This window comes from Arthrobacter sp. Sr33, assembly GCF_054511195.1.
Genome location: NZ_JBTNDD010000003.1, coordinates 57672 through 112433 on the forward strand (window position 1 = coordinate 57672; position 54762 = coordinate 112433).

The 54762-nt window shown below is 64.7% G+C and carries 60 protein-coding genes (2 of these 60 running past the window's edge); 20 read left to right on the forward strand and 40 right to left on the reverse strand.

Annotation, left to right across the window (positions count from 1 at the left end; genetic code table 11):
* The 3 genes in view from ACX80T_RS05385 to pdhA are tightly spaced (each overlapping or abutting the next) and all read right to left on the reverse strand, a layout consistent with a single transcriptional unit that may run on beyond the window.
* On the reverse strand, positions 1-618 hold the beginning of the coding sequence (locus ACX80T_RS05385) for a dihydrolipoamide acetyltransferase family protein (RefSeq protein ID WP_459303918.1). 843 nt of this gene lie to the left of the window's left edge; the window shows 618 of its 1461 coding nt (coding positions 1-618); it begins with the start codon at positions 616-618; its stop codon lies off the left edge, out of view.
* The gene (locus ACX80T_RS05390) at positions 615-1688 is read right to left on the reverse strand and encodes an alpha-ketoacid dehydrogenase subunit beta (protein ID WP_019481836.1); all 1074 of its coding nucleotides are present in this window, start codon (positions 1686-1688) and stop codon (positions 615-617) included. Before ACX80T_RS05390 ends, ACX80T_RS05385 begins: the two co-directional genes overlap by 4 nt.
* Positions 1685-2770, reverse strand: coding sequence for a pyruvate dehydrogenase (acetyl-transferring) E1 component subunit alpha (pdhA, locus tag ACX80T_RS05395; RefSeq protein ID WP_459304034.1), 1086 nt, complete (start codon positions 2768-2770; stop codon positions 1685-1687). Before pdhA ends, ACX80T_RS05390 begins: the two co-directional genes overlap by 4 nt.
* Before the next feature lie 285 nt (positions 2771-3055).
* Between pdhA and ACX80T_RS05400 the strand changes: the two genes are divergently transcribed.
* The gene (locus ACX80T_RS05400; RefSeq protein WP_019481838.1) at positions 3056-3499 is read left to right on the forward strand and encodes an Lrp/AsnC family transcriptional regulator; all 444 of its coding nucleotides are present in this window, start codon (positions 3056-3058) and stop codon (positions 3497-3499) included.
* Positions 3500-3771: 272 nt separating this feature from the next.
* Here the strand turns inward: ACX80T_RS05400 and ACX80T_RS05405 are convergent, their stop codons facing one another.
* The 10 genes from ACX80T_RS05405 to paaA form a co-directional block, all read right to left on the reverse strand.
* Positions 3772-4551, reverse strand: coding sequence for an enoyl-CoA hydratase/isomerase family protein (locus ACX80T_RS05405; protein WP_459303919.1), 780 nt, complete (start codon positions 4549-4551; stop codon positions 3772-3774).
* Positions 4552-4593: 42 nt separating this feature from the next.
* The gene (locus ACX80T_RS05410) at positions 4594-5346 is read right to left on the reverse strand and encodes an anti-sigma factor domain-containing protein (protein WP_459303920.1); all 753 of its coding nucleotides are present in this window, start codon (positions 5344-5346) and stop codon (positions 4594-4596) included.
* Positions 5333-5902 (reverse strand): RNA polymerase sigma factor, encoded by a 570-nt coding sequence (locus ACX80T_RS05415; protein WP_459303921.1) that lies wholly within the window; start codon positions 5900-5902, stop codon positions 5333-5335. The genes ACX80T_RS05410 and ACX80T_RS05415 overlap by 14 nt, the downstream gene beginning before the upstream one ends.
* Positions 5903-5983: 81 nt before the next feature.
* Positions 5984-6697 carry a class F sortase gene (locus ACX80T_RS05420; protein WP_459303922.1) on the reverse strand — a complete coding sequence of 238 codons (714 nt, stop codon included), beginning with the start codon at positions 6695-6697 and terminating at the stop codon, positions 5984-5986.
* Positions 6698-6800: 103 nt separating this feature from the next.
* Positions 6801-7622, reverse strand: coding sequence for a DUF4397 domain-containing protein (locus tag ACX80T_RS05425; protein WP_116779034.1), 822 nt, complete (start codon positions 7620-7622; stop codon positions 6801-6803).
* A 107-nt stretch (positions 7623-7729) separates the two neighbouring features.
* Complete coding sequence (gene paaE, locus ACX80T_RS05430) at positions 7730-8902, reverse strand: 1,2-phenylacetyl-CoA epoxidase subunit PaaE (RefSeq protein ID WP_019481844.1); 1173 nt, start codon at positions 8900-8902, stop codon at positions 7730-7732.
* Positions 8903-9442: a 1,2-phenylacetyl-CoA epoxidase subunit PaaD gene (gene paaD, locus ACX80T_RS05435; RefSeq protein WP_459303923.1), complete on the reverse strand. Its 540-nt coding sequence runs from the start codon at positions 9440-9442 to the stop codon at positions 8903-8905.
* A gap of 14 nt (positions 9443-9456) precedes the next feature.
* Positions 9457-10281 (reverse strand): 1,2-phenylacetyl-CoA epoxidase subunit PaaC, encoded by an 825-nt coding sequence (paaC, locus tag ACX80T_RS05440; RefSeq protein WP_459303924.1) that lies wholly within the window; start codon positions 10279-10281, stop codon positions 9457-9459.
* The gene (paaB, locus tag ACX80T_RS05445; protein WP_243400636.1) at positions 10278-10625 is read right to left on the reverse strand and encodes a 1,2-phenylacetyl-CoA epoxidase subunit PaaB; all 348 of its coding nucleotides are present in this window, start codon (positions 10623-10625) and stop codon (positions 10278-10280) included. Before paaB ends, paaC begins: the two co-directional genes overlap by 4 nt.
* On the reverse strand, positions 10626-11639 hold the full coding sequence (paaA, locus tag ACX80T_RS05450) for a 1,2-phenylacetyl-CoA epoxidase subunit PaaA (RefSeq protein WP_459303925.1): 1014 nt from the start codon (positions 11637-11639) through the stop codon (positions 10626-10628).
* A 212-nt stretch (positions 11640-11851) separates the two neighbouring features.
* Here paaA and ACX80T_RS05455 point away from each other — a divergent pair, with 212 nt between their 5' ends.
* From ACX80T_RS05455 to ACX80T_RS05465, 3 genes are all read left to right on the forward strand, one after another.
* Positions 11852-12190: a PadR family transcriptional regulator gene (locus ACX80T_RS05455; protein WP_116779037.1), complete on the forward strand. Its 339-nt coding sequence runs from the start codon at positions 11852-11854 to the stop codon at positions 12188-12190.
* Positions 12187-12894 (forward strand): hypothetical protein, encoded by a 708-nt coding sequence (locus ACX80T_RS05460; protein ID WP_459303926.1) that lies wholly within the window; start codon positions 12187-12189, stop codon positions 12892-12894. Before ACX80T_RS05455 ends, ACX80T_RS05460 begins: the two co-directional genes overlap by 4 nt.
* A gap of 66 nt (positions 12895-12960) precedes the next feature.
* The gene (locus ACX80T_RS05465; RefSeq protein WP_459303927.1) at positions 12961-15141 is read left to right on the forward strand and encodes a S9 family peptidase; all 2181 of its coding nucleotides are present in this window, start codon (positions 12961-12963) and stop codon (positions 15139-15141) included.
* Here the strand turns inward: ACX80T_RS05465 and ACX80T_RS05470 are convergent.
* The 5 genes from ACX80T_RS05470 to ACX80T_RS05490 are packed head-to-tail and all read right to left on the reverse strand — an operon-like array spanning position 15078 to position 20928.
* Positions 15078-16163, reverse strand: coding sequence for a LacI family DNA-binding transcriptional regulator (locus tag ACX80T_RS05470; protein WP_459303928.1), 1086 nt, complete (start codon positions 16161-16163; stop codon positions 15078-15080). The genes ACX80T_RS05465 and ACX80T_RS05470 overlap by 64 nt on opposite strands.
* Positions 16164-16201: 38 nt before the next feature.
* The gene (locus ACX80T_RS05475; protein ID WP_459303929.1) at positions 16202-17701 is read right to left on the reverse strand and encodes a GH1 family beta-glucosidase; all 1500 of its coding nucleotides are present in this window, start codon (positions 17699-17701) and stop codon (positions 16202-16204) included.
* Positions 17698-18612, reverse strand: coding sequence for a carbohydrate ABC transporter permease (locus ACX80T_RS05480; protein ID WP_116779040.1), 915 nt, complete (start codon positions 18610-18612; stop codon positions 17698-17700). The genes ACX80T_RS05475 and ACX80T_RS05480 overlap by 4 nt, the downstream gene beginning before the upstream one ends.
* The gene (locus tag ACX80T_RS05485) at positions 18609-19592 is read right to left on the reverse strand and encodes a carbohydrate ABC transporter permease (protein ID WP_019482378.1); all 984 of its coding nucleotides are present in this window, start codon (positions 19590-19592) and stop codon (positions 18609-18611) included. Before ACX80T_RS05485 ends, ACX80T_RS05480 begins: the two co-directional genes overlap by 4 nt.
* 4 nt (positions 19593-19596) lie before the next feature.
* The gene (locus ACX80T_RS05490; RefSeq protein ID WP_443110853.1) at positions 19597-20928 is read right to left on the reverse strand and encodes an ABC transporter substrate-binding protein; all 1332 of its coding nucleotides are present in this window, start codon (positions 20926-20928) and stop codon (positions 19597-19599) included.
* Between the two features lie 311 nt (positions 20929-21239).
* Here ACX80T_RS05490 and paaI point away from each other — a divergent pair, with 311 nt between their 5' ends.
* The 3 genes from paaI to ACX80T_RS05505 are packed head-to-tail and all read left to right on the forward strand — an operon-like array spanning position 21240 to position 23658.
* Positions 21240-21719, forward strand: a complete 480-nt coding sequence (paaI, locus tag ACX80T_RS05495) for a hydroxyphenylacetyl-CoA thioesterase PaaI (protein WP_459303930.1) — start codon at positions 21240-21242, stop codon at positions 21717-21719.
* Positions 21716-23053 carry a phenylacetate--CoA ligase PaaK gene (paaK, locus tag ACX80T_RS05500; RefSeq protein WP_459303931.1) on the forward strand — a complete coding sequence of 446 codons (1338 nt, stop codon included), beginning with the start codon at positions 21716-21718 and terminating at the stop codon, positions 23051-23053. Before paaI ends, paaK begins: the two co-directional genes overlap by 4 nt.
* On the forward strand, positions 23053-23658 hold the full coding sequence (locus ACX80T_RS05505; protein WP_019482382.1) for a TetR/AcrR family transcriptional regulator: 606 nt from the start codon (positions 23053-23055) through the stop codon (positions 23656-23658). Before paaK ends, ACX80T_RS05505 begins: the two co-directional genes overlap by 1 nt.
* A gap of 110 nt (positions 23659-23768) precedes the next feature.
* Here the strand turns inward: ACX80T_RS05505 and paaZ are convergent, their stop codons facing one another.
* Positions 23769-25853 carry a phenylacetic acid degradation bifunctional protein PaaZ gene (gene paaZ / locus ACX80T_RS05510; protein ID WP_459303932.1) on the reverse strand — a complete coding sequence of 695 codons (2085 nt, stop codon included), beginning with the start codon at positions 25851-25853 and terminating at the stop codon, positions 23769-23771.
* 176 nt (positions 25854-26029) lie between these two features.
* Here paaZ and ACX80T_RS05515 point away from each other — a divergent pair, with 176 nt between their 5' ends.
* Entirely contained in the window at positions 26030-26380 is a 351-nt protein-coding gene (locus ACX80T_RS05515) for a PaaI family thioesterase (protein WP_459304035.1), read from the forward strand.
* Here ACX80T_RS05515 and ACX80T_RS05520 read toward each other — a convergent pair.
* Positions 26377-27138, reverse strand: coding sequence for a tyrosine-protein phosphatase (locus ACX80T_RS05520; RefSeq protein WP_459303933.1), 762 nt, complete (start codon positions 27136-27138; stop codon positions 26377-26379). The genes ACX80T_RS05515 and ACX80T_RS05520 overlap by 4 nt on opposite strands.
* Positions 27139-27228: 90 nt before the next feature.
* Between ACX80T_RS05520 and ACX80T_RS05525 the strand changes: the two genes are divergently transcribed.
* Positions 27229-28104: an SGNH/GDSL hydrolase family protein gene (locus ACX80T_RS05525; protein WP_459303934.1), complete on the forward strand. Its 876-nt coding sequence runs from the start codon at positions 27229-27231 to the stop codon at positions 28102-28104.
* 43 nt (positions 28105-28147) lie between these two features.
* Here the strand turns inward: ACX80T_RS05525 and ACX80T_RS05530 are convergent, their stop codons facing one another.
* The 4 genes from ACX80T_RS05530 to ACX80T_RS05545 form a co-directional block, all read right to left on the reverse strand.
* The gene (locus ACX80T_RS05530; RefSeq protein ID WP_459303935.1) at positions 28148-29023 is read right to left on the reverse strand and encodes a 3-hydroxyacyl-CoA dehydrogenase family protein; all 876 of its coding nucleotides are present in this window, start codon (positions 29021-29023) and stop codon (positions 28148-28150) included.
* Complete coding sequence (locus ACX80T_RS05535) at positions 29020-29763, reverse strand: enoyl-CoA hydratase/isomerase family protein (RefSeq protein WP_459303936.1); 744 nt, start codon at positions 29761-29763, stop codon at positions 29020-29022. Before ACX80T_RS05535 ends, ACX80T_RS05530 begins: the two co-directional genes overlap by 4 nt.
* On the reverse strand, positions 29763-30971 hold the full coding sequence (locus tag ACX80T_RS05540; RefSeq protein WP_116778720.1) for a thiolase family protein: 1209 nt from the start codon (positions 30969-30971) through the stop codon (positions 29763-29765). The genes ACX80T_RS05535 and ACX80T_RS05540 overlap by 1 nt, the downstream gene beginning before the upstream one ends.
* 144 nt (positions 30972-31115) lie before the next feature.
* On the reverse strand, positions 31116-32741 hold the full coding sequence (locus tag ACX80T_RS05545) for an ABC-F family ATP-binding cassette domain-containing protein (RefSeq protein WP_019483200.1): 1626 nt from the start codon (positions 32739-32741) through the stop codon (positions 31116-31118).
* A gap of 234 nt (positions 32742-32975) precedes the next feature.
* On the opposite strand from ACX80T_RS05545, the gene ACX80T_RS05550 reads away from it, so the two are divergent.
* Together ACX80T_RS05550 and ACX80T_RS05555 are read left to right on the forward strand one after the other, a co-directional pair.
* Positions 32976-33911: a PhzF family phenazine biosynthesis isomerase gene (locus tag ACX80T_RS05550; RefSeq protein ID WP_192813086.1), complete on the forward strand. Its 936-nt coding sequence runs from the start codon at positions 32976-32978 to the stop codon at positions 33909-33911.
* A 46-nt stretch (positions 33912-33957) separates the two neighbouring features.
* The gene (locus tag ACX80T_RS05555; RefSeq protein WP_019483198.1) at positions 33958-34395 is read left to right on the forward strand and encodes a VOC family protein; all 438 of its coding nucleotides are present in this window, start codon (positions 33958-33960) and stop codon (positions 34393-34395) included.
* A gap of 6 nt (positions 34396-34401) precedes the next feature.
* On the opposite strand, the gene ACX80T_RS05560 is transcribed toward ACX80T_RS05555, so the two are convergent.
* The gene (locus tag ACX80T_RS05560; RefSeq protein ID WP_116778721.1) at positions 34402-34833 is read right to left on the reverse strand and encodes a hypothetical protein; all 432 of its coding nucleotides are present in this window, start codon (positions 34831-34833) and stop codon (positions 34402-34404) included.
* 154 nt (positions 34834-34987) lie between these two features.
* On the opposite strand from ACX80T_RS05560, the gene ACX80T_RS05565 reads away from it, so the two are divergent.
* Genes ACX80T_RS05565 through ACX80T_RS05575 form a run of 3 tightly spaced genes read left to right on the forward strand, consistent with a single transcriptional unit; the run spans position 34988 to position 37996 of the window.
* Positions 34988-35938: a 1,4-dihydroxy-2-naphthoyl-CoA synthase gene (locus ACX80T_RS05565; protein WP_019483196.1), complete on the forward strand. Its 951-nt coding sequence runs from the start codon at positions 34988-34990 to the stop codon at positions 35936-35938.
* A gap of 7 nt (positions 35939-35945) precedes the next feature.
* Entirely contained in the window at positions 35946-37079 is a 1134-nt protein-coding gene (locus ACX80T_RS05570) for an AMP-binding protein (protein WP_019483195.1), read from the forward strand.
* 32 nt (positions 37080-37111) lie between these two features.
* Positions 37112-37996 (forward strand): 1,4-dihydroxy-2-naphthoate polyprenyltransferase, encoded by an 885-nt coding sequence (locus ACX80T_RS05575; protein WP_026041138.1) that lies wholly within the window; start codon positions 37112-37114, stop codon positions 37994-37996.
* A gap of 155 nt (positions 37997-38151) precedes the next feature.
* Here ACX80T_RS05575 and ACX80T_RS05580 read toward each other — a convergent pair whose 3' ends face one another.
* Complete coding sequence (locus tag ACX80T_RS05580; protein WP_019483193.1) at positions 38152-38448, reverse strand: DUF4229 domain-containing protein; 297 nt, start codon at positions 38446-38448, stop codon at positions 38152-38154.
* A gap of 30 nt (positions 38449-38478) precedes the next feature.
* Here ACX80T_RS05580 and ACX80T_RS05585 point away from each other — a divergent pair, with 30 nt between their 5' ends.
* Entirely contained in the window at positions 38479-38892 is a 414-nt protein-coding gene (locus ACX80T_RS05585; protein WP_019483192.1) for a PLD nuclease N-terminal domain-containing protein, read from the forward strand.
* Between the two features lie 351 nt (positions 38893-39243).
* On the opposite strand, the gene ccsB is transcribed toward ACX80T_RS05585, so the two are convergent.
* From ccsB to ACX80T_RS05610, 5 genes are all read right to left on the reverse strand, one after another.
* Positions 39244-40269: a c-type cytochrome biogenesis protein CcsB gene (gene ccsB, locus ACX80T_RS05590; RefSeq protein WP_019483191.1), complete on the reverse strand. Its 1026-nt coding sequence runs from the start codon at positions 40267-40269 to the stop codon at positions 39244-39246.
* Positions 40269-42002: a cytochrome c biogenesis protein ResB gene (gene resB / locus ACX80T_RS05595; RefSeq protein WP_019483190.1), complete on the reverse strand. Its 1734-nt coding sequence runs from the start codon at positions 42000-42002 to the stop codon at positions 40269-40271. The genes ccsB and resB overlap by 1 nt, the downstream gene beginning before the upstream one ends.
* 32 nt (positions 42003-42034) lie before the next feature.
* Positions 42035-42748, reverse strand: a complete 714-nt coding sequence (locus ACX80T_RS05600) for a cytochrome c biogenesis CcdA family protein (RefSeq protein ID WP_050994964.1) — start codon at positions 42746-42748, stop codon at positions 42035-42037.
* A 99-nt stretch (positions 42749-42847) separates the two neighbouring features.
* Positions 42848-43462 (reverse strand): TlpA family protein disulfide reductase, encoded by a 615-nt coding sequence (locus ACX80T_RS05605; protein WP_019483188.1) that lies wholly within the window; start codon positions 43460-43462, stop codon positions 42848-42850.
* Positions 43463-43499: 37 nt separating this feature from the next.
* Positions 43500-44177 (reverse strand): histidine phosphatase family protein, encoded by a 678-nt coding sequence (locus ACX80T_RS05610; RefSeq protein ID WP_024476749.1) that lies wholly within the window; start codon positions 44175-44177, stop codon positions 43500-43502.
* 183 nt (positions 44178-44360) lie between these two features.
* On the opposite strand from ACX80T_RS05610, the gene ACX80T_RS05615 reads away from it, so the two are divergent.
* Complete coding sequence (locus ACX80T_RS05615; RefSeq protein ID WP_019483186.1) at positions 44361-44909, forward strand: YceI family protein; 549 nt, start codon at positions 44361-44363, stop codon at positions 44907-44909.
* A gap of 150 nt (positions 44910-45059) precedes the next feature.
* Entirely contained in the window at positions 45060-45701 is a 642-nt protein-coding gene (locus ACX80T_RS05620) for a hypothetical protein (protein ID WP_019483185.1), read from the forward strand.
* Between the two features lie 35 nt (positions 45702-45736).
* Here the strand turns inward: ACX80T_RS05620 and ACX80T_RS05625 are convergent, their stop codons facing one another.
* On the reverse strand, positions 45737-46453 hold the full coding sequence (locus ACX80T_RS05625) for a redox-sensing transcriptional repressor Rex (RefSeq protein WP_019483184.1): 717 nt from the start codon (positions 46451-46453) through the stop codon (positions 45737-45739).
* 130 nt (positions 46454-46583) lie between these two features.
* On the reverse strand, positions 46584-46865 hold the full coding sequence (locus ACX80T_RS05630) for a glutaredoxin family protein (protein ID WP_237715298.1): 282 nt from the start codon (positions 46863-46865) through the stop codon (positions 46584-46586).
* Positions 46866-46944: 79 nt separating this feature from the next.
* Here ACX80T_RS05630 and ACX80T_RS05635 point away from each other — a divergent pair, with 79 nt between their 5' ends.
* On the forward strand, positions 46945-47769 hold the full coding sequence (locus tag ACX80T_RS05635; protein WP_019483182.1) for an HAD family hydrolase: 825 nt from the start codon (positions 46945-46947) through the stop codon (positions 47767-47769).
* A gap of 63 nt (positions 47770-47832) precedes the next feature.
* Here ACX80T_RS05635 and ACX80T_RS05640 read toward each other — a convergent pair whose 3' ends face one another.
* From ACX80T_RS05640 to ACX80T_RS05655, 4 genes are all read right to left on the reverse strand, one after another.
* Complete coding sequence (locus ACX80T_RS05640; protein WP_003792170.1) at positions 47833-47931, reverse strand: 30S ribosomal protein bS22; 99 nt, start codon at positions 47929-47931, stop codon at positions 47833-47835.
* Positions 47932-48120: 189 nt separating this feature from the next.
* A complete protein-coding gene (locus ACX80T_RS05645; protein WP_019483181.1) occupies positions 48121-48333 on the reverse strand; it encodes a helix-turn-helix domain-containing protein in 213 nt (70 codons plus the stop codon).
* A gap of 183 nt (positions 48334-48516) precedes the next feature.
* Positions 48517-48978, reverse strand: a complete 462-nt coding sequence (locus ACX80T_RS05650; protein ID WP_019483180.1) for an ArsR/SmtB family transcription factor — start codon at positions 48976-48978, stop codon at positions 48517-48519.
* 33 nt (positions 48979-49011) lie between these two features.
* Positions 49012-50211 carry an acetoin utilization protein AcuC gene (locus ACX80T_RS05655; RefSeq protein ID WP_019483179.1) on the reverse strand — a complete coding sequence of 400 codons (1200 nt, stop codon included), beginning with the start codon at positions 50209-50211 and terminating at the stop codon, positions 49012-49014.
* Positions 50212-50340: 129 nt separating this feature from the next.
* Here ACX80T_RS05655 and ACX80T_RS05660 point away from each other — a divergent pair, with 129 nt between their 5' ends.
* A complete protein-coding gene (locus tag ACX80T_RS05660) occupies positions 50341-51753 on the forward strand; it encodes a TrkH family potassium uptake protein (RefSeq protein ID WP_026041135.1) in 1413 nt (470 codons plus the stop codon).
* Entirely contained in the window at positions 51746-52414 is a 669-nt protein-coding gene (locus ACX80T_RS05665; protein WP_019483177.1) for a potassium channel family protein, read from the forward strand. Before ACX80T_RS05660 ends, ACX80T_RS05665 begins: the two co-directional genes overlap by 8 nt.
* An 18-nt stretch (positions 52415-52432) precedes the next feature.
* On the opposite strand, the gene proC is transcribed toward ACX80T_RS05665, so the two are convergent.
* The 3 genes from proC to ACX80T_RS05680 form a co-directional block, all read right to left on the reverse strand.
* Complete coding sequence (proC, locus tag ACX80T_RS05670; protein ID WP_019483176.1) at positions 52433-53278, reverse strand: pyrroline-5-carboxylate reductase; 846 nt, start codon at positions 53276-53278, stop codon at positions 52433-52435.
* Between the two features lie 327 nt (positions 53279-53605).
* A complete protein-coding gene (locus tag ACX80T_RS05675) occupies positions 53606-54445 on the reverse strand; it encodes a sugar phosphate isomerase/epimerase family protein (RefSeq protein WP_459303937.1) in 840 nt (279 codons plus the stop codon).
* A protein-coding gene (locus ACX80T_RS05680) for a Ppx/GppA phosphatase family protein (RefSeq protein WP_116778727.1) crosses the window boundary here: on the reverse strand, positions 54433-54762 show its final stretch. The gene runs 681 nt beyond the window's last position; only the last 330 of its 1011 coding nucleotides appear in the window; the start codon falls outside the window, past its right edge — the gene reads right to left on this strand; the stop codon is at positions 54433-54435. The genes ACX80T_RS05675 and ACX80T_RS05680 overlap by 13 nt, the downstream gene beginning before the upstream one ends.

Below are 54762 nucleotides of genomic sequence, written 5' to 3' on the forward strand. Positions count from 1 at the left end.
CAACCCGCCAGTGCCCGAACCGGTGAGATCGGCAGGGGCCAGGCCCGCATCACGGGCCAGTTTTCGGACCAGCGGTGAGATGAAGAGCGGCGCAGCACCAGTCGGCGCGGTTCCCGAGGGTGCAGCGGTCTGCTGCTTTGGCCGCCGCCGGCGCCCGGAGGTGAGTCCGCCGGGCGTGCCATAGCCGATCAGGACGTTGCCCGATCCTTCATCGGCAGCGGGAGCCTCAACCGGCTCCGAGGGTTCGGGCGGGGTGACTCCGGCTCGTTCTTCTTCGCGGTAGGTTTCCTCGGCGTCCGTCGGTGGCACCTCGCCCGTCGGCTCGGCCCCGCTGGCGGCGCCTGCAGGGCGCACCGAGATGAGTGGCTTGCCGACGTCGATGGTTTCACCGGCACGACCGTGAAGTTTCTCGACCACACCGGCAAAGGGTGACGGCACCTCAACCACGGATTTGGCGGTTTCCACCTCGGCGATGGTCTGATCCACCACCACGACGTCGCCCTCGGCAACCAGCCAGTTCACCAGCTCCGCTTCGGTAAGTCCTTCGCCCAGATCGGGGAGGTTGAAGACCTGAAGGGCAGTGCCCGGCGCGGGTGCGCTGGTGGTCATAGCACTCATGCCTGATCCTCCCACTGCAGTTCGTCAACGGTGTCCAGAATTCGGTCAACACTTGGTAGAAAGAAGTGTTCCAGCTTCGGCGATGGGTACGGGACATCAAACCCCGTGACACGCCGGACCGGGGCCGCCAGCGAGTGGAAACAGCGTTCCTGGATGCGCGCAACAATCTCTGCCGCGACCGAGGCGAACCCGGGCGCCTCAGCAATCACCACGGCCCGGCCGGTCTTGCGGACACTGGCGCACACGGTCTCGTCGTCGAACGGGACGATGGAGCGCACGTCGATAACCTCCAGCGAACGCCCCTCCTCCGCCGCGGCCGCCGCTGCGGCCATCGCCGTGGGTACCGAGGGGCCGTAGGCGACCAGGGTGGCGTCGGTGCCCGCCCGCGCAACGACTGCCCGGCCGATGGACGGTGCGCTGGAGGAGGACTCGAAGTTTTCCCGGAGTTCCTCAAGATCCAGCACTTCCTTGGACCAGTACAGTTTTTTCGGTTCCAGGAAGACGACCGGGTCCGGGTAGCGGATGGCTTCACGCAGCATGGTGTAGGCGTCCCGGACTGTTGCCGGGGCCAGGACCGTCAACCCAGGTGTGTGGGCATAGTAGGACTCCGACGAGTCGCAGTGGTGTTCAACTCCGCCAATGCCGCCTGCGTAGGGGATGCGGATCACGATCGGTAGCTTGACCTTGCCTTTGGTGCGGTTCGGCATTTTTGCGACGTGGCTGACTACCTGTTCAAAGGCAGGGTAGGCGAACGCGTCGAATTGCATTTCGACCACCGGGCGCATCCCGTTCATCGCCATGCCGACGGCCATCCCCATGATTCCGGCCTCGGCCAGGGGGGTGTCAAAGCACCGGTCCGTGCCGAACCGGGCGGTGAGCCCGTCGGTGATCCTGAAGACCCCACCCAGCGCCCCAACGTCCTCACCAAACATCACCACCGATGAGTCGGCAGCCATGGCATCGGCGAGCGCAGCGTTGAGGGCCCTGGCGAAGGTGACCGGCTGGGCGGTGGATCGTTCCGCCTGCACAGTGGTGGCGTCGTCCCGCAGGCGTTCTGTGGTGTCGGTCATGGTGTCACTTCCTCGGCGGAATTTTCCCGGCTAAGTTCCCCGCGCAACAGTTCGGCTTGTTCGCGCAGCTGGCTCGTCTTCTCCGTGAAGACATAGTTGAACAGATCGTCAGGGTCGACCACCGGATCCGTATTGAGTCCGTCCCTGAGGGTGGCCGCCATGGCCTCGGCGTCCGCCGCAATGCGGGTCTCGCCGTCGTCGTCGAGCAGGTTCAACCCGCGCAGGTAGGTGCGCATCCGGCTCAGCGGATCCTTGGGGATCCACTTCTGAACATCGTCCGGGGAACGGTAGCGGGAGGGGTCATCGGCATTGGTGTGGGCCTGCATCCGGTAGGTGTGGGCTTCGACCAGGGAGGGGCCGCCGCCGTCGCGAGCCCGGTCAACCGCCGCGCCGAGGACTGAGAGCAGGGCGGCGAGGTCGTTGCCATCCACTCGCTCGCCCGGCATCCCGTACCCGATCGCCTTATGCGCCAACGACGGCGCGACGGTTTGCGACTTCAGGGGCACCGAAATGGCGTACTCGTTGTTTTGGATGAGGAAGACCACCGGGACGTGGAAGACCGCCGCGAAGTTCAGGGCCTCGTGGAAGTCGCCTTCGCTGGTGGCGCCGTCGCCGCACAGGGCAAGCACCACGGTGTCCTCGCCCTTCAATTTGGCCGCATGAGCGACCCCGACCGCATGGAGTAGCTGGGTCGCGAGGGGCGTGGCCTGCGTGGCGACCTTGTGCTCCAGCGGGTCGTACCCGGAGTGCCAGTCACCGCGCAGCAGCGTGAGAACTTCGAGCGGGTCGACACCACGGGTGATCACCGCGACCGTGTCCCGGTAGGTGGGGAACAGCCAGTCCTGGCGATCGATGACGACGGCGGCCGCAACCTGGCATGCCTCCTGGCCGTGGGATGAAGGGTAGACAGCCATCCGGCCCTGTCGTACCAGGGCATTGGCCTGATCGTTGATGCGACGGCCGATGACCAGTTTCTGGTACGCGCCCAGCAGACGACTGCTGTCCGGAAACGGGTAGGAATCGTTCGGGACCTTGACGCCGTTCGGGTCCACCAATTGGACAGGAACCGCCGAGGGAAGCATTTCGGCGTCCTGTCGGTCCGAGGTGTCTGCTGTGCCGTGTGCGAGTTTATTGCCGCTCGAGATGGTCATCTCCGCCTCCGTCATACCGCCCACTGGGGCGGCGGTTAGCTTGATCCCGCGAACCCGGATGTCGCCGAGCACTGGATGCTGTGTCATCCAATTATGGACTTCGGTTCCTATTCGTATCCACCAAACGGTAAAGTTCCAGACTGATGCTCATTTAGTCCCTAAATTAGTGGACGGATTGTAAATGTGAGCTGCGTTACGTGGAAAGGTGTAGACAAAATGGTGGATCAGCCGTTGGACGAGGTGGACCGGAGAATTCTTGCCGAGCTCACCAGGGATGGCCGCCAGTCGGTCACCGTAGTGGCGGAAAGGGTGCACATCTCCCGCGCACACGCCTACTCCCGTATTGCCCGACTCACGGATTCGGGAGTGCTGACCAAGTTCACTGCGCTGATTGACCCGATCAAGGCAGGACTGCGGTCATCCGCCTACGTGACCCTCAAGGTCCAACAGCATGCCTGGCGTGAATTGCGTGAACAGTTGCGGCTGGTCCCTGAGATTCACCACATCGCTCTGGTAGGCGGGGACTTCGACGTCATTCTGTTGGTGCGGGCTGAAGACAATGTGGGGCTGCGCCGGGTCATTTTCGATCAACTGCAGTCCATGCCAGGCGTGATGGACACCCAGACGTTCCTGGTGTTCGAGGACATTGACACTCGCTGACCCGGGCAGGCGCGCAACCCGGGGTGTCTCGGGGGCGCTGGGTGGTGTGGCCAAGGGGCGGTCTCTGACTGGTGGTGACATCCCGTTCTGAATGTCATCCTCCCCCATGAGACGCTGCGAAACCGCTCCTTGGCCACACCACCAGTAAAAGTCATTGCCTCAGGAAAATACTTTGAATTCGCCATTGTTTCTAAATGTTTCCCGAAAAGTTATAAACTTTTTGCATCCAAACACACTCGACGGGACCGGACCGTTCTCCGTGCGGGCGGCGGTCAGCCTTTGAACACGGGTTTACGCTTCTCCTGAAAGGCAGTGAACCCTTCCGCGTAGTCGTCGCTGCGGCACAACTCGCCCTGTGCAACGTTTTCCGCACTGATTGACTCCCAGAGCCCCAGCCGCCGGTCGCGGATGCCAGCTACCAGTTCCTTCGAGGCGCGGAAAGCCCCCGTTGCACCGGAGGCGACCCGCTGGGCGGTCTCGCGGGTGCGCGGCAGCAGATCTTCGGCGGGCATGACCCGGCTGAACAGGCCGGCGGCGACGGCGTCAGCCCCACTCATGAGCTCGGCCGTATAAATCAGGTCCAGGGTGCGGTGGGCGCCAAGTCGTTCGGTGAACAGCCAATGCCCGCCCGAGTCGAGGGTCGCTCCAAGATTGGCAAACGGTGACCCGAGTTTGGCGTTTTCGGCGACGTAGACCACATCGGTGGCGACCAGCAGCCCGAGCCCGACGCCGAGGCAGGCACCATGGGCGGCCGCAAACGTCGGGGCGGGGAAGCCTGCCATCTTCTGGAGCAGGGGTGTCACCAGCCCCTCCAGGTAAGCGACGGCGTCGTCGGTCTCAGGATGGACATTAGAAATATCGCGTCCAGCGCAAAACGCCCGGCCCTCGCCGCGCAGCAGCAGTGCCCGCACCGTTCCGTCGGCCGCGGCTGCGCTGGCTTCGTCGTAGGCCCTGGACAAGCCACCGAGTGCGTCTTCGTCGAGCGAGTTGAGTTTGGCTGGAGCGTTGAGCACAATTTCCGCGACGTTGTTCTCAATGGTCAGATCAATCATGGGCAATGCCTTCCGGTCTGGTGCCTCCAGCCTAGCGGCGACCTACCCAACTTCGGCTTCCAGCGTGCCACGCAGGACGCTCACTCCTGAGTGCAGCGGGTCACCGTCGAGGGGCTCATCAGACACGTCGACGATCGGGAAGGCCACAAGGTCCACGTTGTCGGGGATCACCAGTGAACTGGTGCCTCCCCCGATCACACCGAGACTATACATTTGCTGCAGGTCTGGTGCGATCAGCCAAACTTCCTGATATCCGTCGGCCTGATCCTCGGTCACGGTGATCTGCAGGGTGCGCACGCCGTCGTCCGACGTAAACACACTGGCGCTGCCCCCGGCGGTGAAGCCAGCCAGCGGGTCCAGCTGGCTTTGCGCAACAATATCCGGCGCGGCTTCCGCTCGTACCTGCTGAACCGCCCACACAGCTCCAGCACCGGTCAAGACTCCGGCGGCGACGGCGGCGATTAGGAATTTCGGGGTGAAGGTCCGCTTTTCCGCCCGTAGCTGTGACAACTCGGAGACCGGAGTGGCGTCCCGCACCGGGGAGGGCGACGTCAGCGGGTCAGTACTGAGTGCAGGCTGCAGGCCCAGTTCCTGATGAATAGCAGCCCACACCTGCGAATCCGGCGACTCCAGCGGCGCCGCGGTGATATCGCCGCGAGCGGCAAGCACCACGCCGTTCAGCTCCCGCACCTCACTGGCACACGCGTCGCACCCATCAAGGTGAACCTGCGAGTCTGTATCCAGTGGTTCGTCCAGGGCAGCCATGCTGAGGGTTCCCGGGTCAAGGTGTTGCATTCCAGGTCTCCAATCGGCTGCGTAGTTGGGTGAGGCTTCGGCGAATATGGCTCTTGACAGTGCCGAGGGGCAAATCGAGCCGGGAAGAAATTTGTTGGTGCGTTAAGTCTTCGTAGAAGGCGAGCCGAAGGATTGATTGCTGCGGTTCGCCTAACAGTTCGAGTTCTGAATTGAGCACCACCCGGTTGGCGACACTCTCTATCTCGTCGGCGCCCCTTTCCTGCTCCCTCGGACCGCCGACGGTGTGGACCCGCTGCACCAGGCTGTCAGTTTTTTGCCGGGCAGCCTGGGCATCGGACACCAGGTTCCGGCTAATACCAAGCAGCCACGCAGGGAGGCTCCCCGCGTCGGGGCTATACCCTGAACGAAAGCGCCAGGCCCTGACAAATACTTCCTGGGTGACATCGGCGGCTACTGACCGGTCTCCCAGTGAACGAAGCGCCACCGTGAAAATCAGTGGCGCAAAACTTCGGTAGGCAAGGGCGAGGGCGTGCTCGTCGCCCGCTGAGAATTCGACGTCGCGCTGTGGTGTCCACTCATGGCCTGGAGGTGTCAACTACTCTCCTTACGCCGCGGCCGCGTCTCTTATGCCCCCCGCTGGGCATCCTCTCCGCTGGATCGCTGCATTCTGACCCGTTCAGAGCGGGGAGGCCGTCAGCACAACATTATCCTCATAATCATCCTTTTCTACTAGCCAGTCTCCTCCGCAGGTAATGATCACCAGCTGATGTTCCCCATCACGCTGGAAAATTTCCGAGGTGTTCAGGGTTGCCTTCGGCTCGTGTTTGACGCCGGTCACTTCATATTGCACCGGCTCCGCGTTCTCGCGACCGACGGTGATCAGGGTGCCTACCGGCACGTTCTTCAGCTGGGTAAAGGGCATCACTTCCGTCCCAATGTCGATGTGGGCCGCGAGAACGGCGTTGCCCGCTGCTGACCCCGGCGCCGGGCCGTAGCGATACCAGCCCGCCTCATAAAAGCTCTCCGGTATTTCCATTTCGTTGTCCTCCTCAATCCCGACGTCGATGACGCCGACCTGGATATCGGTGCCTGCGATATCCAGTGAAACGGGCGACGGCGACGCCTCCGCCAGAGCGCCGGTGGCCGGGCGGATGGCAACCCCCGAGGTGACGACTTCGCTCGCCGGAAGGTCGACGTCGTCGGGCGGTGCCTGCACGGTCGCCGATCCCGAGGTGGTGGCCGGGGTGGTGGCTGGGGTGGTGGCCGGGGTGGTGGCTGACTGCGCGTCAGGAGTAGGTGACTGGGCAGCTGGCGTGGCGCACCCGCCAGCGAACAGCCCAAAAGATGCGGTCAGGAGGACGGCTACGGAACGAAAGGATTTGCGGGGCAACGGCTTGAGCTTTCAACGGGTCCGGTCAGACGGACTGCTTAGAGGGTGACAGACAGGTGGGCAGGGTAAGGAACGAGAGGGGCCCCACCCTGCCCACACTGGCTTATTTGTCGGCGCGGGCGGTCCGGACCCGTGCGGCGACCGCTGCACCCGAGAGGAGCACCAGGCCGAGGGCCCCAGCTCCGATGATGGCTACGGTGTTGTCCTGAGCTGGACCGGCCTGGGCACCGGGTACAGCTGCGGGGTCGGAATGCAAACCCTCGATGACCTGGGTGGCGAGGGCGAGATTGCCGTCCTCAAGGCTTCCCCAGGCATAGACGATCGTCGCGGTGCCTTCGCCGAGGGTCAGGTCTGCTGGACCGATGACCGGATCAGTGGTTCCGGTGGCAGCAACCGAGGCGGAGATGGTTCCTGGATCAGTGGTCAGGGTCGCTTCGTCCGGGTTGCTGAGGTTCTCAACCACCACCGCGTCGCCGGCGAGGACGTCGACAGCTGGGGCGGCAGCGGTATGGCGGACGGTCAGCCGTGATTGTCCGGCCTCGACCGCTGAAACGTCATTCGTGTAGAAGTTGGCGGTCGGGGCGCCCTCGGCATCGAGGTTGGCCGTGGCCGTGTAGTTTCCACCCGCCGCGAGGGTCACCGCCACTGGACCAATGACCGGTGCGCTGGCGTCTGCGGCATCGGCAGCTGTCACGGCCAACTCGTAGTCACCTGCCGGTAGGTTCAGTGGTCCGGCAAGTTCACCGGGGGTAAAGTCGTCGAGGGTCAGGTCACCGTTGACATAGACGTCGACCGTGAGATCGGGGACAGCGTGCAGAACTGACAATGAGGCCGTATCGGCGGTCTCGGTGGCTACCGCCGGGGCGGCAACCGAGGCGGCGCCGAGCACGGCGACAGCACCTACTGCATAAAGACTCTTTCGCATTTTCTTGCTCCTCACTCGGGCCCGGGTGGGCCACCAGATGCTTACACCCGGTACTACCGTCGGCGGGGGCACTTTGGATGCAGCAGGAGCAGATTTTCTGGAAAGACTCAGGCGTCGTAGTCGACCGATACTGCGTCACTGGTCGGCCGGGACTGGCAGGTGAGGACGTAGCCCTTCTCTATTTCGTCCGCCTCCAACGCGTAGTTTTCTTCCATTTCAACCGTGCCGGTGACCAGCTTGGCACGGCAGGTACCGCAGACCCCGCCGGCGCAGGCAAAGGGCACATCCGGCCGGACCCGCAGCGCCGCGTTGAGGATCGATTCCCGCGCGTGGGTGGGGCTGGTGACCTGGCCTTGCAACCCGTCGAGGTTGAACGAGATGGTGAAGTTCTCGCCGCCGTCGTCGGCACGGACGGGGCGGCCAATCTGGCCTTCGGGACGGGTGGGTTCGCCGGTCGAGAAAAGCTCAAACCTGATCTTTTCGGGGGCGACGCCGCGCTCCCCCAGGGTGTCGCGGCACAGCTGGACGAGTTCAAAGGGGCCGCAGAGGAACCATTCGTCGACGTCGTCGGTCCGGATCACGGTGCCCAGCAGTTTTTGCAGCTTGTCCGCATCGATCCGTCCGCTCAGCAGCGGGGAGATACGCTGCTCGCGGGACAGCACATGGTGCAGCGCGAACCTGGCCGGATAGCGGTCCTTCAGGTCGGCGAGCTCCTCCAGGAACATGACGTCCATGGCGGCCTTGTTGGCGTAAATCAAATCGAAACGCACGGAGGCGTTCGCGGCGAGGACTGTTCGGGCGATGGCGATCACCGGGGTAATGCCTGAGCCGGCAGCCACTGCGACGAAAGTTGTTTCCCCGGCGACAGCCAGATTTCCCTGCAGGTCCTCGGGCCGGTTGAGCTCGTTCATCTCGTGCTTCGAGATGAACTGGCCCATGGGGCTCATCACGTCGAGCCGGTCACCGGCCTTCAGCGACTCGTTGGCCCAGCTGGAAAACACGCCACCGAGATCCTTCTTGATGGCCACCCGGATCTCGCCGGGCACCGGTTCGGCGCAGATGGAATAGCTGCGCCGCACCTCCACCGGGGCGCCGTCGACGTCGAGCGTGGTGCGCAGCGCCACGTACTGGCCCGGGAGGTAGTTGTACTTGTCGGCCAGGTGGTCGGGGACGGCGAAGGTCACCTCGATGGCGTCTCCGGTGAGGCGCCGGACCTCGGCGACGGTTAGCTCGTTGAAGGCCGTACGGCGCTGGGTGGATGGGGCTAGCTTGACGGCCATTTAGAGCACCTTGAAGTAGTCGAAGGGTTCCTTGCAGTCCTGGCAGACGTAGAGCGCCTTGCAGGAGGTGGAACCGAAGCGGGTGAGTTCGCGGGTATTCAGGGAGGAGCATTGGGGGCATTTCACGCTGAGACCCACCCTGACCGGGCCTGCCGCGGCCATCCCGGAGGGCGGGGCGATGCCGTACTCGTCGAGTTTCGCTTTGCCGGCGCTGGTCATCCAGTCGGTGGTCCAGGCCGGCGCGAGCGTGAGTTTGACCGATACGTTCTGATACCCGTAGCCGGCGAGCGCGCTGGTGACGTCGTCGCGGATCGCATCCATAGCCGGGCACCCCGAATAGGTGGGAGTAATGGTTACGGTGATGGCGCCGTCGTCGTCAATCTGCGCCTCGCGGAGGATCCCCAGATCCTCGATGGTGAGGACCGGGATCTCAGGGTCCACCACAGTGGCGGCGATATCCCAGACCTTCCCGGCCTCGGCACCGGCGGGCCGGTGGGCGGTGTTGGTACTGGTGTTGACTCCAGATGTATCAATGCTCACGGTTGTCGCCTCCGTTACCAGGTGGCGCCGGGGTGCTCGCGGGCGAGTACCTGCATTTCGGCGAGCAGGTAGCCGAGATGTTCGCTGTGTTTGCCGTGGCGTCCGCCGCCCACCGCGGCAGGCACCGCAGGAATCTCGAGTTCGGCCTCAGCGAACAGAGAGGCGAGAAGGGAATCAACCGGTGCGCGCAGCATGCTCGGGCGAACTGCCGCGTCGCCGAGCGTGTCGATGAGCTGGTCGTCGACGAACAGTTCCTCCACATAGGGCCAGGTCAGTTTGAGACCGGCAATCATGCGGCGGCGCGACTCGTCGGTGCCGAGGGCCAGGCGGAGAACCCACTGGCTGCTGTGGTCGCGGTGGTAATCCACCTCTTTGACGGCCTTCGCCGCGATGGCGGCGAGGGTCGGATCGGTCGAATGCATCAGCCGCGAGTACAGCTCGAACTGGTAGTGCGAGACCACCAGTTGGCGGGCGATGGTGCGGGCGAAGTCGCCGTTCGGCTGCACGAACAGGTGGGCGCAGCGGAACTCCGGTTCGCGCCTGAAGTAGGCAAGATCGTCCTCGGTCTTGTCCAGGCCGTGGCCAGCGTAGCTGAGGAAGGAACGGGCATGACCGATCAGGTCCAGGGCAATGTTGCCGAGGGCCACGTCCTCTTCCAGCTCCGGTGCCCGCGAGATCCACCAGCCCAGCCGCTGGGCGAGGATCAGCGAGTCGTCGCCGAGACGCAGCGCATATTCCGCGACGTCGGCGCTCGGCTTCAGGTCCGATGCGGCAATGTCCTCCGGGCGCAGCGCGTTGCCCGGCGTGGTGCGGGTGGCGCTGGCGTTCGATTCGCTCACAGGTGCTTCACCCCATCGCTCTTTGTGTAGTACGTGGCATGCCGGTAATCCTTGCCCTGCGGGGATTCAAAGAACTGTCCCTTGGCATCAGGGTCGCTGGTAATGATTGACGACGCCGGCACCACCCACAGGCTCACACCTTCGTTACGCCGGGTGTACAGGTCACGGGCGTTACGGACTGCCATCTCGGCGTCGGGCGCGTGCAGCGAACCCGCGTGCACATGGGACAGACCGCGTGATGAGCGCACGAACACCTCCCACAAGGGCCAGGGCTGGCGTTTCTCGGGAGCCAATGGAGCCGGCGCTGTCGAGCCGTCGTCGCCTGTTGTTGAACCGCCGGTCATCTAGGCCGCCTTCTGCTGTGCTGTTGCTGCCCGCTTGTCGGCGTAGGCTGCCGCTGCTTCGCGCACCCAAGCGCCGTCTTCGTGGGCTTCCCGACGGCGTTCCATCCGCTGGGCATTGCAGGGCCCCCGACCGGCGAGGACTTCCTTGAACTCGTTCCAGTCCAGTGGGGCATGCTCCCACTGCTGGGTGTCTTCGTTGAACCGGATCTCGTCATCTGGGAGGGTCAGGCCGAGCACCTTCACCTGCTCGACCATCATGCCGACAAAGCGTGAGCGCAGTTCGTCGTTGGAGAACCGCTTGATGTTCCAGGCCATCGACTGCTTGGAGTTCGGCGAATCGTCGTCGGGTGGGCCGAACATCATCAGTGACGGCGCGTACCAGCGGTTGACGGCGTCCTGGGCCATTTCCTTCTGGGCGGGGGTGCCGTTGGCCAGTTCCAGGAGGATCTCGAAGCCCTGGCGCTGGTGGAAGGATTCCTCCTTGCAAATCCGCACCATGGCACGGCCGTAGGGCCCGTAGGAGGCGCGGCAGAGGGGCACCTGGTTGGCGATTGCGGCGCCGTCGACCAGCCAGCCGATGGCACCCATGTCGGCCCAGGTGACGGCCGGATAGTTGAAGATGCTTGAGTAGCGGGCCTTGCCGGCAATGAGGTCCTCGGTCATCTTGTCCCTTGGCGTGCCGAGGGTTTCGGCCGCCGAGTAGAGGTACAGGCCATGGCCTGCCTCATCCTGGACCTTGGCCATGAGGATGGCCTTGCGCTTCAGCGACGGTGCGCGGGAGATCCAGTTGGCTTCAGGCTGCATGCCGATGATCTCGGAGTGAGCGTGCTGGGAAATCTGCCGGGCGAGGGTCTTCCGGTAAGCCTCGGGCATCCAGTCGCGGGGCTCGATGCGGGAGTCCTCGCTAATGAGCCGTTCAAACTGTTCCCGGCCAGCTCGCTCGTCCTCGGTTTCAGTCCTTGCCTCGGACCTGTTCCCGGACGGCATCTGGTCAACTGCTGGCGCTGTTGCCATGGTGGTCACCTCACTGTGAGCGTCGAAAGTACGCGGGGTCGGCCGCAAATTAATTACCGACCGTTCGTTCAGGATATCGGGAGGGTGGCCGGACAGTCAACAGCCGCCGTCAGCCTGCCGTCCCCACCTGCGGCGCCACCCACTGTGCCTCTCCGCGCTCGGGCCTGCAGGACTAGGTAGACAGGCTGACTAGTTAGTGCAACTATGTAGTCATGAGCGACAGACAATGGCCCAGCGAGTGGATGAGGGGAGCCTTAGGCATGAGCGTCCTCAAGGTCCTGGAGGCCGGACCCACCTACGGGTACGCGATCGCCACGGCGCTGGAGGAAGCGGGACTCGGCTCGATCAAGGGTGGCACGCTCTACCCGCTCCTCACCCGATTCGAGTCGGCCGAGCTGGTCACCACTCAGTGGCGCGCGGGCGACGGCGGCCCGGGTCGTAAATACTTCTCACTCACCGACGCCGGCCGCTCCGAACTGGCTCGGCAGACCGCCGAGTGGCAGGCCTTCACCACCCGGACACTGACCCACCTGAACGGAGACACCCCGTGACCGACACCAAGAAAGACCAGCAGTGGCTGACGGATTTTGTCCTCGAACTCTCGCACCGCGGAGTCGGCGGACGGGACATCGGCGACGCCAAGGCATCAGTCGAATCCCACCTCGCCGACAGCGGGGAATCAGCTGAGGAGGCGTTTGGGAGCCCAGTTGACTACGCCCAGGCTCTGGAGTTCGCCGACACTCCGGACGAGAGCCTTCCACCGGTGCTGCTGCCGGCTCTGCTCGGCATCTTCGGTCTGATGCATTACCTGCCTGCCATCGCCGCAGTCGCACAGGGACAGCCGGTGAGGTTCACCGGCACCGAATTCGCACTGTTCCTCGTCCTCGGGGTATCCATGGTGCTGATCGTGAAGAACATCTTTCGGTTGGTGAAGCAGTGGTGGTGGCTTCTGGCGATCTGGATGGCTGTCGTTGGTCTTGGCATCCTCGCCTCGCTCCTCCCTCTGCTGCTTGACCTTCCCGAGCTGGAAGCCAACGCGGGCGCAGTAGCAACAATCACTGGAGTCCTTCTAGTGGGCGCCGGATTCTGGACCCGAGCGGCGATCAACAACAGCGAGGGTGTCATCACGCCACCCAATGCGGCGTCGACCGACGACAAAGACGGTGCGGTAGAGCGCGTGATGATCGCTTTGGCTCCGTGGCTGATGGCCATCGGAGCAGCGATATTCACAGTCGGGGCTTTCCTAGCCGCGTAGCTCAGCTATTCCAGGGCCCGGACCAGCTGAAACCTGCACGCCTGACTCTCTGGCAGGATGGTTTCCATGACTGCAGAGACGCACTTCCCCGCCCCTCCCGTTGCCAAAAAGGTGCCGACGGAACGCACCCACCACTCGGATACCTTCGTGGACGAATACGAGTGGCTGCGGGAAAAGGAAAGCCCCGAGGTCCTCGCCCACCTCACGGCCGAGAACAGGTACACCGACGCCGTGACCGCCGGCCAGGAACAGCTCCGGCAGGACATCTTCACCGAGATCAAGAACCGGACGCAGGAAACCGATCTGTCCGTGCCGTCCCGCAAGAAGGGCTGGTGGTATTACGCCCGCACTGACGAGGGCAAGCAGTACGCCATCAACTGCCGGGTCGCCGCCACTGACACTGGTGATCTCGCCAGCGACTGGACGCCACCGGAGATTGTCCCCGGCAAGCCGATTGAGGGCGAACAGGTGATGCTGGACGGAAACGCGGAGGCCGAAGGGAAGCCCTTCTTCTCCCTTGGCGGGCTGGCGGTTACCGAGGACGGGAACCTCCTGGCCTATTGCGAAGACAACGCGGGCGACGAGCGTTTCACCCTGCGGATCAAGGATCTGCGTACCGGCGATCTGCTTCCCGACGTGGTGCCGAACATCTTCTACGGGCTGGCCTTCTCCCCCGACGGCACCCAGGTGTTTTACACGGTGGTCGACGATTCCTGGCGCCCCTACCAGGTCAGATCCCACACGCTCGGCACCCCGGTGGAGCAGGACACGGTGGTCTATCAGGAGGACGACGTCGCCATGTGGACCGGCTTCGACCTGTCAGCCGACCGGACCCAACTGCTCATCGGCATCGGTTGCTCCGAGTACAGCGAGTACCGTGTGCTGGACCTGACCAACCAGTCAGCCGGCCTGCTCACCCTGATTCCGCGCAGTGAAAAGGTCCTCTACGAGGCCGATCCGGTAACGGTCGACGGCGAGCGCCACTATGTGCTCACGCACAACCGGAATGCCCGGAACTCAATGGTCAGCCTGGCCGCGGAGTCCGAGTTCGCCAAGCCACTCTCCGACCAGCGGTGGAACACGGTGGTGGCGCACGACGACGCCGTCCGGGTGGGCGGCGTCGCCGTCACCTCCACCCACCTGATCGTCTCGGTCCGCAAGGACACTATCGAACGTGTCCAGGTGCTCCCGCTCGCCGGGCTCGGCGCGGCCGACCAGCCCGCCCCCGAGGAGCCAGGGTTCGATGAAGAGCTCTTCACCTGCCACCTGGCCGACGCCGAGTTCGATTCGCCGATCATCAGGCTCTCCTACACCTCCTTCTTCACTCCCCCACGTGTCTACGACTATGTCCTCGACACCGGAAGCCTGCTGCTGCGCAAGGAGACCGAGGTGCGTGGCGGCTACCGCCCGGAGGATTACACGGCGGAGCGGCAGTGGGCCACAGCGGCTGATGGCACGCTGATCCCCCTGTCCGTCCTGCGCCGGGCCGACCTCGCCGACGACGGCGCCAACCCCGCACTGGTCTACGCCTACGGCAGCTACGAAATCAGCATGGACCCGGGCTTTTCGATCGCCCGGCTGTCACTGCTGGACCGCGGGGTCGTCTTCGTGGTGGCGCATATCCGGGGCGGCGGAGAAATGGGCCGCACCTGGTACGAGGGCGGCAAGAAGCTCAACAAAAAGAACACGTTCACCGACTTTGTCGATGCGACCCGGCATGTGGCGGCGTCGCCCTATGTCGATCCCAGCAGGATCGCCGCAATGGGCGGGTCCGCTGGCGGGCTGCTGATGGGCGCGATCACCAATCTGGCACCCGACCTGTACCGGGCGGTGGTGGCACAGGTGCCGTTCGTCGACGCGCTGACCACCATCCTCGACCCCGAACTGCCACTCTCGGCACTGGAGTGGGAGGAATGGGGCAACCCGATCACCGACCCCGCGGTGTATCAGTACATGAAGGAGTACACCCCCTACGAGAACATCAAGGCGACCCGGTACCCGCGGATCGCGGCGGTGACGAGCTTCAACGACACCCGGGTGCTCTATGTGGAGCCCGCCAAATGGGTGGCCAAGCTCCGCGAGACCACCACGGGCAGCGAGCCGATCGTGCTGAAGACCGAGATGGACGGTGGCCACGGCGGTGCGAGCGGACGGTATGAGCGGTGGAAGGATGTCGCCTGGGACTACGCCTTCGTGGCGGCGGCCCTTGGTGCCGAGGAGCTCCGGACCACCAGTTCCGCCGGGTAGACCACCGGGTCGGGGTGAGTGCCGGGAGCCTCAATCTCCTCGAGCAGCATGGCGCCGGCCTTGGTTGCCATCTCCACCATCGGCTGGGTGATGGTACTCAGCGCCGGCGACGCCAGGGCGGCAATGCTGTGGTTGTCATACCCCACCACGGCGACGTCGTCGGGTACCCGTAGCCCGCGGGACCGCAGGACCTCCAGCACACCGACGGCCATCAGGTCGGATGCGGCGAAGATCGCGTCGGTGCCGGGGGCAGCGTCGAGCAGTCGCCGGGTCGCCTCCGCCGCGCCCACAGTGGTGAAGTCGGCGAACTCGACGGGGCTCGGCGCCGCCCCGGCGTCGCGCAGCCCGTCCTGCCAGCCGCGGAGGCGGTCGACGGCGGCGGTCATGTCGGCGGGTCCGGCGATAGTGGCGGGGCGCTGGCTACCCGAGGCCAGGAGGTGCTGCGCTGCCTGGGTGCCACCGCCATAGTTGTCGGTGTCGACGTACGTCAGCCCGTGCTGGCTCTGCCAGGGCCTGCCGATGAAGATGATGGGCAGGCCACTCTCCGCCAGCGGCCCCACCCAGGTGTCCCCCTGGTGGTGCGACACCACGATGGCCCCATCCACGTGCCCGCCCCGCAGGTAGCGCACGGTCCGCGCCGCATCGTCGCTGCGGGACATGAGCAGGACCAGCTGCACATCGGTTTCCCGCAGCGACTCGGTGACGCCGGTGATGACCATGGCGAAGAAGGGGTCCATCATGACGCGCATGTCCGGTTCAGGAATGACGAGCGCTATCGACGCGGTACGCCGGGTGACCAGTGACCGTGCCGCACGGTTGGGCGTGTAGGCGAGGGCGACGACGGCGGCGTCCACCGCAGCCTGCGCCTCCGGGCTCACCCGGCTGCCCCCGTTGATGGCACGCGACGCCGTCGACCGGGACACGCCGGCCGCCGCCGCCAGGTCCTCCAGGGTGGGGCTGTATTTCGCTCCCGGCGGGTGGGCGAGTCCGGGACGCCCGGCCCGTGGTTGCTGATCATTCATCACCTAGAGAATACGACACGATGACCTGCCAGCGGGGCCTACCTGCTGGTGGCCAGCACGGTGTCCCCCGGGCCAGTCACCGCCTCCGCGGGGCCGGGTCCCACCTGGTGCACCGGGCCGGGCGCCGGCAGCGCGTTGGCCGCGGCGGCCCGGGCATACCAGAGGGCGCTGGCCTTCGGAGTCCGCTGCTGAGTGTCATAGTCCACCCGGACCAGACCGAAGCGCTGGTGATAGCCCCACGCCCATTCGAAGTTGTCCAGGAAGGACCACGCGAGGTAGCCGCGCACGTCGGCGCCGTCGTCGATCGCTGCCCGGACCGCCCTCAGATGACTGTCGAAGTAGGCCAGCCGGTCCTGGTCGTCAACGAACCCCGACCCGTCAGGCACGTCATCGTAGGCAGCACCGTTTTCGGTGACGTAGACGGGGATGCCCGCCGGCCCGGTGTACTCCTCGTGGATGCGGACCAGCAGCCGGCGCAGGCCGTCGGGCTGCACCTCCCAGCCCATCCCGGTAACCGGGAGGCCGCGCGGTGCGGACCGTACCCCGTCGGCTGCGACATACGGCGACGCGACCGGTCGGCCCTGCGGGGCGTGCCCGCCGTCGTCGTTGGCAGGATCGACCGACGTCGTCACCGCCTCGCCGTGATAATAGTTCACGCCCAGCAGGTCAAGAGGCTCGGAGATGACGGCCAGGTCGCCGTCGTGGATGAAATCCTCCAGGCCAAGGTGGCGGACGTCGTCGAGCACGTCCTGGGGGTACTGGCCCCTGAACACCGGATCGAGGAAGATCCGGTTGAACTGGCCGTCGATGCGGCGGGCGGCGTCGACATCGGCGTCGCTGTCCGGGTCGACCGGATCCGGGACGGTGAGGTTCAGCGTCAGCCCCAGCTGCGCTGCCGGGTCACGCCGGCGCAGCTCCTGCGCCGCCAGCCCGTGGCCGAGGAGCAGGTGGTGCGCTGCGGCGAGCGCGGCGCGGGGGTTCTGCCTGCCGGGCGCGTGAATCCCCGCCGCGTACCCGAGGAACGCTGAACACCACGGCTCGTTCAGGGTGGTCCAGATGCGGACCCGGTCGCCGAGGGCTTCATGCAGCACTGCTGCATACTCAGCGAACCGGTAGGCGGTGTCGCGGTTGGCCCAGCCGCCCTGCTCCTCCAGCGCCTGCGGCAGGTCCCAGTGATAGAGGGTCAGCCAGGGCTTGATGCCGGCGGCGACCAGCTGATCCACCAGGCGGGAGTAGAACTCGATGCCCTCGATGTTCGGCGTCACGCCGTCCGGCATGCACCGGGCCCAGGATGTGGAGAAGCGGTAGGCCTGCAGGTTGAGCTGTTTCATCAACGCCACGTCGTCGGCTGAGCGGTGGTAGTGGTCGCAGGCGATGTCACCGTTGTGCGCATCGGCAACCGCTCCGGGCTCCCGGGAGAACACGTCCCAGATGGAATCCTGCCGGCCGTCCTCGTGGGCTGCCCCTTCAATCTGGTAGGCCGCCGTGGCCGCACCCCAGAGGAATCCCTCCGGAAAGGTGATGTCTGTGTTGGTCATCCTTTGACTGCTCCTTGCATGATTCCTGAAACGAGTTGGCGTCCTGCGAGAACGAATACCAGCAGGAGTGGGATGGTCGAAAGCACTGCACCGGCGAGAACCACAGAGTAGTCAACGAAGTGGGCTGCCTGGAGTAGCTGCAGTGCCACCGGAAGAGTGGGATTGCTGGGGTCGAGCACGATGAAAGGCCAGAAGAAGTTGGTCCAGGTGGCCATGAAGGTGAAGAGGGCCAGCATGGCGGCGGCTGGCCGAGCGGCCGGGAGCCCCACGTGCCAGAACGCCCTGATCATCGACGCCCCGTCGACCCGCACCGCCTCGATCAGCTCATCGGGCAGTGCATCCCGGATGTACTGGGTCATCCAGAACACACCGAACGCCGTCACGAGGGCCGGGATGATCACCGCCCACAGGGACCCGGTCCAGCCAAACCTGGACATCACAATGAACAGGGGCACCACGCCGAGCTGGGTGGGGACCGCCATGGTGGCGATCACAAACACCAGCAGCCACTTGCTGCCCTTGAACTTCAGTTTGGCGAAGGCGAAACCGGCCAGCGTCGAGAAAAAGACCACCGAGAACGCGGTCACGCTGGAGACCAGCAACGAGTTCCCGAGCGCTGTCCAGAAGGGAATGCTGTCCAGCACCTGCGCCGCGTTGGCCAGGAAGTTACCGCCCGGCAGCAGGGGGATCCCGCGGGACAACACGGTACTGTCGTGGCTGCCGACCAGGAAGGACCAGTAGAGCGGGAATAGCGAACCGAGCAGGACGGCGCCGAGGAACCCGTAGGTGAGGAACCCGGGGCGCCGCCCGGTTCCGCCCGGGCCTTTCCGACGACGTCGGTTGCCCCGGCGGGACGCAGCGCGTGCTGCCCCCTTTCCTGCCGTTTGTGCGGTCAAGGGGATGGAGCTCACTTGGTGCCTCCCTGGTTGGCGATGCGCCGGGTGATGAAAAAGTTCAGGACTGCAATCAACACGATGATCAGGAACAGCAGCCAGGCGACGGCCGAGGCTCGTCCGAAGTTGCGTTGGCCCCACCCCAGTTCCCAGATGTACATCGTGAGGGTCTGCCATTGCCGGTCGGCTCCACCCAACCCGTACTGGTCGAACACCCGCGGCTCGTCGAAGATCTGAAGTCCGCCGATGGTCGAGGTGATCACCACGAAGATGACCGTGGGCCTCAGCATCGGCACGGTGAGCGAGAAGAACTGGCGGAGCCGGCCCGCCCCGTCGATGGCCGCCGATTCGTAAACGTCCCGCGGAATGGCCTGCATGGCCGCCAGGAAGATCAGCGTGTTGTAGCCGATCCAGCGGAAATTCACCATAGTGGCGATGGCCATGTGGCTGGCGGTCGGATCGGAGTGCCAGCGCACGCCCTCGAAGCCGAGCGACCTGAGAATCTCGTTGACCAACCCGAACTGGTCGGCGAACAGGTTGTTGAAGATCAGCCCCACGGCCACCGGTGCGACGACGAACGGAACCAGTACCCCCATCCGCCAGAAGGTTTTCGCCCGCAGGTTCGCGTCGAGGAAGGCGGCGATGACGATTGCCGCCACCACCTGTGGCACTGAGGAGAGCAGGAAGATGCTGAACGTGTTGCCCACAGCGTTCCAGAAGAACGGCTGGGACAGGATGAACGTGTAGTTCTCCAGCCCCGCGAACTCCCCCTGGCCGCCGATCAGGTTCCAGTTGTGGATGGAAACCCAGGCCGTGTATCCCAGGGGAAACAGGCCGGTGATGGCGAACAGGAGGAAGAACGGCGAGATGTAGAGGTACGGGGAAAACTTCACATCCCAGCGGGAAAGCCGATGGGAGAAAGTGATCCGTCGAACCTTTTTGGACGACGGCGGGCGCCGGGGTGGGGCTGGTTTCAGCGCCCGGTCGGTGACGGCCATGGTGTCAGAGCGCGTTGACCGCGGTGACGAACTTGTCCCAGGAGGAGGCGACGTCGTCGGTCTGGTCGACGTCGACACGGGTCAGGGCCTGCTGCATCGCATCGTTGATGGGGAAGTACTTCGGTCCCTTGAAGGGGGTGACGTCCACGGCCAGCGCCCGCTCGGCGAGGATCTCCCCGGTGGGCGCGTCGTTGAAGAACTCGTTGGTCGCGTCCAGCAGGTCGGTGCTTTCCAGTGCCTCGACCTGGCTGGGGAAGGTGCCCTTCGCGTTGAATGCCTTGATCTGCTGTTCGGGTGCGGTGAGCCAGTCGGCGAGCTTCTTAGCTTCGGCCTGATTTTCGCCCTGCACGGGGACCGTCAGGTAGGACCCGCCCCAGTTGCCGCCACCGCCGGGGAAGACATTGGCAATGTCCCATCCTTCGACGCCTTCGGCGTTGCCCTCAATGACACCGAGCATCCAGCCGGGGCACAGCATGGTGGCAAACGCATCGGACTGGAATCCCGCCGTCCAGTCTTCGCTCCACTGGCCCAGATGCGCGGAAAGGTTGTCATCCACCGAGGCAGCGACCACGGTCTCGTAGATTTCCTTGACCTCGGCGTTATCGGCGGCGATGACCGTGCCGTCCTCATTTTCGTAGGCGTTCTCAACCTGGTTGATCATGCCCTGGTAGGTGGCTCCGGCTGAATCGAACCAGGCGACTCCGTCGCTGGCGGCGACGAAGTCCCGTCCAGCCTCAAAGTAGCTGTCCCAGGTGCCGCCCAGTAGCGCAGCGACTTCGTCCCGGTCGGTGGGCAGGCCAGCGTCCTCAAAGAGGTCGGCCCGGTAGCAGACACCCTGGGGGCCCACATCGGTGCCGTAGCCGATGAGCTTGCCATCCGGGGTGGTGGCGGCTTCGGTCTTCCAGTCCAGCCAGCGGCCGTCGACCGCAGGGTCGGCGAGGTCAGCGAACTGGTCGGGGAATTCCATCAGCTCCGCCAGCCAGTCAACCTCGATCGCTTCGATGTCGGAGAGTCCCGATCCTGCGGCCAGCCGGGTGGTGAGGTTGTCGCGGGCCTCGTTGGAGGTGGCCGCCTTTTTGTGTTCGATGGTCACGTTGTCGTTGAGTTCTTCGTATTCGGTGAAGAGGTCTTCGTACCCGAACTCGTTGAAGGTGGCAACGGTGAGAGTGACGTCTGACTCGCCGGTAGCGTCGTCGATATTGCCCGCCGGGGCTGAATTGGAACCGCAGGCTGAGACGGCGAGGGCTAGGCAAACTGCGCTGGCTGATAGCGCGGTGAATCTGGCTCGATTGTGCACGGGGTGACTCCTTTGTCGGGTGATGACCTGAATCGTCATGGGAGCGCTCTCACGCTCTGGAATCATCCTTGAGTGACCTGCGTCTCATGTCAAGTGGGAGCGCTTCCACGCACTCGAAATACGACTGCCCCGCCACCATCGCGCCTAGTCAGGGGCCCGCGGCACGAACGGCCGTAATGCAATCGTTATCTCCGAGGTCGCCGCCAAAGGGCTAGGGGAAGGTCTTAGTCGCTGGACCATCGCTTGACACCGCGCCGCCTGCCGGTATTACCTAAGTGAATTACCTAATGACCATTCGGTCACTAATAACCAGACCGGTCAGCTTGTCCGGTCAAAACAGTGAGGCTCCAATGGCGGACACCGGTGCCCGGCACACGCATCCTATCCTCGAGCAGGATCATGCCTCCCGCTGGTTAGGCATCGACGTCGTCGACCTGGCCGATGGCCGCGCGATCATCACCATGCGCCTTCGCCCCGACATGCTCAACGGGTTTGGCATCGCCCACGGCGGGATGGTCTTTGCCCTCGCCGACTCGGCCTTCGCCCTGGCCTGCAACCCCATCGGTGAAACGGACACCATTACCGTCGCCTCGGGCGCGGACGTCACCTTCCTGGCCTCGGCCCATCCCGGGGATCTGCTGACCGCCACCGCTAACCGGCGCGCCTCAGCCGGGCGTAGCGGCCTTTACGACATTTCCGTCTCCGCGGAAAACGAGAACGGTACCCGGGCGATTGCCGAGTTCCGTGGCCGTTCCCGGACCATCCCCAATCCCCAGCTCGCCAAGCCCAGCAGCGCCGCTGTCACCACCACAGAAAAGAGCCTCCCATGACCAGCACGGCACTCAAGGCCTCAGCCGCCGATCCCTCAACCCTCGACGTCGAGGAACTGATGTCGAGGGACCAGATCGAAGCCCTGCAGCTGACCAGGCTCCAGCACACGGTGCAGTATGCCTACGACAGGGTCCAGTTGTACAAGGACAAGTTCGATGCGGCAGGGGTTCACCCGACGGATCTTAAAGAACTCAGCGATTTGTCGCTCTTCCCGTACACCACCAAGGAGGACCTGCGGCGCACCTACCCGTTCGGCATGTTTGCTGTCCCGCAGCCCCAGGTGGCACGCATCCACGCATCGTCGGGCACCACAGGGCGGCCCACAGTGGTCGGCTACACTGCTGGCGACCTGGACCGCTGGGCCGCCCTAGTGGCGCGGTCCCTGCGGGCATCAGGGGTCAAGAAGGGCGACAAGGTGCACAACGCCTACGGTTACGGGCTCTTCACCGGCGGCCTCGGCGCCCACTTCGGTGCCGAAAAACTCGGCTGCACCGTCATCCCCATTTCGGGTGGGCAGACCGAACGCCAGGTCCAGCTCATCAAGGACTTCGAGCCCGACGCCATCCTCGCCACCCCCACCTACCTACTCACCATCCTCGACGCCATGGCAGCCGCGGGCATCGACCCCGCGAGCACCTCGCTGAAGACGGCCGTGCTCGGCGCTGAGCCCTGGACCGAGGAGATGCGCCACGAACTGGAGAACCGGATGGGGTTCGACGCCTGCGACATCTACGGCCTGTCCGAGGTGATGGGCCCGGGCGTGGCGGGCGAATGTGTCGAGAGCAAGGACGGCTCCCACATCTGGGAAGACCATTTCCGCCCCGAGATCATCGACCCGTTCACCGACAACGTGCTCAACGACGGCGAACACGGCGAGCTGGTCTTCACCTCCCTCACCAAGGAGGCCCTGCCCATCATCAGGTACCGCACCCACGACCTGACCCGACTGCTGCCCGGCACCGCACGGCCCGGGATGCGCCGGATGGGCCGCATCACCGGACGCAGCGACGACATGATCATCCTCCGCGGGGTCAACCTTTTCCCCACCCAGATCGAGGAAATCGCACTGCGCATCCCAGCGCTCAGTCCGCACTTCCAGTTGGAAATCACGCGGCCTGAAGGCCAGCGGATGGATGCGATGACCGTCAAGATCGAGCCGCGTGAGGGAGTCTCGGCGCACGACGCCGAAACCGCTGCCAGCACCCTCAGCGAACAGATCAAGATTCACATCGGCTCCAGCTGCGCCGTCACCATCGCCGAGCCCGGTTCGCTCGCCCGGTCCAGCGGCAAACTCCGGCGGATCTACGACCTGCGGCCCAAGGCCGGCGCCTGATGCCAACCGCTCCCCCGGCGGCCAACCGGCGCGGCCGGCCCGGCTATGACCAGCAGGCTGTCCTCACCATCGCCGTCGACGTGTTCAACCGGCACGGATACGAAGCCACGTCGATGGGCGTCCTCGCCGAAAACCTGGGGATCAGCAAGTCAGCCATTTACCATCACGTCCCCTCCAAAGGGGACCTGCTGCGTCTGGCGCTGGATCATGCGCTGGGCGGGCTGGAGGCGGTGCTGACCGATCCCGCAGCGACCTCGGGCAAGGCCGATGCCCGGCTGGAGTTCGTGCTGCGGGGCACCATCGCCGTCCTGATCGAGCGGCTCCCCTTCGTCACCCTGCTGCTGCGGCTGCGCGGGAACACGGAGGTGGAGCGGGGCGCCCTGGAGCGCCGTCGTGCCTTTGACCGGCAGGTGGCGGCGCTGGTCGACGCGGCACGGACCGAGGGTTCCCTGCGGTCCGACATCGACCCGCGCACCACCACCCGCCTGCTGTTCGGCACGATCAACTCGATTGTCGAGTGGTACAAACCCGGCGGTGCCGTGTCGCCCGAGAAGCTGGCCGACGACGTCATCACCATGGTCTTCGACGGACTCCACCGCTCCTAGCCCGCACACCCCGCAACAGCCCTCCCGCCTGGCCGCCAACTGTGGCGGGAGGGCACTCCGCACCCACCGGAGCTGACCGCTCGGCGGAGGGGCGGAGGGCTCGGCCCGGCCTACTTCTCGACGAGGGTCAGGACGTCGTAGGTCGCGACGATCTCGTCATCCTGGTTGTGCAACACAGCATCCCAGGCCACTTCCCCGTATTCTTCGTCCTCGCGCGGGGTAATCCGCTTGGCCGTCAGGGTGACCCGGATCGAGTCCCCGGCAGCGACCGGGGTGATGAACCGCAGGTTCTCCAGCCCGTAGTTCGCGAGGACCGGCCCCGGAGCGGGATCGACGAACAGCCCCGCACCCCAGGACAACAGCAGGTAGCCGTGTGCCACGATGCCCGGGAAGAACGGGTTCGCGGCTGCGGCTTCCTCGTTGGTGTGCGCGTAGAAGGTGTCCCCGGTGGTATTGGCGAACGCGGTGATGTCCTCAAGGGTTACCTGCCGCAGGTCCGAGCGGATCGCGTCGCCAATCTGCAGGGCGGCAAGATCCTTCCGGAACGGGTGGGTGCCATCAAACCGGCGCTCAGCACCGGTATGCCAGACCCCGGTGACCGCGGTGAGCATGTTCGGGGAGCCCTGGATGGCGGTGCGCTGCATGTGGTGCAGCACCGAGCGGATGCCGCCGAGTTCCTCGCCACCGCCGGCGCGGCCCGGACCGCCGTGGACCAGGTGCGGCACGGGCGAGCCGTGCCCGGTGGAGCTGCGGGCGTCTTCCCGGTTGAGCATCAGCACGCGCCCGTGGTGGGCGGCGATGCCAAGAACCAGCTCCCGGGCCACGGCGGGGTCGTTGGTGCAAACCGTCGCCACGAGTGATCCGGCGCCCAGGGCGGCGAGCCGCACGGCGTGCGCGGCGTCGTCGTACCCGATGACCGAAGCGACCGGGCCGAACGCTTCAACCGTGTGCAGCTCGATGGCTTCGGCGTTCTCCCAGGTCAGCAGTACCGGGGACATGAAGGCGCCCTCGACGGCGGTGTCCACGGTGCCGTCGGCGCGGGTGACACGGGGCGCGTCAAGCGTGCCGTAGGCGAGCTCCCCGCCCGCGGCGATCATGGTTTCGACGGCGGAGCGGACATCCCTGAGCTGGTCCAGGGAGGCCAGGGCGCCCATCGTGACGCCCTCGGCACGCGGGTCGCCGAGCACGATGCGCTGTTCAATGCGGTCCCGGGCGGCGGCGACGACGTCGTTCACCAGGGTCTTGGGCACGATGGTGCGGCGGATGCTCGTGCACTTCTGTCCGGCCTTGACCGTGATCTCAGTGACGAGGGATTTAATGAAGGCGTCAAACTCGGGGGTGCCCGGGACGGCGTCCTCGCCCAGGATGGCCGCGTTGAGCGAATCGGTTTCGGAGGTGAAGCGGACGCCGCCGTGCACCACGTTGTCGTGGGACTTCAGCTTGTTGGCGGTCGACGCCGACCCCGTGAACGAGACCAGATCCCGGTAGTCCAGGTAGTCGAGCAGGTCCCGGGCGGATCCGGAAATCAGCTGCAGCGCGCCCTGCGGGAGGATGTTGGACTCGATGATGAATTTCACGACGGCGGCGGTCAGGTACCCGGTTGGTGTCGCCGGTTTGACGATGGTGGGAACTCCGGCAAGGAAGGCCGGAGCCAGCTTCTCGAGCATGCCCCAGACTGGGAAGTTGAAGGCGTTGATTTGCACGGCCGCGCCCGGGATGCGCGTGTAAATGTGTTCACCGAGGAAGGTGCCGTCCTTCGAGAGGGTTTCCGGCGGCCCATCCACCACGACGTTGGAGTTGGGCAGCTCGCGGCGGCCCTTCGACCCGAAGGTGAAGAGCACCCCGATTCCGCCGTCGATGTCGACCATGGAATCAATTTTCGTCGCACCGGTCCGGGCCGACAGTTCATACAGCGAGGTGCGCTGGTCGTTGAGGAACTGAGCCAGCGCCTTGAGCATCAGTGCGCGCTGGTGGAAGGTGAACTTGCCGAGGGTCTGCTGCCCGGTGGACCGGGCATAGTCGACTACCCGGGCGACGTCGAGTCCCTCGGTGCTGACCACCGCCAGCGTCTCACCGGTGCTCGCGTCCCGGACTTCGGCGCTGTTGCGTTCTGTCAGGGAGGTAGCGTCTGGCGTCCACCAGGCATCCTCGATGAAGCTGGGAACTGTCTGCACGCGTACGGCTGTTGAAGTCATCGTCGACTTGCCTTTCACCTGTGGGTAGCGGCGCCCGCCCTCCGTGAGGAGGATAACTGAACGGACGTTCGGTAATATGTCCAGCGTACATTAACTGGCCTTTCCACATCCCTCAAAGGAGCCCTTCGGTGACTCACCAGACCTGGCAGATCCAGCTCGGCGAACTCGACGAGAAGATGGGCGTGAAAATCCTCGAGCAGTCGATTGAGCGGGTGGTCGCCACCATGCCGGTGGCAGGCAACCGGCAGTCCTTCGGGCTTTTGCACGGCGGCGCGTCGCTCGCCGTCGGCGAGGCTGTGGGGTCCTGGGCGGCAGTCATCCACGCCAGCACCATGGGAAAGACCGCCGTCGGCGTCGACGTGTCGGCCACCCATCACAAGTCCGCCCGCGAAGGACTGGTCACCATCACAGCGACCCCCATCCATCTGGGCGGCACCCTCACCACCCACGAGGTGGTGCTGACCAACGACGACGGCGCGCGGCTGTGCAGCCTGCGGATCACCAATCTGATCATCGACCGCCGCTAGGCGCCCGCAGTCAACCGGTTCCTCAACGCCGCCACTGCCGACGGGGTCAGGCCGGCGTCCAGGAGGTACTGGGCCGCGTCGAGTTGGAAGAGCAGCTGATGCAGGTGCGCTGCGGACCGGTCCAGCCGCTTCTGCAGTTCGTCTTTGGACGCCGGCGGCTCCTTCGGCGTCTCCTGCGTCGCGAAGAACTGGTTGATTCCGCGGACTCCCAGGGCATAGTCCTGCACGATCTCATCGGCGGATACGCCCGCCGCCGACAGCATGACGGCTGTCACCATGCCGGTGCGGTCCCGGCCAGCTGAGCAGTGGATGATCACGCCGCCGTCGGGTGCATCGATCACTGTCTGCACCACGGCGGCGATCTTCTCGGGCCAGCGTCGCAGGTTCTCCCGGTAGTGCTCAGGCGAGCTCAGGTACGGCCCAACCAGTTCCATGAAGTCGGCGTCGGACTGGTCCTCGGTGGGACGGTTCACGATCGTGAAGCGGGTCAGACTGTCAGCAGCGACAGCCGGGTCACCGGGGCGCCGTCCGAACTCGCCGGGGTTGCGCAGGTCGACCACGGTGCGGACGCCGTCGTCGTACGCCTGTCGCCAGCCGGTTGAGGAAAGCCATTCGTGCCGCCCCATCCGGTACATGCGGCCGGGTAGGATTACCCCGCCGAGACCGCCGAGATCCCGAGCGTTGACGGCGCCGTCCCACCGGACGGCACGGGCTTCGGCCGCGGCAGGATCAGCGGTGTGGCCCGGCTGGGAGGTCATGACCACACTCTAACAATTTGCGGCCAGTCCGGGTGCAGGCTTCTTTCCCGGCCTGTTTCCAGAAAGCTACTGCAGGTGTATCTTTCAGCCATGAAAACTCCCCGTCACTCCCTGTTCGGACGTTCTGCCGCTGCTGCGGCGCTATCGGTCGGCCTGTTGGCCAGCACGATCGCGGGCCCCGCCGCCGCTCATAGCCAAGGACCCCCGGTCCCGGCCGACTATGTGGCCCTGGGCGATTCCTACGCTGCCGGGTTCGGCGCGGGCTTCTACGCCAATGCGTGCGGGCAGTCACCTCTGGGACTGCCGTGGCTCCTCGACGAGCAACGCAAAATCGAGTTGACCTACAACGCCACCTGTTCCGGGGCGAAGGCCGCAGCAAACCCCACCGATGCGGTACCCGACGTCCCTGAGCAGCTGGCAGGACTCGTTTTCAACGAGCTGATCGGTGCTGAGACGGACCTCGTCACGGTGTCGGCGGGCGGCAACGACCTGGATTTTGGGGGCGTAGTGGGGGCGTGTGCCACGCAGGTACTCGAAATCTGCCAAATGGTAATCGACGGCCGCACGGTCCAGGCGCAGACCAGCCTGGCCGCGGCACTCGATGACCTGTACGGGGAGCTGCGCACTGCCGCGCCGAACGCCACAATTGTGGTCACCGGGTACCCGCACCTGTTCTCGCCAAAGTCCGGATCGGAGGTACTGCTCAGTACCGAGGCGCAGCGGTTGTTCAATGACGGTACCGATGCGCTCAACGCGGTCATCAAGCACACCGCCGAAGCCAACGGACTGCAGTATGTGGACGTGGCGAAGAGGTTCACGGGCCACGGTATTGGCACCCGGGATCCGTGGATCACGTATACCGGGTTCACCGCCATCGACGACCTGCACCCGAATGCCAAGGGATACGAGTCCGGTTATTTCAAAGCGATCCGCAGCGCAGTGAACCTGAATACTCTGTGGCGGTAGCGCCGGGACGCCGGCGGAGGGGTGTTCCTCGACCGGTTCCGGCTCACTCGGTCCAGTCGAAGAACCCCTTACCTGACTTCCGGCCGAGCTCGCCGCGGGCCACCTTGTCCCGCAGTAGCTGCGGCGGCGCGAAGCGTTCCCCCAAGGTTGATTCGAGATATTCGGCGATGCCGAGCCGGACATCCAGGCCCACCAGGTCGGTGGTCCGCAACGGACCCACCGGGTGTTTGTAGCCCAGCACCATGGCGGTGTCGATGTCTTCGGCCGAGGCGACACCCTCCTCGACCATCCGCATCGCCTCGAGGGCGATTGCGACGCCCAACCGGGAACTGGCGAAGCCGGGCGCATCCTTGACGACCACCGGGGTTTTCCCGAGCAGTTCCACCCAGCCGCGCGCTGCGTCGGCGAGCTCGTCGGAGGTCTGCTGTGCCAGGACCACCTCGATCAGCGTTGAGGCGGGCACCGGGTTGAAGAAGTGCAGCCCGCAGAACCGCTCCGGCCGTTGGAGCTTCCCGGCCAGTGAGCTCACCGACAGGGACGAGGTGTTGGTCGCCAGCCATGCGTTGGACGTCAACCGTTCCTCGACCGCTGTGAGGGCGGCTGCCTTCAGCTCGGCGTCCTCGGGGACCGCTTCCACTACCAGCCCGCAGGTTTCGAACGCCGCGTAGTCAACCGACACGGAAACCCGCGCCGAGAGCGTCTGGAGATCCTCCGATGTGGTTCCGCGCTGCACGCTTTTACCGAGTGCGTCGAGGACCCGCTGCCGTGCCGCCTCGGCGGCGTCGTCGTCGCGCTCGACGACGACAACGGTGGCACCCGCTGTGCAGAAGGCGTGGGCGATGCCCGCGCCCATCCGGCCGCCACCCAGGACGCCAACGATGTCGGGGATGCGGGCTGCGCTGGGGATTGCTGTAGTCATTTTTTCTTCCTGTCGAGGAATGCCTGCATCCGGTCGAACTTCGCCTCGGATTCAAACAGGATGCCCTGGGCTAACTGGTCAATAACCGGGTGGGCCTCGGGCGGGGCGTGGAACACGGATTTGGTGATGCGGACGGCCAGTGGGTCCTGCCGTGCAATCCGGTCGGCGAGCGCATTGGCGCCCGCGAGGAGGGCCTCGGGTTCGTGGATTTCGGTGATCAGCCTGGCAGCGAGGGCCTCATCGGCGCCCAGGATCCGCCCGGCGAGGAGGATTTCCTTCGCCAGTGGCTCGCCGACCAGTTCCCGGAGCCGCCAGGTGGCGCCCGCGGCAGCCAGAATTCCGAGGCCGGTTTCAGGGTTACCGAGCTTCAGGCTGGGCGTGCCGATCCTGAAGTCAGCGGCGTAGGCCAACTCGGCGCCTCCGCCGAGGGCATACCCGTCCAACGCGGCGATGACCGGCAGGGGGAGCCGGGCAATGCGGGCAAAGAGGGTGGAGTTGATCCCGGCGAGCGCATCGTCCCGGCGTCGTTCCCGCAGCTGGGCGATGTCGGCGCCTGAGGCAAACACGCCGTTACTTCCCGTGAGGATGAGGATCCGCGGCCGCTTCTCCAGCACCTCACACACAGCATGCAGTTCATCGACCATCGTCTGGTCGATGGCGTTACGGACCTCGGGGCGGTGCAGTTGGACGGTGAGGCGGTCGCCGTCGTCAGTGACCCGCAGCGTGGTGAACTGGTCCATCAGACGCGCTCAAGCAGCATGGCGGTGCCCTGCCCCACACCGACGCACATGGTGGCCAGCCCGATCGCCCGGCCCTCACCGCGTGCCTCGCGTTCCAGACGGCCGAGCAGCGTGATCGCGAGCCGGGACCCCGACGATCCGAGGGGGTGGCCGAGAGCGATAGCACCGCCGTCGCGGTTCACCAGTTCCTCATCGAGTCCGAGCCGGCGGATGCAGGCGATGGACTGGGTGGCGAAGGCCTCGTTGAGTTCGACGGAGGTCAGATCGCTGATGCTCAGCCCGGTGCGCTGGAGTACCTTTTGCGTGGCCGGAACCGGGCCGATGCCCATGATGGCTGGCGGGACGCCCGCCGATGCACCGTCAAGGATGCGGGCGCGGGCGGCGAGGCCCAGCCGGTTCACTGCCGCTTCGGAGGCGACGACGACGGCGGAGGCACCGTCGTTCAGTGAACTGGAGTTGCCTGCGGTGACCACCCCGTCCTTCTTGACGACCGGGCGAAGTCCGGCGAGCACGTCGAGGGTGGTCTCGGCGCGGGGTCCTTCGTCGGTGTCGACGGTGACCTCGCGCTTGCCGTGGCGGGTCTGCACCGGCACAATCTCGTCGCGGAAGCGGCCCGCCTCAATCGCGGCGAGTGCCCGCTGGTGGGACCGCAGGGCGAAGGCGTCGGCGTCGTCGCGGGTGATGCCGTCCACCGAGGCGACCTCCTCTGCGGTTTCCGGCATGGAGTAGGTGGTCTTGTCCTGTGCCGCGAACAACGGGTTGGTGAACCGCCAGCCGATCGAGGTGTCGAACACGTCCCCCGGCTTGGCGAACGCCTTGGCCGGCTTCTCCATCACCCAGGGCGCACGGCTCATGGATTCCACGCCGCCGGCGACCACAATGTCGGCGGCGCCGGACTTGATCATGTGGGAGGCCATAATGATGGCTGACAACCCTGAGGCGCAGAGCCGGTTGACGGTGATTCCGGGAACGGTATCCGGGAGTCCGGCGAGCAGCGAGGCCATGCGTGCGACGTTGCGGTTCTCCTCGCCGGCGCCGTTGGCGTTGCCGAAGATCACTTCGTCGATTTCCCCGGGGTCGATACCTGCGCGGGCCACCGCCTCGCGGATCGCGAGCGCTGCGAGGTCATCGGGCCTGACCCCGGAAAGCGCTCCGCCGTAGCGTCCCACCGGGGTGCGTACCCCGCCGACCAGAAATGCCTCGGCCATGCCTGCCTCCAGAATCATCAACGATTGTGTAAGTCACACGGTCAGCCTAATTACTGACCGTTCGTTCTATATTACAGATGTGTCCGGAAAAGTGGCTCCCCCGCAAAGCCGGCGTTGCCCCACCGCTTGTGTGCGGTGCCGCAACTATTCCGGCGGACCCGCGACCCGGCCGGCCTCAAGCCGCAACTCCTTCGCGCCGGGGAGGCCGGTGAACCACCTCCGGAGTTCGCGGTCGTGGCTGACGACGACGAGGGTGCCGTCGTACCCGGCCAGAGCCTCTTCGAGCTCCCCCACCAGCACCGGGGCGAGGTGATTCGTGGGTTCGTCGAACAGGATGACGTCGTAGCGCCCCACCAGCAGGCGAGCCAGTGCAAGCCTGCGGTATTGGCCCGCGGAAAGGGTCCCGACGGGAACCAGGAAGTCGGCGCTGCGGAACAGGCCAAGGTTGAGGAGGCGGTCGGCGTGTTCGTCCAGGTCGCCCTGCAGACCCGAGGCGAAGGCCGGCAGGAGCCGCATCGACGGGCGGGGGTGCGGGGGCAGCTCCTGCGGAAGGTATCCGAGCCTGCCCCGCTGGACCACTGTGCCCTCCTGCACCGGGCAAAGCCCGGCCATGACGTCAAGCAGAGTCGTTTTACCCGCTCCGTTGGGACCGGTAACCAGGAGGTTCTCCCCCGCTCCTACCGTCAGCGAACCCACTGCCAGACGATCACCGACCGCGACGCCCTCAAGAGTGATCACCGGCCCGGTCAGTGACTGCCCGCCGAACTGGGCGGACAGCGCCAAAGGCTGAGGCGGTCGATCCACCGGCCGCTCCTCCAGCCGCCGCAGCCGCTCCTGCGCGTTTCGCTTCTGGCTGGTGATGGCTTCCTGCACGGTGCCCTGTTTGAAGTCGTAGCCCATCTTGTCGCCGTCGCGTCGACGCCCGTAACCCATCCGCCCCTCCACCGCTGCGGCTTTCATTCGTTCGGCTTCCTTGGCGTCCAGCCATTGCTGGTATTCCTGTTCCCACCGATTGCGTTCAGCAACCTTGGCCCGGAGGTATCCCTCGTATCCATCGCCATACCGCCGGAGTTCCCTGCGGTCGCCGTCCACTTCAATGATGGTCGTCGCGAAGGTGCGCAGGAACGATCGGTCGTGGGACACGGCGACGACCGCGCCCCGGTGGGCGGCGAGCTCCCGCTCCAGCCAGCTGACGGCGTCGTCGTCAAGATGGTTGGTGGGTTCGTCCAGCAGGAGGATGACGGCCGGGTCGGCGAGCAGGCAAGCCAGCGCAAGGCGCTCCTGTTCTCCGCCGGAGAGCGTGTCAAGGGTGCGGCCCCGTTCCAGGCCGCCCAGCCCCAGCTGACTGAGGGCTGCGTCAACCCGCGAGTCGACGGCGTAGCCCTCATGCAGGTCATATTCGGATTGGAGTGCCCCGTAGTGTTCCAGCTCGTCTGAATCAGCCGATTCCAGGGAGGCTTCACGCCTCCTCAGCTCCGCCTCGAGGGCCCGGATTCCGCTCAAGGCCGCGTCAATCACGGTTTGGACGGTGTCGGACGGCGCATGGTCAAGTGTCTGCGGCAGGTGACCGACCGCTCCGTGCACTGAGATGTGTCCGCCATCGGGGGTTTCGAGCCCGGCCACCAGGCGCATCAGCGTGGACTTGCCGGCGCCGTTCTCCCCGACCACTGCCACCCGTTCGCCACGGCCGACGGTCAGGTCGACGTGGTCAAGCAGCAGGCGGTCCCCATAGCCGTGGGACACGTCGGAAAGTTGGATATGTTCGGTCAAAGGAGTTCCTCGCGATATCGGAAAGTGCGCAGGCGTCGCGGCGCGCGGGTTCGAAGCGGGCGGTTGGCGCCGGCCGAACAGGCAGGTGCAAGGCTACTTCCTCATGGCTCCAGCGTGCCCCGGTGTGGGCAAGCCGTCAACCTCACCGGGGCACGCCCCCGGCTGCCTTGTCGCGCTGACGGTGGATTTTCGACAAAATGTGGGTGTGACCACCAATCGAAGCACCCCCCATCAGTGATATCCGCATCGCCTGCCGTCCGACGCTACTCAGCCTTCAGCACCTCAACCGCGGGAGGTAACCCGGCCGGGGTGGTGATGGAGGCCGCGGATCTTTCTGACGATCAAATGCAATCTATAGCTTCCGACGTCGGCTACAGCGAAACGGCCTTCCTCACCGGACCCATCACCGCCGATTCCCCGATTCCGATCCGCTACTTTGCGCCGATGGGCGAAGTGGACTTCTGCGGTCACGCGACAATCGCGACGGCGGTGGCACTGGGGGAAGACGCGGGACTGGGCGCCTATACGCTGCATACCAAGGTGGGACCGGTTAACGTCAGGGCTTCACGCGACCGTCGAGGCTTTCTGGGATCTTTGGAGAGCCCGCCGATCAGCTGCTCACCGCTGGCTGCCACCGATCTTGAGCTGCTCCTGAGCAGCCTGCGGTGGACAGGGGAGGTGCTCCATCCCGATTATCTTCCCGGGATCGGATTTGGTGGCAATCTCCATCCGGTCGTCGTCGTCAGGGATGCCGAAACGCTTGGCACTCTGGACTACCACTTCGCTGCGTTGCAGGAACTCTGTCGGACGCATACGTGGATCACGGTAACCCTGATAGCTCCCGCCGGTCCCGGCCTCTGGCAGGCGCGGAATCCATTCCCCTGGGGCGGGGTGGTTGAAGACCCCGCTACCGGTGCCGCGGCCGCAGCGTTCGCCGGGTACCTGAGGGCTCAGGGTCGGATAGCTGCGGGCGCGAGCTTCACGATCCGTCAAGGGATCGAGATGGGTCGGCCCAGCACGCTCGAGGTCACGGTGCTCGAAGCGACTGCTCTGATCAGCGGCTACGCCGCGGTCATCACCCAGGGCGTCCCGGGTGTCGCCTCAGCGTCGAGAAACTGGAGAACCGCCGAAACAACCGCCAAAGCAGAGCCTCACACGGACAGCTACTGACCGCGATGAGGTAGTGCCCGCCCCCGTCCGTCCCTAAAGTCGGTCCATGACCTACAACATCCAGATCACCCTCGACTGCACCAACACCCACGATCAGGCGGACTGGTGGGCTGAAACGCTCGGGTGGGTGGTGGAACCCACCGATCAGACCTTCATCGACGATGTGCTGGCCAAGGGCTGGGCCCAGCCGGATGAGCTCATTGTGCACAAAGGGGTGCGCGTGTGGCGCGACGGCGCAGCCATCTGCCGCCCCGGGGAGGATAGCCACAAGGGCAGGCTACGGATGCTATTTCAGCCAGTGCCTGAACCGAAGACTGTCAAGAACCGCTGCCACCTGGACATCAACCTCGACTGTGACGATAAAGACGAGCTCAGGGCCCGGCTTGAGGGCCGGGGTGCCCAGTTTCTCTACCAGGCGAACCAAGGCCCCCACGTTTGGTACACGATGGTCGATCCTGAGGGCAATGAGTTCTGCCTCGGGTGAGGACTCTTAGCTCCGAACGGCGCGTTGACGCAACAACACGATGGCTGCAGCGAGACCACCAGCAGCGGCGATGCCCGCCGCGGCAGGGGTTGCCGCTGCTAGCCGACCGGCGGGCGTAGCCACCCCGGTGTCGACGCCGCCCACCGGCATCTGGCCCACCTGAGGTGCGGGGTCCGGGTCGGGGGATCGAAAATCGATGAAGCAGGGGTACGTTCCATCCGGGAACACGATGGACCCAGGGTTGACCGCGCACAGGTTTGTACCGTCGGCTGCGATCACGCCCCCGGTGACAAAGGTGACGGTGTCCGGGTCTACTACCGTCGCCTGGTCGAACGGGACGAACACGATGTCGTCCGTTGCTGCCATCGCGGTCGACGCGCCAACGAACATGGTTGAAGACGAGACTGCAACGATTGCCAGGATCTTGGTGACTTTCACGGCTCTCCCTTCGGCGGCCGCCCCTCTGGCAGCCAGCATTGGCTTAGCTAACCAAACACCGAAAAAATACGCCAGGGCCCCGGGATAACGAGACCGCTGGCCAACGGCGGACCCTCTTCATGCCAACCGCTCGGCACAAAGCTAGACTCGATGGGTGACTATCGACCTTCCCCCACAGGTTTCTGACCTCTTCGACCCTGCCCGCTGGCGACTCGTCTCCGGGTTCGGCGATCTCGAGGACATCACGTACCACCGACAGGTCGAACGGGGCCCCGGCGGGGAGGTCAAAGACCTGCCAACGGTGAGGATCGCCTTCAACCGGCCCGAGGTGCGCAACGCGTTCCGCCCCGGGACCGTCGATGAGCTGTACCGGACGATGGACCATGCGCGAATGACCTCCGATGTCGCCACCGTACTGCTCACCGGCAACGGGCCATCCCCGAAGGACGGCGGCCACTCGTTCTGCTCGGGCGGCGACCAGCGGATTCGCGGCCGCGACGGATACCGGTACGCCGACGGCGAGACCAGTGAAAGCGTCGATCCCGCACGGGCCGGCCGGCTCCACATTCTTGAGGTGCAGCGGCTGATGCGGACCATGCCGAAGGTGGTCATCGCCGTCGTCAATGGGTGGGCGGCCGGCGGCGGGCACAGTCTGCATGTGGTGGCTGACCTGACCATCGCCTCCCGCGAGTACGGCAAGTTCAAGCAGACCGATGCCACGGTGGGAAGTTTCGACGCCGGTTATGGCTCGGCGCTGCTGGCCCGCCAGATCGGGCAGAAGAAGGCTCGCGAGATCTTCTTCCTCGCCCGGGAGTACTCAGCCGAAGAAATGGTCGCGATGGGCGCGGTCAACGAGGCCGTGGACCACCACGAACTGGAGAACACGGCACTGCAGTACGCAGCGGACATTGCCCGGCAAAGCCCGCAGGCAATCCGCATGCTCAAATTCGCGTTCAATCTGGCCGACGACGGCCTCGCGGGCCAGCAGGTCTTCGCTGGCGAAGCGACCCGGATGGCGTATATGACCAACGAAGCGGTCGAGGGTAAGGAAGCCTTCCTGGAAAAGCGGGCACCCGACTGGTCCGCTTACCCCTACTATTTCTAGGCCAATCATGGAACTGTTACCGATCCACACCCCGCCCGAGGCTGACCCTCATGCCCTCCTCACCCCACTGGCCGCTGCGCTGGCCGGTGAAGGCCCCGCCGTCGCGCCCCATGCCGACCCGGACCAGCGCTTCGACGGTGAACTGTCGAACGACGAGATCGCCGCCGTGCTCAGCACTTCGGGTTCGACCGGCGTCCCGAAGCAGACGATGCTCAGCGTCGATGCGCTCGCCGCTTCGGCGATGGGGACCGCCCTCGCGCTGAAGGCTGAGGGCCAGTGGCTCCTCACCCTGCCCGTGCACTATGTGGCGGGCTTTCAGGTGCTGGTCCGGTCGCTCTACGCCGGCACCCGGCCCTGGGCGATGGACCTCTCCGCCCCGTTCAGCGCGGAGGCTTTCACTGCGGCCGCCGGCGAACTGACCGACAAGGTCCGGTTCACGTCGCTGGTCCCCACCCAGCTGCACCGCCTGCTCCAGGACCCACGTCCTGAAACGCTCCAGGTGCTGCGCCGGTTCAACGCCATCCTGCTGGGCGGCGCCCCAGCGTCCGAAACCCTCCGCAGCGAAGCGCGCAAACACGGACTGAACCTGGTGCTCACGTACGGCATGAGTGAAACCTGCGGCGGTTGCGTGTACGACGGCGTCCCGCTGGAAGGCGTGGACCTCCTCTCCGAGGATGGCCGGCTGTGGATCAGCGGACCGGTGCTCGCCGATGGCTACCTGGGGCAGCCCGAGCTCAGCGCCGACCGGTTCCAGTTCAATTCCGGCCGCCGCTGGTTCAAGACCGACGACGCCGGTGCCATCACCGATGGTGTGCTGAGCCTTACCGGACGGGTGGACGATGTGCTTGTCACCGGTGGATTAAAGGTCTCGGCCGGAGCCGTCGCGTCAGCGATCGAAGGGTTCCCGGGCGTTCAGGAAGCACTGGTGCTGGGCATCGAAAGCGCCGAGTGGGGCACTGAGGTGGCCGCCGTCGTCGTCGGCCACGTGAACCCGGATGAGGTGCGCCAACACGCGAAGACGGCCCTCGGGTCGCACGCGGCGCCCCGGATCATTCTGACCCTCGGGTCGCTTCCCCTCCTGCCCAACGGTAAACCCGACCGGCTGGCGGTTCGGGCTCTGCTCGAACGCGCCAGCGCGTAACCCACTACTCCCCCGACGAAAAGGATTGCATTGTGGCTACTGCCGCACAATGGCTTGAGGGCGCCCGCCCGCGAACCCTCCCCATGGCGATTGCCCCGGTGATCGTGGGTTGCGCTGCAGCGTTCGACCTTGGCGCCTTCAAACCGGTCAACGCCCTGCTGGCCGCACTGGTCGCTGTGATGCTGCAGATCGGCGTCAACTACGCCAATGACTACTCCGACGGCGTCAGAGGTACCGACGCCGATCGGGTGGGCCCCCTGCGTCTCACCGGTTCCGGCGCCGCCCGTCCCGGGCAGGTGAAGTGGGCTGCCTTTGCCTGCTTTGCCCTGGCCATGGTCGCTGGGACGAGCCTGATTGTGCTTTCGCAGACCTGGTTCCTGCTGCTGGTGGGAGTGGGCTGCGTGGCTGCTGCCTGGGGCTATACCGGCGGACGCAACCCATACGGGTACATGGGGCTGGGCGATGTGTTTGTGTTTGTGTTCTTCGGTCTGGTCGCGACGCTCGGAACCACCTACACGCAGGCGGGCCAGCTGAGCGCTGTGGCCTGGATCGGCGCCATCAGCACCGGAATCATTGCCATGGCACTCCTGATGGCCAACAACGTTCGGGACATCCCGACAGACCGTGAAGCCGGGAAAATCACGCTCGCCGTCCGGCTGGGCGATACCGCAGCACGGATCACCTACGTGATGATGCTCGCCGTGGCACTCCTGCTGCCCCTGTTCCTGGTCTACGACTACCCTTGGGTGCTCCTGGTGCTATTGCTCATCCCCGCTTGCCTGATGCCGAGCTGGCTGATGCTCAAGGGCAAAAAACGCCGAAGCTTGATCCCGGTCCTCAAGATGACCGGGCTGATCAATCTCGGGTTCAGTGTGCTTTTCGGGGCCGGAGTGGTCCTGACCGCTGTGCTGGCTTGACCGCTGTGCTGGCTTGACCGCTGTGCTGGGCTACCCGCTGGGTTGGGCTAGCTGCTGTGCTGGGCTAGCTACTCCTGCTGGCCTCGCTGCAGCGCCGGACAGCCCACAGAGCCAGCGGGCGTATCTACCCGGCAGGCGCCCGGTGGCGGCATCGCTCAAGGGCGGGGTTTGCGGTCTGCGTTGATCGTGGCGTTGGGGTCGTAGGCGTCCTCGGCGGCGGCGTCGTCGAGCTCGGAAAGGTTGCGCTGCGGTGGCGCACCGTCCCTGAACCGGCGTTGCAACGACGCCGATGCGGCGTCACGCATTTCCCGGAAGAAGAGGTAGGTCACGCACCAGGCCAGAATCGCCGCGACAACCGCGGAGAAGATGGCGCCAAGGCCGAGCCAGTAGGAAATGACGAAGAAAACCACGACGAGGCCGAGGCGTAGGGCAGTGAATTTGAAGAAGGGCACTCATCAAGTTTACTCGCCTACAATTGATAGATGCCTCGCCTGTTGTTGTTTCTTATCCTCGTTGCAGTTGCCGTCATCGTCTACGCACTGATCGACTGCATCATGACCAAGGCGCACTCGGTGCGCAGCCTTTCCAAACCCGCGTGGATCGTGACGATCGTCCTGGTTCCGCTGCTCGGGGCAGGGCTCTGGTTCCTGTTCGGTCGCTCCCGCCCCACCAGCCCCCGTGGACGGTCCCGCCCCGCGCCCAGGCATCCCACCGCGCCGGATGACGACCCTCAGTTCCTTCGGAACCTTGAGGCGAAGCGTCGGCAGGACGCCCGCGAGAAGGAGCTGCGCCGTAAGGAGCAGGAACTCCGCGCGGCGCAGGAGAAGAAGGCCCGCGAAGACAAGCAGAAGAACGACGGCGACACCGACTCCGAACCGGGCAGCCAGACCGCCTGACACCCGTCCCGGCACGCCCAGCAGCCCCGCGGTCGGCTCGCAACCGGCGAGCGACCGGCGTCGGGACCAGCGTCGGGACCAGCCTGCGACGGCCTGCGACGGCGAGCGACCGGCGTCGGGACCGGCGTCGGGACCGGATCGGTCAGGAATCAAGACATTCGAGGGCAACATGTCCCCCCACCGATGTCCAGGTTGGCCCCGCTGGCCCAGGTTGCTCACCACCCCAGGTCGCGCCCCAGGCCAGGTTGCTCACCACACCGGCCCCGCTACGACCGACGGCACACAAAAAAGTGCAGCTACGCCGTGGGCGTAGCTGCACTTTTTGTCTGGTTGCGCCCTTGCGGACCCGGTCTAGGCGTAGCTGTGCAGGCCCGAGAAGTAGATGTTCACGATCGTGAAGTTGAAGACGATGCACAGGTACCCGATGATGCAGAGCCAGGCTGCGCGGGTTCCGGTCCAGCCGCGGGTGGCCCGTGCGTGCAGATAGCCCGCGAATACCACCCAGATGACGAAGGTCCACACTTCCTTGACATCCCAGCCCCAGTACCGGCCCCAGGCCTCTTCCGCCCAGATTGCGCCGGCCATCAGGGTGAAGGTCCACATCACGAAGGCGACGGCGTTGATCCGGTAGGACAGGTTCTCCAGGCTGAGCGCCGACGGGACCAGGCGCATGAACGGGGCGCGGTCGGTACCCCCGGCGGCGAGCCTGCGGATCCGGCTGGTCTGAATAAGCTGCAACACCGACATGGCGAACGTCAGGGTGAACAGTGCAGAAGACACCACCGCGACCGATACGTGGATGACGAGCCAGTAGCTCTGCAGGGCGGGAACCACGTTGCCTGCCGGTGTGAAGAAACCGATCGTCGCCGCGCACAGCATCACCAGGGTGAGGCCGACGACGAAGGTCCCGAGGAAACGGAGGTCCTTACGGATCAGGACCAGCAGGAAGACCACCACTACGACGAGCGCTCCGGTGGTGCAGAACTCGTACATGTTGCCCCAGGGCACCCGGTTCGTCGCAAGGCCCCGTGAGATGACACCGGCGGCGTGGATCAGTGCCGCAATCACCGTCAGCACGACGGCGATTCTCGCGAGTTTCCGTCGACCCGCGTAGTCCATAGTGTCATCGGCGGTGGCGTCACCGGCAACGCCAGCTGAACCGGCACGGACGCCTGGGCGGCTGCTCCGGTCTGCGCCCACCAGCGCCATCTGGTCAGCTTCCTGCGCAGCGGCGAGGTTTTCCTCGACCGCCCGGATTCGCTTGCTGCTCTTCACCAGGTCAAGCGTGAAGACAATGAAAGCGACCGTGTAGGTCAGGGCCGCGAGCAGCATGAAACGCTCGCTGAACTCACCCAGAGCCTGGTTGATTGTTTGCATTAGCTGTCCTTACCGTTTCCTACCTGGTGTGATGCGTGTTCGGTGGCCGTACTGTCTGACGCGTAAGTGGTGGTTTCGCCATTGCCTGATGGCTTGGTGAATCCATCTTGCTCCTTGGTCGGCTCATCCACCAGCCACTGCGCGCGAAGCGCTTTTTCGATTGCGGCGCCCTCGCCGGTCAGGCGGTGGTCTTCGCCGCGGGCCAGCAGCCCGTACTCGACCATGGTGCGACCGTCCTCATGGGTGCCGGTGCGCACCCAGACCCGGCGGCGTCCGATGAACAGTGACGCGCTTAGACCCGCAAGTGCCAGGGAGGAGAAAACCAAGGCTCCCAGCTGGCCCGGATCGTGGCGGATGTCGACCGCAATGTAGCGGTCCAGGCCGTCAAAGGAGACGGACCCCCTGCCATCCGGCAGGTCATAAGTCTGGCCGGCGCCGAGGACGATTCCGCCTTCGTCACTGGTGCGGCTGTTGAGCTCCGTCAGGTCCTCGGTGTCGAGCACGTAAACGCTGCGCGGTTCGCCGTCGTCGAGGCCAAGATCGCCGTAGTAGGAGTTGAGGTTGAGCTGGGGGTTGAACGGATCCGGGTCGCGGGAGAAGGCGACGCCGTCCTCGCCGACAAAAGCGGTGGGGAGGAAGAAGCCGACAAACCCCAGCTGGTCCGGGGCGGCGTCGGGAGCCTTGATCACGATGAGGGAGGTGAAGAGCCCATCCTGCGGGATGGTGACAACCGGGCCCTGCATGGCAATGTCTCCGTTGCCGTCACGGACCGTCACTATCGGCGCGTACCCGTTACCGACCAGGTAGACACCCGTGCCGCCGATCTTCAGGGGCGAGTTGACCTTCAGGACCTGCTCGACCTCGTCGGCCTCCGGCCCATCCTTGGTGGTGACGTTGGCGGTGAAGTCGAGCGGCTGGCCGTAGTGAGTTTCCTGCCGGTCGAACTGGACGTCGAAATTGTCCAGTCGCAGCGAATACGGTTCAAGCTGGCCGGCGCTGAAATTGGCCCCGGGGGTGAACGCGTCGTAACCAACCAGGGTATTCACGAAGCTGTCACCTTCAACGATGATTTTCTGCCCGCTGTAGCCAAACAGGCCGCCGACGGCGACTGACACCAGAACACCGATAAGGGAGAAGTGGAAGACGAGGTTGCCGACCTCCTTGAGGAAGCCGCGTTCGGCTCCAACCGAGGGCTGAGCCGATTCTGCGTCCCGGAGGTCCACCCGGTAACCGCGCTTCTTCAGCAAGGCTGCGGCGTCGGCGGCGGCGGACGCCGCGGTGAGCCGGGAGCCATGGGCTTGCGCTCCGGCGGGCAGCACGAGGGTGCCGTAGATCGGCATCCGGGATAGTTTCCGGGGCGTCCGGGGCGGCTTCGACCTCATCGCGCGGCCATGAACCAGCGTGCGCGGGATGACACAGCCGATCAGGGAAATGAACAGCAGCAGATAAATGGCCGAGAACCAGACCGAGGAGTAGACGTCGAACAGCTGGAACCAGTCAAGGATCGGCCCGGTGTCGGGGTTGTCCTGGATGTACTGGGTGACTACTGCGGGGTTTGCCGGGCGCTGCGGGAACAGGGACCCCGGAACGGCGGCGACAGCAAGCAGGAGCAGCAGGAACAGGGCTGTGCGCATGCTGGTCAGTTGGGTCCAGCCCCAGCGGAGGCTGCCGCGGAAGCCGAGCGCTGGCAGCGCGACGTCGGGCTTTCCGCCTTCGGGAGTGTCGGGGGTCATTGTCTGCCCCCTTTCGTTGGGATCAGTTGTCATTAGATGGGGAGGGTCACCCCGCCAAGCCAGTTCTGCAGTTCATTGATCCACAGGGTCCAGACCCCGGTAGCCATGAGCAAGCCGACGACCACCAGCATCCCGCCGCCGAACCGTTGCAGGGACAGCCGGTGTTTCCTGAAGAAGGCCATCGCTCCCATTCCACGTCGCACGCCGAGAGCAATCAGCAGGAAGGGAAGGCCCAGACCCAGGCAATACACGAAGGTCAGTGCTGCGCCCTTCGCCGCGCTGGCGTCGTCGTTGGAGAACGCGAGCAACTGCACAGCAGAGAGAGTGGGGCCGATGCACGGGGCCCAGCCCAACCCGAACGTCAGGCCGAGCAGCGGCGCCCCCCACAGCCCGGTAGGCACCCTGGTCTGCAACTTCTTTTCGGTTTGGAACCAGGAGAATCCACCCATGAAGATGAGTCCCATCAGCACCACCACCAGTCCCATGACAGGGATAAGCCAGCTTTCGGAACCAACCATCCAGGCTCCCAGCTGGCCAAACAGGGCACCGTACGCCATGAAGACCACCGAGAATCCGAACACAAACAGGGCGATCCCGGTCAGCATCCGGCCGCGCTTCTGCTGCTCAAGGTCGACACCGGTCAGTCCCGTGACATAGCCCAGGTAGCCGGGCACCAGCGGGAGGACACAGGGCGATGCGAAGGACACCAGACCGGCAAGGAGTGCAACCGGCAGGGCAAGCAGCATTGAGCCGTTCAGCACCGTATCGGCGAAGGCGTTGCTGGGGGCAAGCGGAAGGGAGCCGCCGACGACGGCACTCAGGTGGAGGGGAAGATTCACTGTCAGTTACTCGGCCAGTGCTGTTTCGATGAGAGCCCCGAGCGTGGTCTTGTCGGCGAGCCCGAGAATCCGCGCTGACACCCGACCTTCCTTGTCGATGACCAGCGTGGTGGGCACTGCCTGAGGGGGAACATAGCTGGTCATCGCCAGCAGCACCCCGCCGTCCTGATCATCGAGACTCGGGTAGGGAATCTCGAAGCTCCGTTCAAAAGCCTCGGCGGTCTTCTCCGTATCCCGGATGTTGACCCCGTAGAACCGGGCCCCCGCCGACTGGTACTCGTCGTGCAGCGCCACCAGGTCCGGTGCTTCCTCGCGGCAGGGCGCACAGGCCGCGTACCAGAAGTTCACCACCGTCACATCCCCCACCCAGTCCGCCGAGTCGACGACGGTGCCATCGTATTTCGTGCCGGTAAGCGTGACAGGTTCACCCCGGTCGCCCACGGCGTACTCGGTGACCGAGCCGTCGCCGGCAATGTAGTTCTTGTTGTCACCCACGGCCGCCTGCTGAGCCAACGGATCGTCAGCGGCACACGCCGAAAGGGCAATCGCGGCGGACAGCCCAATAGCCAGTGCTGTCCCGAGCCTTTTCGGGCGCCGGGCGGATCGGTCAGAGTTTTTCACAGCTTCTTCCACAGTTCTACAACGTGTAGTAATACTACTACGCTCCCGGCAGGTTTGCCGCACCGGGCAGGAGGTCCGCGCTTGGCTCTTCATAGCGCACCCCAATCAGGCGCCCGCCGTCGAAGTCCAGGGACGTGATCGAGCTCAAGGTGCACTCGCGATCTCGGGGATCGTGCCATAGCCGCCGGTTCTCCGCGGCAAGGCGGGACACCCAGATGGGCAGTTGGTGGCCCACCAGGATTACTTCGGCTGGACCCGCCGACCCATTTGCTTCAGCGAGCGCGACGGCGGCCCGCCGGGCATCACCCACTGCGGCCATCATGCGCTCTACCTGCTGGCTGTACGGCTCACCCCAGGATGGCCGGAATGGGTTGGCCAGCAACGGCCAGTGCCGGGGGTTCCGCAACTGCTGGGCCACCTGGGACATGCCCTCAAATCGGCTGTAGGCCTCAATAACCCTGTCGTCCGTCACAATTTCAAGGCCGAGCCGTTCGGCAATCGGAGCGGCAGTTTCCTGCGCCCGGGTCAGTGGGGACACTACCAACCGGACAACGCTCGCCCCGCCGGCAACCCGGGCCGCAAAGTGACCTGCAACCCGCTGAGCCATCTTTTGGCCCAGCTCCGAGAGGTGAAAATTCGGGAGTCGCCCGTAAAGTACACGCTCTGGATTATGGACCTCGCCATGACGGACGAGGTGGACAGTAGCTAGGGACATAGGTCCAGTTTCTCAGAGTTCGGTCGGTCAGCTAAATCCGCCGAAGCCGATCCGGCGCAGATTCATTTGAACATTTAACTAACTTCGGGAATAATCGATGCAAATGCATGTTTATTATAGGTGACGGCCTTCCGGCTGCCACCTACCCATAACCCAGACCGCACCATCATCAGGAGATCCACCATGGCAATTCCTACAGGACTGAACAACGGCACCTGGACCCTCGACGGCTCACACAGCGAGGTCGGCTTCACCGTGCGCCACGCTGGCATCAGCAAGGTACGCGGCAACTTCGACACCGTCGACGCAGCACTTCATGTCGGGTCCTCACTCAGTGACTCCAAGGTCACCGCGACCATCAAGACTGCTTCCTTCAACTCCAACGACGCCAACCGCGACGGCCACGTCCGCGGCGAGGACTTTTTCGACGTCGAGCGTTTTCCCGAAATGATTTTCGAGTCGACCTCCATCGAAGGTTCCGGTGAGACCTACCAGCTCTCAGGCAACCTGACGATCCGCGACGTAACCCTCCCGGTGGTCTTCGAAACCGAATTCAACGGGGTGGCAGTTGACCCCTTCGGCGCAACCCGCGCCGGGTTCTCCGGTCAGACCGTCATTTCCCGCAAGGACTTTGGCCTGACCTGGAATGCCGCCCTCGAAGCCGGCGGCGTTCTGGTCGGCGACAAAGTCACCATCAACCTTGATGCAGCGTTCGTAGCTCCAGCCAAGTAGACCTCCCCAGCCAGCGGCTGCCGCACTCCGTTCTGGAGTTCGGCAGCCGCTGTTGTTTAATCCCCCGGCTGCACAAAGCTCCGCGCTAGGGTTGGCTATGTGGCCCCACAGGGTCTGTATCAACCAGTCTCAAGTGAAGAGGAAACGGCAATGAGCACACCTCCCAATGACCCCCATCCCGGCCAGGACCTGCCACCACGCGATAACGCGGGAGCACAGCAGCCATCCGTCGGACAGAACCCCACCGACGGACAGCCAGCCCCTTACGGCTACCAGAATGCGCAACCCTCCGGCTACAGCTACCCGGGGAATATGAACCAGGTGTCGGTCACCGAGAAGGGCCCTGCGCCGAAAGAGGTGGAGCGGGCCTTCTGGCTGATCATCGCCGCCGGCGTGCTCAATTTCCTCGCCAGCATCCTGAGCGTGATGACTACCCCCGTGTCAGGGGCGGGCGCCGGGGTCGCCACCGCGCTCGTGCTGGTGTTTGCAACGGTGCTCACGGGCGTCTACATTCTCCTCGCGATCTTCATCCGCAAGGGACATAACTGGGCCAGGATCACAGCCACCGTGTTGGCTGCCCTCTCCGTCCTGTCCTACCTGTTCGGACTGCTGTCCGCTTCGATGCTCGAAGGTAACGAGATGCTGCAGGGGCAGGAACTCATGACTCCGGGTCCGCTGGAAACTGTTCTCACCATCATCGTCACGCTGCTCGGCGTTGCTGGCGTCGTCATGACCTTCCTGAAGCCGGCCCGCCCGTACTTCCAGAAGCAGATCGTTCCGGGCCAGTTCTAGGCCCTCACGCCAGGCGCTCAAAGCGCCTGCACAACCTACTGCGCCGAACGGGTGCGGGCGTCGGCAGCAAGGTCCGGTTCCTGCGCCCGTTGTGCGTGGTAGGCAAGAATCTGCAGTTCGGTGGCCATGTCCACCTTCCGGAGCTGGACACTTTCAGGCACCTGCAGCACTACCGGCGCAAAGCTCAGGATGCTGGTGATTCCTGCATCAACCAACCGGTCGCACAGTGACTGTGCCACTGCTGCGGGAACCGCGAGTACCGCCATGTTGGCCCGGGTCCGTTCCAGGACCTGTTCCAGGTCGGTGATTGGGCTCACCCGTAGCCAGCCCACCTCCGCTCCAACAACCAACTGGTCGGCGTCGAACAGCGAAACAATCTCGAATCCCCTGGATTCGAAACCGGAGTAACCAGCCAGCGCGCGCCCCAGGTTGCCCGCGCCGATGATGGCGACCCGCCAGTCGAGTGTCAGGCCGAGCGCCGCCGAGATCTGCCGGTTCAGGTATTGCACGTCGTAGCCGACACCCCGGGTGCCATAGGACCCCAGATAGGACAGGTCTTTGCGCAGGATGGGCGAATTGACGCCGGCCGCTTCAGCCAGCCGGTCAGAGGACACCCGCTCGGTGCCTTCCGCCAGCAACGAGGTGAGTGCCCGCAGATAGACGGTCAGGCGCGTCAGCGACGCTGACGGGATCTGCCGTGCGGCAGTGCCAGCCCCTGACAGGTGTAGCTCTGGTAGTTCAGGCGTCGTCACTCTCTATCACTCCGTCTGCTGTCCGCCAGCCGCCGTACGGCAGGTCTGCACGACGCCGGACCGGCCGACACCGTGAGTATCTTCACCTTAGGGTGCGGCGCCCGCGACACAAAGCTGGCTTCCCGGCCGATCACTGGGTCAGCAGCCTCCGCAGGCGCGCCTCATCGATCTTCCAGAAATCTCGCTGTACCCCGTCGATAAGCAGGACAGGGATTTCCTCGGCGAACCGCTCCAACAGGTCGGGTGCATCAACTGTCGACAATTCGTGCCAGGGCACTCCCAGCTCTTCGCAGACCGCAGCAACCACCGCCCGCGCAGCAGCGCACAGGTGGCAATCGGGCTTCGTCAACAGCTCGACGACGGGGCTCACCGCACCGTCTGTCGGCATTTCCGGCCGGGGAGGAGAAACCATGTCATCCAAGCTACCGCCTCATCCGGTGCGGCTCGGTATCGGGCCGCACGCCGCGACGCAATTGATTTAGACTCACACTATGTCCGCTGCCAGTACCGGGCCCCTGCGTACCGTTCCAGGGGTAGCCGCCACCCTTCCCGGCCCGGGAGGGGACGCCGCCTTTTTCGACGTCGACAACACGATGATGCGGGGCGCGAGTCTGTTCCATGTGGCCCGGAAAATGTATCAGCGGAAAGCGTTCACCCTGAGGTTCGCCAGCGGCTTGGCCTGGAAACAGCTCCGGTTCGTGATGCGCGGCGAAAATATGACCGACATCAACTCTGTACGCGACGCGGCTCTGGCCTTCGCGATCGGGATCGCGCACGAGGACGTCAAAGCGCTCGGCGAGGAAGTCTACGACGAGATGATCGCGTCCAAGATTTGGCCCGGCGCTCGCGCTTTGGCCGAGCAACACCTGAAATCGGGTCGCCGGGTATGGCTGGTCACCGGCACTCCCGTGGAAGTGGCGAGCGTGATCGCCAACCGTCTCGGACTCACCGGCGCACTCGGCACTGTTGGCGAGGTCGCTGACGGTCTGTATACCGGGAAGCTGGTGGGCGAGTTCCTGCATGGTCCTGCAAAAGCCGTTGCAGTGCGTGCTCTCGCCGAGAAAGAGGGACTGAACCTGCAACGGTGCTGGGGTTACAGCGACTCCTACAACGACATTCCCCTCCTGACTATCGTGGGGCATCCGGTGGCGATCAACCCGGACCGCAAACTCCGGCATCATGCACGGGACAATAACTGGCCGATCTACGATTTCCGCAGCGGCCGCCGGGCCGCGACCCTTGGACTCAAAGCAGCCACCGGGGCGGGCGCCGTGTACGGGCTCTGGCGTGGCTTCACCCGGATGCGCGGAAACTGACCAGCCCCCGTTAACGCCGTTGGGCCCGCCACAGAGGTGGCAGGCCCAACGATGAAACTGTTTTTACTTTTTGTTGCGACGCTGGTGACGAGTCTTGCGAAGCAGCTTGCGGTGCTTCTTCTTGGCCATACGCTTGCGGCGCTTCTTAATTACTGAACCCATAAAGTCCTCACAAACTGATCTTCGGTTTCCGATACACGGCCCGGGTGGGCACGACGATCGGATGCTGACAATAACGCAACTACCTACGCGGATCGGCCTTCTCGCCCTAAGGCGCACAGCCGATAGCGCGTAAAACGCTCCTTAACAGGGTACCGCTAATTAGCCGCGGCCCCGACCGGCCCCGTTGGGCTATCCGGTTTCGGGCTGACCCTCCACCGCCGCACCCCGAACGAACTGTTCAACAGCCGATTCTGGGACCCGGTAGGAACGGCCAAAGCGCACAGCCGGCATCTCGCCTGCGTGAACCAGGCGGTACACAGTCATCTTGGAAACTCTCATCATGTCGGCCACTTCGGCGACGGTCAGAAATTTGACGTCTGAGAAATTGCTCGCGTCTACCATCCCACATTGCTCCTTACACTGAGGTCTGCACCCCCAACGTGTGCAATCTGAGACTAACCACTTGGCAGTCACACGGCGTGCCGTCTTGCAATTCGAAGGTTTACCGCTGCCTCATACTGTAGTGGCTGCTGTGGCTAAAGTGAAAGTGCTGCCGGGCTATCATCCTGGCGCACCACCAACCGGTTAGTCGCGGCGTCGACGCAGCTTCGGCAACTGCGCGAAGAGGTCGGCTGCCCGCTGGCCCGCACGACCGACTGTCCGGCCGAAGGCCTGCTGCCCGGCAGGGTCGATGGCTGGATCGGCCGCTGGATCAACGGCTGCTGCGAGGACTCCCGAGTGGCGAGGCGGAACGACCGCCAGTTCAGGGGCTATCGATGGCTGGGCCGGAAGGTCAAACGATCCGAGCCATAACTCTATTTCGCGCAGCGGAGCCGGGTTCAGGGAGTAGAAGCGGCGCTGCCCCTGCGCACGCATTGAGACCAGGCCCGCTTCACGCAGGACTTTCAGGTGCTTTGATACCGTGGGCTGGCTGACCTCGAGCTCGACCACCAGCTCACCGACCGCTTTGTCTCCGGCGCGTAACGACCCGAGAATCTCGCGGCGGGTACCTTCAGCCACGACTGCGAACACATCCTCGATTACCATTCCATTACCCTAACGACATATACGCAATCGGTGCTAGTCGAACCATGGATCAAGTCCGTGGAGCGGGAAAACCGCCTTACGGGTGGCCATCACGGTGCGGTCAAGGTCATCGTTCGGGTCGTAGCCAACTTCCCAGGACCGCCACCAGGTGTCGGCGCCGTCACCCATTAACAGCGGCGCCTCGGCACCGTAGTGCTCAAGCACATAGGAACGCCACGATTCCGGGACCGCGGTCTTGGGCCCTATCGGCACCCCGGCAGCAACGGCAATCAGAGTGGACCATGCCCGGGGGACGACACTGGTGACGTTGTATCCGCCTCCCCCCGTGGCAATCCACCGTCCCTCACAAATGCGGGACGCGAGGTCACGGATGCTGACTGCCATCTCGCGCTGCGCATCGATACTGATCCTGAGATTGGTCAGCGGGTCGTCCACATGGCTGTCACAACCGTGCTGGCTCAGAATGACCTCCGGCTGGAAAGCTTCGGCGAGTGGCGGGACCACCGAGTGGAAGGCCCGAAGCAGGCCACCATCCCCGGCAAGAGTCGGAAGCGCTACGTTCACCGCATAGCCCTCCGCCCCTACGCCGCCCGTTTCATTGGCGAACCCGGTCCCGGGGAATAGGCTCATCCCCGTTTCGTGAAGGGAGATAGTCATGACACGTGCGTCATCGTAGAAAATGTTCTGCGTGCCGTCCCCATGGTGGGCGTCAACGTCGATATACAGGACCCGCTGCGTGCCAGCGTCGAGCAGGCGTTGGATCGCCGCGGCGGCGTCGTTGTAGATGCAGAATCCACTGGCCATCGACCGGCTCGCGTGGTGCATGCCGCCGCCGAAATTCACCGCATGCACTGTCCGCCCGGACAACACAGCGTCGGCGGCAGCCAGCGACCCACCGACCAAACGCGCGCTCGCATCGTGCATTCCCGGGAACGCCGGGTTGTCTGCCGTTCCCAGACCCAGTGCCTGATCGGCCTGATCCGGATTGGTATCAGCAGTCCGCACAGCGGTGATGTAGTGGGAACTGTGAACGGTTCCCAACTCCCCGTCGGTCGCCACGAATGGTTCAGCGACCGTCACCCCATCCCGGTCGAACAAACCCAGGTCCGACGCGAGGCGCGCCGTAAGGGCCAGCCGCTGTGGGTTCATCGGATGCGTGGGACCGAAGTTGTACGCCAGCATGGATTCGTCCCAGACAACACTGGTGGGGAACGACGCGGATTCGCTACTCATCACTCACAGGCTACGTGATTTAGTGGGCGCTTGGACACGCTGGCCCGATGAAAGTGGTTTACTACTCGGAGGGCATTTGGAGCGATCCATCCGAAGTCGAGACCGCGGAACCGGGGCAAAGCGAGCGCAATGGCAAGATCACAGCCATCCTGGCTGCAGGAAGAGCAGAGCGTATACCTGAGGGTGCTGGCTCGCATCCGGGATTTCATCGATGGAGTGGCCAACAGCTCCCCCGCTCGCGTCGCCCTGATCATCTTTTTTAGCGTCATCCTCATCTTCACCGTGCTCCTCAGCTTGCCGGTCGCTTCCAGCGACGGCGTCGCCGCTCCGCTGCACGATGCCTTGTTCACCGCGGTTTCGGCGGTTTGCGTGGTCGGTCTGACAGTGGTTTCAACCGCCGCCTATTGGTCCTTCTTCGGGCAACTGGTGATCCTGATCGCCATCTTCGTCGGCGGCCTGGGCACCCTCACTCTCGCATCGCTGCTCGCGCTGATGGTGAGCAAGCGGCTCGGTGTGCGTGGGAAGCTGCTAGCCCAGTCCGCGCTGAACAACGCCTCCCGCCTCGGCGAGGTGGGAACATTGCTGCGCATCGTGATCACCACATCGGTGGTCGTGGAGATTGTGCTCGCCCTGATGCTGATCCCCCGATTCATGGTGCTTGGAGAACCGTTCTGGCTCGCCGTATGGCATGGGGTGTTCTATTCGATTTCCGCTTTCAACAACGCAGGGTTCACGCCGCACTCGGATGGCCTGGTCCCCTACGAGACCGATCTTTTCATTCTGATACCCATCATGATCGGCGTGTTTCTGGGCAGCCTCGGCTTCCCCGTCATCCTGGTCCTCATCCAGTACCGTCTCAGGGTCCGTAAATGGAGCCTGCACACCAAGCTGACCGTCAACGTCTCGCTGATCCTGCTGGTAGCCGGGGCAATTGCCTGGGGCGCAATGGAATGGTCCAACAGCCGGACCATCGGCGGATTCAGCAACAGCGACAAGGTGATCCATGCCCTGTTCGCCTCGGTGATGACCAGATCGGGCGGGTTCAACCTGGTGGACCAGGCCGAAATGGGGTCGGCCACCATGTTGCTGACCGATGCACTCATGTTTGCCGGTGGCGGGTCCGCTTCCACCGCTGGCGGCATCAAGGTCACGACGATCGCCGTCATGTTCCTCGCCATCGTGGCCGAGGCACGCGGCAACTCGGATGTGAAGGCCTACGGGCGTAAGATTCCCGAAGGCGTCATGCGGGTGGCCATCTCAGTGATCTTTATGGGCGCGACCCTGGTCCTCGTTGCCACGGGGGTTCTGCTGTGGATGACCGAGGAGGACCTTAACCGGGTGCTGTTCGAAGTGATTTCAGCGTTCGCCACCTGCGGGCTCAGCACCAACCTCAGTGCTGAATTGCCGCCGGAAGGAAAATACGTCCTGTCCGCACTGATGTTTGCCGGCCGCATGGGAACCATCACCCTGGCATCTGCACTGGCCCTCCGGCAGCGCAGCACCTTGTACCACTACCCTGAAGAGAGGCCGATCATTGGCTGAGAGACCAGCACATAACGCACCGGTACTGGTGATCGGCTTGGGCCGCTTCGGTTCAGCGACGGCCGACCAGCTGGTCAAGCAAGGCCGTGAGGTTCTGGCGATCGAACGCGACACCCAGCTTGTCCAGAAGTGGTCGGGGGTGCTCACCCACGTCGTTGAGGCGGACGCCACCAATATCGATGCCCTCCGCCAGCTCGGCGCGCAGGAGTTCAGCGCCGCCGTCGTCGGCGTTGGCACCTCGATCGAATCAAGCGTGCTGATCACCGCCAACCTCGTGGACCTCGGTATCGACCATCTGTGGGTCAAGGCGATCACCCCGGCGCACGGCAAGATCCTCAAACGCATTGGCGCTAACCACGTCATCTACCCCGAGGCCGACGCCGGTGTGCGTGCAGCTCACCTGGTCGGCGGGCGGATGCTCGACTTCATCGAGTTCGACGACGGTTTCGCGATCGTCAAGATGTACCCGCCGAAGGAAACCCAGGGTTTCACGTTGGGCGAATCGGCGGTGCGGTCCAAGTACGGCGTCACCGTTGTCGGCGTGAAGTCGCCAGGAGAGGACTTCACCTACGCCCGGCCAGACACCAAGGTGAGCAGCCGGGACATGTTGATCGTTTCGGGCCACGTTGACCTGCTGGAACGGTTCGCTGCCCGCCCTTAGGCCCGGGGCGTGGGCCTGCTAGGAGTCCAACTCCTCGGTGATGGCCTGGGCACGGTTGCTGGCGGCCCGGGCTCCGGCGGCAATGATGACCGGCAGATCCAACCGGTCGAATGTCGCGATGGCCTGCTCGGTGGTGCCGTTGGGGCTGGTGACGGCTCGCCGCAGGGCGGTGGGGTCCGCATCCTGCTCCGCGAGCATGTACCCGGCGCCGGCCACCGTTTCTGTGGCCAGGATTTTCGCCAGCCCTGGGTCAAGCCCCAGTTCCACACCCGCGGCGGCCATAGCCTCCGCCAGATAAAACACATAGGCCGGGCCCGAGCCGCTGACGGCTGACAACGCATCCACCTGGTCCTCAGGGATATCGACGACGGTACCCGCGGAGCCGAGAATGTCCCGCGCCTGCGTCATGAGTGAGGCGTCCGCGTGGGTACCGGCCGAGATGGAGAGCACTCCCCTGCCCAGCCGGGATGGGGTGTTGGGCATCGAACGGATCACCGGCTGACCCTCGGGAAGCGCAGCTTCGAGCATCGCCAGGGAAATGGCTGCCGCAACGCTGATGACCGTCGTCGTCGGCCGCAGCGCTGGACCGATTTCCCGGGCCAGGGCGATCGTTCCGACCGGCTTGACCCCCATGATGACGACGTCGGCCCCCGCGGCTGCAGTGCGGTTGGCGTCAGGGTCCTCAGCGGTCGCCAACACGGTAATGCCGTGCACGCGGCGCAGTTCGGCCGCACGTTCGGCACTCCTGACGGTCGCCGTCACCCGCTCCGGTGACACGCCACCGGCGAGCAGACCGCCGAGGATCGCCTCGTTCATAGAGCCACAGCCGAGGAAGGAAATCGTTGGTTCAGTCACGTTGGTCATGTTTCCATCCTGCCACGGACAAATTCCCAGCGTTATCCCAGCTAACGGCGCCACTTTTTCGGCGAAATATCAGTACACTCGTTATTACCTCATAAAGGTGCGAGAGATGACGACCGGACTTCCTTGGTCTGGTCTTCAGGTGCCGGTGAGCGACACAGGTTAGCCCCCCACTTTCCTGGACAGCTCACCGGCACCGTCCTTTAAGCTCTCCCGCACCCTGGGCCGGATCCGCCGTCCACACACCCGGCTACCAGCATCCTCCCGGCTAACTCACAACTAGCGGGCCTAATGTTGGTAACACCTCCTAGAGGTGCGAGTGATGAACCGTCAGGTTTCCTTGGCCTGACCCAGGTGCCGTCGAGCGAAAGCAAGTGTTTCCCCCAACCACTTGTCCCGCTCGTCGGCACCTTTCGCTTTTCTCGTGCTTACTTCGACCGCCACAACCCCGGTGAAACCTGAATTGACCAGAAACTCCAGCGATTCCGCGCAGCGTTGAGTCCCCTGGCCGGGCAACAAATGTTCGTCTCTACCGTTGGTGGTGCCGTCGGTCAGATGGACGTGCGACAGCCGGTCGCCGAGTGTCCGCATTTCCTCCAACGAGTCCATCCCGGCTATTGCGGCGTGCGAGAAGTCCCAGGTGATCGCCTCATAGGATTGCGGCACCGGATTCCAGTGCGGCAGATACGCCTTCGCTTCACGCCCACGGACCCGCCACGGGTACATGTTTTCCACGGCAACGGTGACCCCGTACTCAGCAGTGATGCGCTGCACCCCCTCGGCGAAGTTCTCCGCGTAGCCACTCTGCCAGCGGAAGGGCGGGTGCACCACGACGGTCCCAGCACCCACCTCGGCCGCCATCGCCGCTGACATTTCCACCTTCGTCCATGCCTTGCCCCACACCTGCTGGGTCAGCAGCAGGGTTGGTGCGTGAATGGCGACGATCGGCTGGTCATACTGCCGGCTGAGTGCGCTGAGCTTGTCGGGGTTCTGGCTCACATGGTTGTTGGTGACCATCACCTCAACCCCGTCGTAGCCGAGGCTGCGGGACACCGCGAAAGCCTCATGGACGGCCAGTGGGTAGACTGACGCGCTGGACAGCGCCACGCGCACCCCCTGGGTCCCCTCCGGCGCGGTCCCCTCGTTCACAGCGCCGCTCATCCTGCCCATGGCTCGTCCCGCAGGGCGGAACTCAGTTGGACGTGCCCGACGCCGACGGCGGGCATCGGTTCCTGCGCCTCGAACATCAAGGTGTCGAACCGGCGCAGCAGCAGACCCTCACGCAGGGCCCACGGGCAGATCTTGACGCTGTTGACCTTGAACACCTCCAGGGCTGCCTCGGCCACCAGGGCACCCGCGAGGACCTGCGGCGCCCGGGTCTCCGAGACGCCGTCGAGGTTCACCCGGTCCTTTACCGACATGGCCGCCAATCGCTTGGTCCATAGGGACAGGTCTTCCAGCCGGAGTTCGCGCTGGACGAACGGTCC

What these genes read in the sequence shown, in the direction of transcription:
- ACX80T_RS05390 (WP_019481836.1), bottom strand. Translation starts at nt 1,688, where the DNA reads ATGACCGACACCACAGAACGCCTGCGGGACGACGCCACCACTGTGCAG.
- pdhA (WP_459304034.1), bottom strand. Translation starts at nt 2,770, where the DNA reads ATGCTTCCCTCGGCGGTTCCTGTCCAATTGGTGGACCCGAACGGCGTC.
- ACX80T_RS05400 (WP_019481838.1), top strand. Translation starts at nt 3,056, where the DNA reads ATGGTGGATCAGCCGTTGGACGAGGTGGACCGGAGAATTCTTGCCGAG.
- ACX80T_RS05405 (WP_459303919.1), bottom strand. Translation starts at nt 4,551, where the DNA reads ATGATTGATCTGACCATTGAGAACAACGTCGCGGAAATTGTGCTCAAC.
- ACX80T_RS05410 (WP_459303920.1), bottom strand. Translation starts at nt 5,346, where the DNA reads ATGCAACACCTTGACCCGGGAACCCTCAGCATGGCTGCCCTGGACGAA.
- ACX80T_RS05425 (WP_116779034.1), bottom strand. Translation starts at nt 7,622, where the DNA reads ATGCGAAAGAGTCTTTATGCAGTAGGTGCTGTCGCCGTGCTCGGCGCC.
- paaE (WP_019481844.1), bottom strand. Translation starts at nt 8,902, where the DNA reads ATGGCCGTCAAGCTAGCCCCATCCACCCAGCGCCGTACGGCCTTCAAC.
- paaB (WP_243400636.1), bottom strand. Translation starts at nt 10,625, where the DNA reads ATGACCGGCGGTTCAACAACAGGCGACGACGGCTCGACAGCGCCGGCT.
- paaA (WP_459303925.1), bottom strand. Translation starts at nt 11,639, where the DNA reads ATGGCAACAGCGCCAGCAGTTGACCAGATGCCGTCCGGGAACAGGTCC.
- ACX80T_RS05455 (WP_116779037.1), top strand. Translation starts at nt 11,852, where the DNA reads ATGAGCGACAGACAATGGCCCAGCGAGTGGATGAGGGGAGCCTTAGGC.
- ACX80T_RS05465 (WP_459303927.1), top strand. Translation starts at nt 12,961, where the DNA reads ATGACTGCAGAGACGCACTTCCCCGCCCCTCCCGTTGCCAAAAAGGTG.
- ACX80T_RS05470 (WP_459303928.1), bottom strand. Translation starts at nt 16,163, where the DNA reads ATGAATGATCAGCAACCACGGGCCGGGCGTCCCGGACTCGCCCACCCG.
- ACX80T_RS05475 (WP_459303929.1), bottom strand. Translation starts at nt 17,701, where the DNA reads ATGACCAACACAGACATCACCTTTCCGGAGGGATTCCTCTGGGGTGCG.
- ACX80T_RS05485 (WP_019482378.1), bottom strand. Translation starts at nt 19,592, where the DNA reads ATGGCCGTCACCGACCGGGCGCTGAAACCAGCCCCACCCCGGCGCCCG.
- ACX80T_RS05490 (WP_443110853.1), bottom strand. Translation starts at nt 20,928, where the DNA reads ATGACGATTCAGGTCATCACCCGACAAAGGAGTCACCCCGTGCACAAT.
- paaI (WP_459303930.1), top strand. Translation starts at nt 21,240, where the DNA reads ATGGCGGACACCGGTGCCCGGCACACGCATCCTATCCTCGAGCAGGAT.
- paaK (WP_459303931.1), top strand. Translation starts at nt 21,716, where the DNA reads ATGACCAGCACGGCACTCAAGGCCTCAGCCGCCGATCCCTCAACCCTC.
- ACX80T_RS05505 (WP_019482382.1), top strand. Translation starts at nt 23,053, where the DNA reads ATGCCAACCGCTCCCCCGGCGGCCAACCGGCGCGGCCGGCCCGGCTAT.
- paaZ (WP_459303932.1), bottom strand. Translation starts at nt 25,853, where the DNA reads ATGACTTCAACAGCCGTACGCGTGCAGACAGTTCCCAGCTTCATCGAG.
- ACX80T_RS05515 (WP_459304035.1), top strand. Translation starts at nt 26,030, where the DNA reads ATGGGCGTGAAAATCCTCGAGCAGTCGATTGAGCGGGTGGTCGCCACC.
- ACX80T_RS05520 (WP_459303933.1), bottom strand. Translation starts at nt 27,138, where the DNA reads ATGACCTCCCAGCCGGGCCACACCGCTGATCCTGCCGCGGCCGAAGCC.
- ACX80T_RS05525 (WP_459303934.1), top strand. Translation starts at nt 27,229, where the DNA reads ATGAAAACTCCCCGTCACTCCCTGTTCGGACGTTCTGCCGCTGCTGCG.
- ACX80T_RS05530 (WP_459303935.1), bottom strand. Translation starts at nt 29,023, where the DNA reads ATGACTACAGCAATCCCCAGCGCAGCCCGCATCCCCGACATCGTTGGC.
- ACX80T_RS05535 (WP_459303936.1), bottom strand. Translation starts at nt 29,763, where the DNA reads ATGGACCAGTTCACCACGCTGCGGGTCACTGACGACGGCGACCGCCTC.
- ACX80T_RS05540 (WP_116778720.1), bottom strand. Translation starts at nt 30,971, where the DNA reads ATGGCCGAGGCATTTCTGGTCGGCGGGGTACGCACCCCGGTGGGACGC.
- ACX80T_RS05555 (WP_019483198.1), top strand. Translation starts at nt 33,958, where the DNA reads ATGACCTACAACATCCAGATCACCCTCGACTGCACCAACACCCACGAT.
- ACX80T_RS05570 (WP_019483195.1), top strand. Translation starts at nt 35,946, where the DNA reads ATGGAACTGTTACCGATCCACACCCCGCCCGAGGCTGACCCTCATGCC.
- ACX80T_RS05585 (WP_019483192.1), top strand. Translation starts at nt 38,479, where the DNA reads ATGCCTCGCCTGTTGTTGTTTCTTATCCTCGTTGCAGTTGCCGTCATC.
- ccsB (WP_019483191.1), bottom strand. Translation starts at nt 40,269, where the DNA reads ATGCAAACAATCAACCAGGCTCTGGGTGAGTTCAGCGAGCGTTTCATG.
- resB (WP_019483190.1), bottom strand. Translation starts at nt 42,002, where the DNA reads ATGACCCCCGACACTCCCGAAGGCGGAAAGCCCGACGTCGCGCTGCCA.
- ACX80T_RS05600 (WP_050994964.1), bottom strand. Translation starts at nt 42,748, where the DNA reads ATGCTGCTTGCCCTGCCGGTTGCACTCCTTGCCGGTCTGGTGTCCTTC.
- ACX80T_RS05610 (WP_024476749.1), bottom strand. Translation starts at nt 44,177, where the DNA reads ATGTCCCTAGCTACTGTCCACCTCGTCCGTCATGGCGAGGTCCATAAT.
- ACX80T_RS05615 (WP_019483186.1), top strand. Translation starts at nt 44,361, where the DNA reads ATGGCAATTCCTACAGGACTGAACAACGGCACCTGGACCCTCGACGGC.
- ACX80T_RS05620 (WP_019483185.1), top strand. Translation starts at nt 45,060, where the DNA reads ATGAGCACACCTCCCAATGACCCCCATCCCGGCCAGGACCTGCCACCA.
- ACX80T_RS05630 (WP_237715298.1), bottom strand. Translation starts at nt 46,865, where the DNA reads ATGGTTTCTCCTCCCCGGCCGGAAATGCCGACAGACGGTGCGGTGAGC.
- ACX80T_RS05635 (WP_019483182.1), top strand. Translation starts at nt 46,945, where the DNA reads ATGTCCGCTGCCAGTACCGGGCCCCTGCGTACCGTTCCAGGGGTAGCC.
- ACX80T_RS05640 (WP_003792170.1), bottom strand. Translation starts at nt 47,931, where the DNA reads ATGGGTTCAGTAATTAAGAAGCGCCGCAAGCGTATGGCCAAGAAGAAG.
- ACX80T_RS05645 (WP_019483181.1), bottom strand. Translation starts at nt 48,333, where the DNA reads ATGGTAGACGCGAGCAATTTCTCAGACGTCAAATTTCTGACCGTCGCC.
- ACX80T_RS05650 (WP_019483180.1), bottom strand. Translation starts at nt 48,978, where the DNA reads ATGGTAATCGAGGATGTGTTCGCAGTCGTGGCTGAAGGTACCCGCCGC.
- ACX80T_RS05655 (WP_019483179.1), bottom strand. Translation starts at nt 50,211, where the DNA reads ATGAGTAGCGAATCCGCGTCGTTCCCCACCAGTGTTGTCTGGGACGAA.
- ACX80T_RS05660 (WP_026041135.1), top strand. Translation starts at nt 50,341, where the DNA reads ATGGCAAGATCACAGCCATCCTGGCTGCAGGAAGAGCAGAGCGTATAC.
- proC (WP_019483176.1), bottom strand. Translation starts at nt 53,278, where the DNA reads ATGACCAACGTGACTGAACCAACGATTTCCTTCCTCGGCTGTGGCTCT.
- ACX80T_RS05675 (WP_459303937.1), bottom strand. Translation starts at nt 54,445, where the DNA reads ATGGGCAGGATGAGCGGCGCTGTGAACGAGGGGACCGCGCCGGAGGGG.